This window comes from Roseibium sp. (assembly GCF_051016195.1).
Lineage (GTDB): Bacteria > Pseudomonadota > Alphaproteobacteria > Rhizobiales > Stappiaceae > Roseibium.
Genome location: NZ_CP134616.1, coordinates 3707030 through 3764700, shown reverse-complemented (window position 1 = coordinate 3764700; position 57671 = coordinate 3707030). Strand labels below are relative to the sequence as shown.

Below are 57671 nucleotides of genomic sequence, written 5' to 3'. Positions count from 1 at the left end.
CATAGCGTTCGGGATCCTGTCCCGCAAAAATCTGACACATGTTGTTCCTCCCGGTGTCAGTTTATTGGCTCGCAAAGCAAGATGCTCCGCTGGCGTCCGTGCTCGCACACGAAGAAGATCATTATGATCCAGAGACCGGCGAAGCGCCAGCCACCGCTACGTGAGCCCGTGAACGGCTCTGGATACCCCGGCCGGACTGCACACGGCTGGAGCCCCAGCGCCTGTGCCTCCCCGATCCCGGCTCCACGCTTCGCTCGGCCGGGATGACGTTTGAGGGAACCATCACACTCTCCTTCGTCACCCCGGACGAGCGTGAGTGAGACCCGGGGCCGGAGTGCCCGGGTCTGTCGGACGACACTTGGAAGGAACCCCGGCGCCTGTGCCTCCCCGATCCCGGCTCGCGCTCCGCCTGGCCGGGATGACGTTTGGGGGACCATCACACGCTCTTTCGTCACCCCGGGCGAACATCGTGAGACCCGGGGCCGGAGAGCTCGGGTCTGTCGGACAACACTTGGAAGGAACCCCGGCGCCTGTGCCTCCCCGATCCCGGCTCTGCGCTCCGCTTGGCCGGGATGACGTTTGGAGCAACATCACGCCCTCCATCGTCACCCCGGGCGAACATCGTGAGACCCGGGGCCGGAGAGCCCGGGTCTGCCGGCGAACGCAATGCCACCCAAACTTCCACAAAACAGTTCATCACCTAAAGCGCCAGTTTCAGCGTGCCGCCATTTCTTAAGCGGGAACAGCAAGACATCATGCGCCGGTTTTCGTTGCGTTCGCTGCGTGTCAAAACCATGTCCCGATGGTCGATGTCACCTTCCAGGACCGTGACTTCGCAGCTTCCGCATAGTCCCTCCCTGCAATCGCAGGCGACATCAATACCCGCTGCCAGAATGGCATCGAGCAGCGTCTCGTCCGCAGCAACGCTGAGCTTCAGTCCCGAATCGGCGAGATCGACATCGAAGCCGTGTTCCCTGGCCGGGTCGAGACCGGCGCTCGCGGCTGCAAAGAACTCGAAATGAAAGCTCCCGTCGGGCAGGTGCGCCGTCAGCTGTTCGACGGCGGCAATGAGCCGCTCCGGCCCGCAAACGTAGATCTGCCCACCTTCCGGCAGGCCATTCGCGATCCGCCGAAGATCTGCGCGCTGCCCCTCACTCCCTGCATGGATCGACAGGTGCCCAGAATGGTCCCGCTGAAGGCGCTCGACAAAAGCCATGGTCTGCCGCGAACGGCCGCAATAGTGAATCTGATAAGACTTGTCGATCGCCTTCAGACGGTCGGCCATTGCGATAATCGGCGTGATGCCGATGCCCCCGGCAACGAGGATGTAGTCCTCTGCGCTTTCGTCCAGCCGGAAAAGATTGTGCGGCCCGCGCAAACGCAGTTCCATGCCCGCTTTCACTGCATCATGGATATGGGCGGAGCCTCCACGCCCGTTGTCCTCGCGCAGGATTGCAAGATCGTAGCCATCTGTTCCCAGCTGACCGCAAAGGGAATACTTGCGGTCATATCCGCCGGCCGAAAGCTCGACATGCGCTCCGGCGCTCCAGTTCGGAAGGGCCCGGCCCCGGGCATCCACAAGCCTGAGGCCGACAACGTCCTTGGCCTCCTTGCGAATTTCGGCAACCCTGACCTTGCGCGCAATGTCGCGCCGCAGCGGCGGACCGACAGGAAAATGTCGATCGCCCCGGGCCAGCCCAGGATCGCGCCGCTCGGGATTGTTGCCGGGATCCCATTCGACCCAGAGCTCTTCCGGGCCGCGGAATGATGCGCTTGGAACATAGGAAAACGTCTGTTCCGAGAGCCTGAGATGCGGCAGGCGGCGCGTGAATTCCTCCAGGAAGATCCGCATTTCCATACGGCCGATATTCTTGCCCATACATTGGTGGCTGCCATAGCCGAAGGTAAGGTGATCGACCGCGTTGTCCCGGTAGATATCAAACGTGTCACCGTCCTCGAAGTGGCGCTCATCCTGGTTGCCGGACGCCTGGACAATGAGAAGTTTTGCCCCTTCCGGCAGTGCCACCCCCCCGAGACGCGCCGGTGCCGTCGCCTGCCTGCGCCAGGCAACGATGGACCCCGAAAAACGCAGGCATTCCTCGACCGCGTTTGGAATGAGACTGGGGTCGTCACACAGGTCGTCCCATGCCTGGCGGTGGCCCAGGAGCGTCTTGAACATGTTGGCAGAAGCAAGGGAAGTTGTCTCATGCGCGGCGACAATGATCGCCATCATCATGGAGTGCACGTAGCTGTCGGTCACCACATCCGGCATTTGCGCGTTCTTCCGGATGGTTTCGTGCATCCAGCCGGTGCCGTCCGGCTCCTGTTTCATCCGTTCGATGATCTTGCCCGCATATTGCCAGAACTGACCGACGGAATGGGCGACGGCGATCTGTTCCTCGTCGGTCGGCTTGCCCCATGTATTGACGGAATGTGCGACGGAAAAGGTCCTGAAGACCGCGATTTCATCCTCGGGCACACCCAGGAAATGCAGCGCGACATTGAGCGGCACCTCATAGAGCAGTGCGTCGACGAGGTCGGCACGACCGCTGTTGATGAACTGATCCATTTTCTCGCGGGTCAACCGGCGCACCATCTCCTGATTGGCTTCCAGGTTTTCGGGCAGAAAATGGTCCATCAGCACCCGCCGGCGTTCCATGTGCACAGGCTCGTCCTCGTTCACCATGGTCCGGTTGAGCTGATAGCCGTAGCTCTTCAGGACCTCCATCGCCTCCGGAGGAGCAGGTGTGATCTTCTCCAGGGCAATGCAGGGCGAATAAAGAATGTTGTCGCGAAAAACCGCCTTGATGTCCTCATAGCGGCTGACAATCCAGTATCCGAGTTTTTCGCAGAAGAACACGGGCGCCTGCGCACGCGCCCAGCGAAGCGCCTCGGCAGGGTCGGCCTGGTAGGGTGCGTCGAACGGATCAAATTCGGCCGCCTTGCGCGAAAACGGGCACGCGCCGTCTTCCTTCGACATACCGTCCGCCTCGCTCAATTCCGTCATGATCCACCCTTGCTTCGTGACATCTTCAGCAGTCTGCGTGCACTATAGAAAAGAATGCTGGACCACGCGACGTGTGCTGTAAAGTTGCCCTTTTGGGGCTTTGGCGACCTGTTCCCTGTGACAGCGCTCCCGTGCTCCCTCGGGATGTGCCGGCATTGCACCCACGCGCGCCCTGCCAGGCAAAATCCGAGCGGCATGGATGCCCTGGTCAAGCCATGGCAGGACCAGCGGGGAACGAGTGAAACCCGGACGGCGTTTTCCTCCAACTTTGGTTTCATGGGCTGAGATCTGCGGATAGAATGTCTCTGGCGCACATCTTCTTCTGCCAGTCAGTGCATGGCCTGACCCATTGCTTTCGGGTTCAAACTGAGATGGATCTCGTGAGGCGATCGCCAGCTAATGAACTTGTCATTCCGGCTGAAGCGCAGCGGAAGGCCGGAACCCGGCAACCCCTTGTTTCTGCGTTTTGCATGAGCATTCGACCGCACGGAATACTGGCTCCCGGTCTTGCCGCTGCGCAGCACACCGGGATGACAATGGCGGCAATGCCGCCGTCTCCTTCGTCACCCCGGGCGAATGTGAGTGAGACCCGGGGCCGGAGAGCCCGGGTCTGCCGGTCTGCACTCGGCTGGAACCCCAGCGTCTGCGCCTCCCCGATCCCGGCTCTGCGCTCCGCTTGGCCGGGATGACGTTTGGAAGAGCATCGCACTCTCGGTTGTCGCCCCGGGCGAATGCAGTGAGACCCCGGGGCTGGAGAGCATTAGATTACGACTGGCAAGGACGGCTCATCCGTGACCATTGTGACGACCGGACCAATCGTTTCCACGCGAATTGACGACACTGGTGGTGCTGGCCCTCCTGCTGCCTATCCCGCAAAATCGACGATGATCGCTCCCTTGGCCCGGCCCCTGCCCTGATAGGCGAGCGCTTCCATGGCGTTTGAATATTCAAAGCAGGCGGCGTCGACCACCGGTCTGACCATCCCGGATTCGACCAGTTCCCTGATCGTCGCCAGATGCGTGTAGTCCAGGTTCATCGGAACGAAGGTGTATCTCGCGTTTTTCGCCTTTGCCTTGCGCCTGAGGTCACGTCCCCTGAACCAGAGAACCTGCCGCATCAATGGATTGAGGCCAAGCCGTTTCGCGGCATTGTCGTCGACGGGACCAAACAGGCTGATGACCGCGCCTCCGGATCTAATCACGTCGAAAGCGGAAAAGGTGGCATCACCGCCGAGCGTGTCCAGAACGATATCCAGATCGCGCACCGTGTCCCTGTAGTCCACGAGTTGATAGTCCAGCACGTCATCAGCGCCAAGCTCCCTGACCAGATCCGCATTTTCCGTGCTTGTTGTGGTGAGCACGGTGGCACCCAGGAATTTTGCATACTGAATAGCAATCGCACCGACCGCAGCGCCGCCCTCATGGACCAGAACGCGGTCGCCCGGCTTGAGACCCGCTTTCTCGAAAGCCTGGAGACCGCGCTTCCGACAAGCGGCAGACCGGCAGCCGCCCGGAAATCGGTGTTGACAGGCTTTTGCCTGACATAAGCCGCATGCGCGAGAAGAAACTCCGGGCAGGCGTCAAGTGCAACGTTCTGCACATGGCCGTAAATCGCGTCACCCAGATTGTGGGAGGCAACGTTTGCCCCTTTTGAAACGACAATACCAGAGACGCACAGCCCACGGGCGTGAGGATATTTCGTTTTCACGACACCCAAGCTCTTTCCGTCTTCGGCAAGGAAGTCCGTCGGGTTGACGGAGACCGCATGCACCTTGATCAACACTTCGTCGGAGCCCGGTTTTGGTCTTTCCTGGTCCTTACCGTAAAAAGCTGCCCCGCCCGTCTGCTCACTGCGTGTTTCGGATTGGAACTCAATCATTGCCGGGACGGTCCCCTCTTTCGCAAAAGGGCCCTTTGTGCCGGAAATCACCTTCAGGCGCGAGGCTACGATTGCGTTGAAAAAACGCGCCGCAGAATTCCAGTAGCCGCCCGGCCATGGACTGGCTCGGCCGATCGGAAGCGATCTTGCAGGACCCGGAGGATTTTCTGACCGTCGAAGCCGGTGCTGCGTCGCTCCACGGCACTTGGCATGCGGAAAATGATGCCGGACGTGGGTACGCCCCGGCGACGATTAAAACTGAAATCATATAACGGACGCCTCACTTCACCGACGCCCCCACACGCTGCCAGTATTAGCAAGCAAATGGTAAAAAAGTAATATACTTACAGAAAAGAAGATCTTCGCCCCTAATATTTCCGAAAATTTTTTTGAGATTTATTATTGTCTTCAAATATATAAGGTGACCTTCATTGCGTTTCGTGAAAAGAATTTAGAAGTGGACAGGGCTCGAACAGTCTTGTCCACCATCTCTCGGCCCATCCTTTTAAGGACTGCGAACTTGCCTGAGAACAGCCGGAATGCCGATTTGGCACCAACAGCCAAATCAACGTTTCCAGAGCCAGTCGCTCTGGTTGTTGATTGACTTCGTGCTTCAGCGATCTTTCTTGCAGAATGCCCCACCATGGACTGGGTTCCCGATCAGGTTCGAAGCAACCGGGAACACTTCGTCGTCAGCCCTGGCGAGCGTGAGTGAGCCCGGGGGGTTTGCTCTCGTCTGGCCCCCCGGCCGAATTGCACTCGGCTGGAACCCCGGCGTCTGTGCCTACCCAACCCCGGCGTCTGTGCCTCCCCGATCCCGGTTCTGCGCTCCGCCTGGCCGGGATGACGTTTGGGGGAACAACACACTCTTCTTCGTCACCTCGGGCGAACATCGTGAGACCCGGGGCCGGAGAGCCCGGGTCTGTCGGACGACACTTGGAAGGAGCCACAGCGTCCGTGCCTCCCCGATCCCGGCTCTGCGCTCCGCCTGGCCGGGATGACGTTTGGGGGAACCTCACACTCTCCTTCGTCACCCCGGGCGAACATCGTGAGACCCGGGGCCGGAGAGCCCGGGTCTGTCGGACGACACTTGGAAGGAACCGCGGCGTCCGTGCCTCTCCGATCCCGGCTCGCGCTCCGCTTGGCCGGGATGACGTTTGGGGGACCATCACACTCTCCTTCGTCACTCCGGGCGAACATCGTGAGACCCGGGGCCGAAGAACCCGGACCTGCCGGAAAGCACCAGACAGCAGCAGGAGCCGCAGCCTCCGTGCCTCCCCGATCCCGGTTCTGCGCTCCGCCTGGCCGGGATGACGTTTGGGGGACATCACACTCTCTTTCGTCACCCCGGACGAACGTGAGTGCGACCCGTGGCCGGTCAGATGTGGATCACGCCCGGCAAAAACGGATTAATTGGGCTCACATGAGTTGACGGCGATGGGACTGGGCGTACCACGTCTGTCGACACGATCTTAAGTGACCTGGGCACCCCTGCTTTTCACCCGTTCGCAGACACCGCGACAAGATCGGCCGCATGCGGAGTTTTCATCTGCGCATAGCCGGATGGGAGACTGTGCGTTGCCTCGATATCTTTGCTGACAAAATCCAGCGCCATCGGGCAGCGGACATTCGGCAGCACCGCGACATCAAAGAGCTCATCGGCGTCTCCCGATAGGCGGATCCACTCGGCAACCTCTCCAGACTCGAGATCGACAATCTGCACACCACACCAGGGGTCGGTTCTCTTCTTCTTCAGGGTTCTGTCCAGTTCGAGACCGGTAAAGGATCTGGTCCCCGGCAAGGACAGGCCGACAATGGCGTGGTCGTTGTGAAACGCGAGACCCCGCAGAAATCCGGGACAAAATGCGATCGGCTCAGTCTCCCCTGTTGTGCGGTCGACATGACAGAGATTGCCGCGTCCGGAATCGAGCACGTAGAGCCTGCCTTTGTGAAGCCGCGGTGAATGCGGCATGGACAGGGACTCCGTCAGCACCGTGTCGGTCGCCACATCCATGATCAGACCGCCCTCGTTGCGCTCTTCCCGCCAACCGCGAGCGACATCCGAGCGGGAAACGGCGGTCACGTAGTGGGGATGCCCTGCTTCCATGGCAAGACCGTTCAGATGACATCGGTCGTCCGCTGTCAATTCGGAAATGAACGGAGGTTTCCACAAGGGCCGGAAAGAATGCACGGGCATGCAAAGCCATGTTTCAGCGGCGTTTCGGTAAGCCGTGAACCGGCGGAACCACGCCGCGGAGCTTGCGCTTCCGAAGCAGCGGATCCCGCAGGATCCGAAGATCAGGCCGCGTCAATTGACGAATTGAGTGGCCGCCCACCCGGGCAACGCAGGACCTAGACAGGTGTGGGGGACCTTTCTCATGAGTGCCTGCACATTGACCGGATGGGCGGCGACGTCCGGCGTGACGCCCCCCGCACGCCCCCCTGACAGGAAGGTTGCAACGGTAATGCAACGCCATGCCGAACCTCGAAGCAGCACTCGAACGAGTGCGCATTTGTTCTGCCCCTTCTGCCGACGCATAAGGGTAGAAATTGCTCTTCAATCGAGTTTGATTGTCGTCAGCGGAGACCGCGCCCGGATCCTTTCGTTCCGGCATCGAACCGGCATGTCCGTACATTCCGACACGTCTGTCCACGCACCGAACCACGTCTCTGGCTCGCGCAATCCCGCACGGAAATAGGCTTCCTTTCGCCGGTACCACAATCATCCCCCGATTCGACAATCGACAATCTATCGATACGAAATGAGGGCTGTGTCATGTTATGCAGAAGTCGCAAATACTTGGATCAAAACTTTTTTCGAATTCGATTTATAAATCAAACGCTAGTTTAGAATCATGCACATATAGCGCAACTCAAATCCTCTCTGAGAAAAACCCAAGTCCAGACGCTAAAAAACGATACCCCGTTAGCAACGAAATAACAAAAATTTAAGGGCTCAATCTTCTACTTAAACGCATAAGCAACACCCCGTAAGTAGTATCTCTTAGGTTATAGTGTTTTCACAGATTTCATTCGTCATCAATAATCGGAAGTGCAATCACCTGTCAGCCTCTATCTTTGGTAGAAAATTCGCAACGCATTCGCGAACAGCGCGCGCATGAACGCGCCTTCCCGATCTTCGGCTTCAGCACCACGCGCGGACCGCTCCCGCATGGATCTTCCCCAACACAACGACAGGCTCTTTCCTTGTGCGCGCATCGGGCGCATCTGCGGAAACGTCTTCAGCGGACAGGGCCTGATGCGGCGCCCAGCAGTTCGGCGCTCATGGAGGATTGTGATTGGACAGACCCGGCCCGGCGACGGAATTGCTGAAAGCCTGGAAGCATCAAAGCCAAACCTGTCCAGGAAGCCGCGCATTTCACAAGGGTGCGGGTTGCAGGCGACAGCCGAAAAATGGCTAGCGGGCGAAAAAAGTACGTTCGGAGCAGTTGCCAAACGTCAAAAAAGGGACAAATAATGCAACCAATCTAAATTGGTTCCATCAAAAGATCCTGTATGAAAGACGATCGCCCAATCCGCCGAAATTCGAGTTTGGCCCTTGAACGCCTGCGAATTCTCGTTGATCAACTGGCCATGGACGGTGTTCGTCAGTTGCCGACCGAACGGGACCTTTCGGACCAGATTGGTGTCGGTCGCCGCGCCGTTCGAAGAGCACTTGAGGTGCTTGAAACGGAAGGCTTCATCTGGCGGCGGCAGGGTGCGGGAACGTTCATAGGGTCGAAGCCGAGCGATGGCGAACAGCAGCTCAGCAAATTGCCCGAAATGAGCAACATGCTTGAGGTCATGGAAGTGCGCCTGCGCCTGGAACCGGCGCTGGCTCAACTGGCCGCGATCCGGGCAACCCTGCAGGACATCGTCCAGATGCGGCACATAGCGGACAAGGTCGGTGAAGCCGACGACATGGACGGCCGCGAGTTGTGGGACGGTGCCCTTCACAGGGCAATCGCGAAGGCTGCCGGCAACGCCCTGTTCCTCGCGCTTTTCGATGTTGTCGACCGGACGCGGCAGAACGAAAGCTGGCGCCACGTACGTGAAGCCTTGCGTACCCGCGAAACAGTCTCCCAGTACAAGGCACAGCATTCCGATATCGTGGATGCGATCGAACGCCATGATCCCGTTTCAGCAGAGCGCCTGATGCGGCAGCATCTGCTCACCCTTCAGGAACGTCTTCTGTTCCAGACGTCGGAAAGCGCCGACAATGTCTGAGGCACCGGCGACGAAACCCGCGACCAGCGGCGCGCCCCTGCTCGTGGTCGAGAACCTGGCCATTCGCTTCGGCAACGCACCGGCCAACACCGTCGACGGCATCTCTTTTTCGGTCAACCGGGGCGAGACGCTTTGCATCGTCGGCGAGAGCGGCTGCGGTAAATCAATCTCCGCGCTGGCGCTGATGGGCCTGCTGCCGATGCCGCCGGCGCAGATCGCAGGCGGACGTTTATCCTTCGACCAAAGGGACCTGCTGACGCTTCCTGCAAAGACCCGCGCCGATCTGCGTGGGGATCGCATGGCGATGATCTTTCAGGAACCAATGACGTCCCTGAACCCGGCCTTCCGCATTGGAGATCAGATCGCGGAAGGTGTGCTGCGCCACCGGACGATCAGTCAGGCGGACGCGCGCCGAAGAGCGCTGGAAATGCTGGACCGGGTGAAGATCCCCGCAGCCGCCGAACGTCTGGACGACTACCCGCACCAGCTTTCCGGCGGTATGCGCCAGCGGGTGATGATCGCCATGGCACTCGCCAATGACCCGGATCTTCTGATTGCGGACGAACCGACGACGGCACTGGACGTCACCATTCAGGCACAGATCCTCGATCTCATGAAGACGCTTCAGGAGGAAACCGGAACCGCGCTTGTCATGATCACCCATGACCTGGGCGTCGTCGCCGAGATCGCCGATCAAGTGGCCGTGATGTATGCGGGCAAGATCGTCGAGCAAGGACCGGTTCAGGCCATTTTCGACGACCCGCAACATCCCTATACAATCGGCCTGATGAGCTCCCTGCCTTCTCTGGGAGAGCGCCGGAGCCGCCTGACGACAATCTCCGGAATGGTCCCGACAATTGAGACGATGCCGTCCGGCTGCCGTTTCGCGCCGCGCTGCCCGTTCGCGCGGGAAACCTGCGTCGCTCAGGCGCCCCGGTTGGCGGCCATGTCGCAGACACACTTCGCAGCCTGCCACCTGGCACCGCTCGAAAACCACATGGTGGAAGCGGTATGAAGCATTTTTCGCAAGACACGATCCTGGAAGCGCGCGGACTTGAACGCAATTTCATCCGCGGCGGCGGCCTTTTCCAGAAGAGAACGGTTGTCCGCGCAGTCGGCGGCGTCGATCTCGCGGTCAGGCGCGGTGAAACGCTGGCCATCGTGGGTGAGAGCGGCTGCGGTAAGTCCACCCTCGCCAGAACGCTTGTCCGGCTTCTCGAGCCGACACAGGGCCAGGTGCTTTATGAAGGCGATGACATTGCCCATCTCGCCTCGCGTGGTATGCGCAAGTTGCGCAAGGACCTGCAATTCGTCTTTCAGGACCCGTTTTCGTCTCTCAATCCAAGAATGACGGTCGGCGCCATCATCGAGGAACCGCTGACCATTCACACCGCTGACAGCAAACCGGTACGGCAACAGAAAGTGGCCGGCCTGCTTCAGCGTGTCGGCCTGCGCCAGGGCATGGCAGACAGGTATCCGCACGAGTTTTCAGGCGGGCAGCGGCAACGCATCGGTATTGCCCGTGCACTCGCGAGCGACCCAAAGGTGATCGTGGCGGACGAACCCGTCTCGGCGCTGGATGTCTCCGTTCAGGCCCAGGTGATCAATCTGCTGGAGGACTTGAAAACCGAATTCAGCCTCACGCTTGTCCTGATTGCACATGATCTTGCGGTCATCCGTCACATGAGCGACCGGGTTGCCGTGATGTATCTCGGGGAAATCGTCGAGATCGGAGAGACCGAAACCGTCTACGGCGCACCCCGGCATCCCTACACCCAGGCATTGATGCGCGCGATCCCGACACCAGCCCCGGGGTTGCGCTCGATGCGCGCCGAGTTGACGGGAGATATCCCCTCGCCACTGAACCCGCCATCCGGATGCCGGTTCCACACCCGCTGCCAGCATGCAGATGCGCAGTGCCAGTCCAGCCGTCCCGCGCTTGAAGCCACGGACGGATTGCGGGAAGTGGCCTGCCACCATTGGCAGAAGATTGCCGACACCCTTGCCCCACAAAAACAAGAGCCGCCCCGAAGTGCGGCCGCTGCCAAACGCTTTTCCCTTTACCGGGAGTGGAGCCGAAAAAACAAATCAAAAGGCCCATCATCCGCACCCGGTGCCACCACCACCCAGAGGAAAGACAATAATGCGTAAATCTCTCCTAGCTGCCCTCCTTCTCAGCGCCTCTTCACTCATCGCGCCAGCGATGGCAGCCGACCTTCGTATCGGCCTCCAGGAAGACCCGGACGTTCTTGATCCCGACCAGTCGCGGACATTTGTCGGCCGGATCGTCTACGCGTCCCTGTGCGACAAACTCGTCGACATCACGCCGGATCTGGAAATCATTCCGCAACTTGCAACGGGCTGGTCCTGGTCGGATGACGGCCTGACCCTGACGATGGACCTAAGGGACGATGTCACCTTTCATGACGGCACACCGTTTGATGCGGAGGCGGTGAAGGCGAACATCGACCGCTCCCAGAACCTGCCCGAAAGCCGCCGCAAGAGTGAAGTCAAGGCCATTCAGTCTGTCGAAGTCTCCGGTCCGCATCAGGTTCAGTTCAAACTGAAAGGTCCCGACGCGACTTTGCTGGCACAATTTGCCGACCGCTCCGGGATGATGCTGTCACCGGCCGCCGCGGAAGCCGCCGGTGTGGACTTCGGTGCAAAGCCCATCTGTTCCGGTCCGTTCAAATTCGTCGAAAGGGTCGCACAGGATCGCATCGTTCTTGAAAAATTCAGTGACTACTGGAACGCCGACAGCATCAATTTCGACAAGGTCACGTTCCTTCCCATTCCCGACACAACCGTCCGCCTGGCGAACCTGCGTTCCGGCGATCTGGATATGCTGGAGCGCCTGGCCGCCACCGACGCTACCTCGGTGAAAGACGATGGCTCGCTCCAGTACGAGGAAGCCGTCAGCCTTGGTTATCAGGGCATCACAATCAATGTCGGCAACGGCGACCGCGCCAACAATCCGATCGGCCAGGATGCCAAGATCCGCGAAGCCTTCAGCCTGTCGCTGGACCGCGACGCGATCAACCAGGTCGTCTTTGAAGGCGCTTTTGCGCCCGGCAACCAGCCCTATCCGCCGACAAGCCCCTGGTACGACAAGGATCATCCGGTACCTGCCAGGGACGTTAACAAAGCCAAGGCGCTCCTGAAAGAAGCCGGGTTCGACAGCCTCGACGTGGAAGTTCAGGTCGCCAACAACCCGGTTCAGACCCAGCTCATGCAGGTGGTCCAGTCCATGGCAGCCGAAGCCGGCTTCAACGTGAAACTGAAGTCGATGGAATTTGCCAGCCTTCTTTCGGACCAGTCCGCCGGCAACTATCAGGCGAGCCAGATCGGATGGTCGGGACGCGTTGACCCGGACGGCAACATCCATCAGTTCGTGACCTGCGAAGGCGGCATCAACGACAGCAAGTACTGCAACCCGGAAATCGACGCCCTGCTGGACGCGGCACGCACGTCCAAGGATCTGGAAGTCCGCAAGGAGAAATACGACGCGGCCCGCGATATCCTGAATGCGGATATGCCGCTGATCTATCTCTACCACGTCACCTGGATCTGGGCCCTTTCAGACAAGCTTGATGGCTTCACGCCTTATCCGGACGGCATGATCCGTTTGGAGAACGTGAAGTTCAAGTAAGTCCAGAATGTTTCGGAACCCGGCATCGAAGCCGGGTTCCGGTCACCGGCGGAACCCGAATATGCTGTCTTTCATCGCAAGACGTCTGGCGATCGCCATACCGACCATTTTTCTGGTGTCGGTGTTTGTCTTCTTTCTGCAGAAACTTCTGCCCGGAGACCCGGCGCTGGTTCTGGCAGGTGAAGAGCGCGACCCGGAGACGCTCGCGTTCATCCGCGAGAAATACCACCTCAACGAACCAATCCTGACGCAATACCTTTACTGGGTCAGCGGCATGTTGCGGGGCGATTTCGGCATATCGCTGCGGACCAACCAGCCCGTGCTGGAACTCATCGGCGAAAAGCTGCCTGTGACGATACAGCTCGCGGTCATGGCAATGGTCATCGCAATGATCATTGGCATTCCGGCCGGCATCGTGTCCGCAGTCAGGAAAGGCACCGCCGTCGACTACACCGCAAACATCATTGCACTGTCCGGCCTGTCGATACCGAATTTCTGGCTTGGCATCATGCTGATCATGCTGGTTTCGGTCCATCTCGGCTGGTTGCCGGCCTCGGGTTACGAATCTCCGTTCGTCGATCCCGTCCGTTCACTTGAGACAATGATCATGCCCGCCTTCGTGCTCGGAACCGCGCTGGCAGCGACGCTGATGCGCCACACCCGCTCGGCAATGCTTGGTGTCCTGAGGGCAGACTATGTGCGCACAGCCAGAGCAAAGGGACTGCAGGAGAAAGTGGTCGTGTTGAAACACGCGTTCCGAAACGCCCTCTTGCCGATCGTCACCCTCAGTGCCCTTCTCTTCGGCGAACTTCTTGCCGGGGCAGTCCTCACCGAGCAGATCTTCACCATTCCCGGCTTCGGCAAGCTGATCGTGGATGCAGTTTTCACGCGGGATTATGCGGTTGTGCAGGGTGTCGTCATGTGCACGGCGGTCGGCTTCATTCTCATGAACCTCGTCGCCGATGTTCTTTATTTCCTCCTCAATCCACGCATGAGGACCGCGCTGTGACCGCCGCTGCAGACCTTCCCGCTGCCGTTTCCGACGATCAGCCACGCTCCGGAAACCGGGCCTGGAAAAAACTCAAGGCAAACAAGAGCGCCTTTGTCGGGTTTCTGCTCGTCGTGTTTTTTGTGTCCATTGCTGCCCTCGCGCCACTTTTGCCGATTGCCGACCCGACGGCGACCGACTGGGGCGCCATTCGCAAGGGACCGTCCGCCGCGCACTGGCTCGGCACGGATGAACTCGGCCGCGATATCCTTTCCAGAATGATCTGGGGTGCGCAGGCCTCGCTTCTGGCCGGTGTCGTCTCGGTGCTGATCGCAGTGTCCGTCGGCGTGCCTTTCGGATTGATAGCCGGATACTTCGGTGGCTGGATCGACCAGATCATATCCCGCGCGACCGACGCTCTCCTGGCAACGCCGTTCCTGATTCTTGCGATTGCGCTCGCAGCGTTTCTCGGGCCGAGCCTTACCAACGCGATGATTGCGATCGGCCTTTCGGCCATGCCGATTTTCATCCGCCTGACACGCGGAGAAGTTCTCGCGGTCAAGACGGAGGACTATGTCGAAGGCGCCCATGCCATTGGACTGTCCACCCCGATCCTGCTGGCGCGGTACATCCTGCCGAACGTGTTCGCTCCCATTCTCGTCCAGGCAACCCTGACCATCGCAACGGCCATCATCGCCGAGGCGAGCCTGTCTTTTCTCGGGCTCGGCCAGCAGCCTCCGGCACCCAGCTGGGGCTCGATGCTAAACGTTGCCAAGAACTTCATGACCCAGGCTCCCTGGATGGCGATGTGGCCAGGCATCGCGATCTTTCTGGTCGTCCTTGGCTTCAATCTTCTCGGTGACGGGCTGCGCGATGCACTCGATCCCCGTGAAACATAAAAACACTCAGGAAACGCTCAAACCCGGAATCCCAAATGACAGTCTTTACAACCAGACCCGAGATCAAAGGCACCTTCGGTGTCGTAACGTCGACACACTGGATTGCCACGGCCGTGGGAATGCGCATGCTGGAGCTCGGCGGCAACGCCTTCGATGCAGCCGTCGCAACCGGTCTGGCACTGCAGGTGGTCGAGCCGCACCTCAACGGCCCTGGAGGCGACCTGCCCGTCCTCTTTCACAATGCAAGCCAGAACGAGACCAAGGTGCTGTGCGCGCAAGGCCCCGCCCCGGCGGGTGCGACCATCAGCCATTACAAGTCCGAAAACCTGGACCTCATACCGGGAAACGGTCTTCTTTCGACCGTCATTCCCGGCGCTTTTGACGGCTGGATGCTGCTTCTGCGCGAACACGGCATCCTGCCGCTGAGAACCGTACTGGAACCGGCCGTTCATTACGCCAGCCACGGACACCCGCTCCTGCCGAGAGTGAGCATGACGATTGCGGGACTGAAGGACTTCTTCGAGACCGAGTGGCCGTCGTCCCATCAGACCTGGGTTCCGGGAGGCAGCATACCTGCCCCGGATTCGAACTTCCGGAACCCGGTTCTCGCCGAAACATGGGCAAGGCTTCTGACAGAGGCCGAAGCCGTCACCGGGCGCGAGAACCAGATAGACAAGGCCCGTGACTGTTTCTATCGCGGGTTTATCGCGGAGGCTATCGGCCAGTACCTGGAAACCGCGGAGGTCATGGACGCGTCCGGAGAGCGCCACAAGGCCGTTCTGAGCGCCGACGATCTTTCCGGATACGCGGCGACCTACGAAGATCCGCTCAGCGCGTCATATGACGGCTGGACCGTCCTGAAAACCGGCCCTTGGGGACAGGGTCCCGTCCTGCTGCAGTCGCTGTCGCTGTTGCGCGGTTTCGACATCGGCTCTCTCGATCCGGCCGGTCCGGAATTCGTGCATCTTGTCACCGAGGCAATGAAACTCGCCTATGCGGATCGGGAAGCCTACTACGGTGATCCCGATTTCTGCGATGTTCCGCTGAATGCGCTCTTGTCCGAAACCTACAATGCCGCGCGGCGCTTACAGATCACCGGACACGCCTCGACGGATCTGCTTCCCGGCATTGTCCCCGGCTTTGAAAACCAGATTGAACGCACGATGGAGGTCATCAGGCGCGCCGGCATTTCCGAAACGGGCGTCTATGAACCGACGATGGCTCATTTGTCGGAAAAACGCGGTGACACCGTCCATATTGATGTCATCGATCGCTGGGGCAACATCGTGTCCGCAACCCCGTCGGGCGGCTGGCTGCAGTCTTCTCCGGTCATTCCCGGGCTCGGGTTCGCGCTCAATTCGCGCGCGCAGATGTACTGGCTCGAAGATGGGTTGCCGGGATCCCTTGCACCTGGAAAACGTCCGCGCACAACGCTGACGCCCAGCATCGCATTTCATGACGACGGCACTGCCCTCTCCTTCGGTACGCCGGGTGGCGATCAGCAGGATCAGTGGCAACTGGTCCTGTTCCTGAGACTGGCGCATCACGAACGAAATCTTCAGGCCGCCCTCGACATGCCGCTCTTTCACACCACCCATTTCCCTGCCTCATTCCACCCTCGGCAAAGACAGCCGGGTCACATCATGGCCGAGGAAAGCTTTGGCGCGGAGACACTTGCGAGCCTCCGGAACCAGGGCCACTCCGTTGAAGTGGCCGATGAATGGACGATCGGCAGACTGACCGTTGCCGCGCGCGATCCGGACGGACTTTTGCGCGCAGGCGCAACACCGCGCCTGATGCAGGCCTACGCGGCGGGCAGATGAGAAGAGAGACCCAGAAATGACGTTTTCCATTGTCGCCCGCGACAAGGCCACCGGGCATTACGGGATCGCCGTGGCGAGCCGTTTCTTTGCGGCCGGCGCCGTTGTACCGCACCTTGCGGGTCGGGTCGGCGCGATCGCAACACAGGCGCTCGTCAGCCCCATCTACGGCACGGAAGGGCTGACGCTTCTCCGACAGGGCGTGTCGGCCGAGCGCGTGATCGATTCCGTCGTCTCACGCGATCAGGGGAGCCATTCCCGCCAGATCCATCTGATCGATTCAAAGGGGCGTGCTGCCGCATTTACCGGCGACAAATGCATCGACTGGTGCGGTCATTTGATTGAAGACAATGTCACCACAGCGGGAAACATGCTCGCCGGACCGCAGGTGCTTGACGCTGCCATGCAATCCTATCTGGCAAACACGAGCCTGCCCTTGGAGGACAGGCTCTTGACCGCGATGGAAGCGGCAGAGGCGGCCGGGGGCGACAAGCGCGGCCGCCAGTCCGCGGCGCTGAAGATCGTGCACGAGGAAGACTACCCCTGGCTGGACATACGGGCTGATGATCACGGCGCACCGCTCGAAGAGCTGCGCCGCCTGCACGCCGTCGCCAAGGAACGCTACCTGCATTTTGCCGAACTGATGCCGACCCGCCGCAATATTCACGGGCTTCTGGATCGCACCGAAATCGATCAGAAGATCGCCGAGCTTGAAGCGGAACGGAAAAAGGCCGGACGCGCGAGCGCTTCCTTTGCAACGCCCCCGGCCTGAGGCCGCTTGTCTTGCGCAGCTGACCGCCGCTATCTGAACTCAGCTTCCTGGATCGCTCACGGCACATGGCTGTCACCCGGTTTCAAGCCGGAACTTGAGGAACGTTGCGCCGTCGTATTCGATCTCGCCAACACAGACGGCACCCAGCCTTTTGAACGCTCCCAGGTTCTTGCGGGACGGCGGCAAGAGGAATGTCACGAACGGAATGCGGGCGTCGGCGAGGGCAAAATCCAGGGCCATTCTGGAAATCCGCACCCCAAGACCAAACGCATCCGGCCGCAACACCAGTCCGAAGTCCCACTCCTCGCCTTCCTTCTGAAAGCCGCCCCACCCCACATACCGGCCATCGGACAGAAATGCCCAGTGCCCGAGCCCGTCCCGGGTCCAGCACGCTTCCTTTTGGGCGACAAACTTCGTCACCGCCGCAGCATCCCACTCAAACGTCAGAAGTGGCATGTGTTCCGCCACCCGCGGGTCGGACATGTGCGCGATAATCTCGGCAGGCTCGATTTCCGGCAAACGGGCAAAGGCGATATCAGGTTTCAAGGCCGCTTCCTTTGAACATCTTGGGGGACTTCAGCTCAGGCACGTTCTAACTACGAACGGGGCGAATTTTGGATGTCTTTTCCGTTTAGTTGAGCAGCACGCAAAAATGGATGCGGTGGGCACAAACTCGCCGGCGTATTCGATGGCAGGCATCGCGCGCTATCGTAAGCACGACGGAGCCAAGGAGTGAGAGTTCGCTCGACTCGATTCAGAAGTTTATGGCAAAGACACAGTCCAGAGTCCGGTTCTTCGCGCACTGCCCTCATCAACGGCCTTCAGGTTCTGCCCGCGTTACGGCAAGGGCACGGACAGCACCTCGCTGAAAAGCAGCGTGCACGCGACGATGACGCCGGTGACGCTGACCAGCAATATCGCCCAGCTTTTCGGCGAATACCGGTCATGTTGTGCAATCACTGTCAAAGCGAGACCAAGCAGGACAGCCGTTGCCGCGAACCCGAGTGCGGGAAAAGCGAACACGGCCCCCAGCATGACAGCAGGCAACGCGATCATGCGCAGCCACGAACCTTCAACGGCAACCTCGTTCACATGCCGCGTGACGGCAAGCCGCAGGAGCGCCATGAGCACGAGGACTGCCATCGCCATCGCGATCGTTTCTGGAAACACGGCGGCTTCAGGATTGAGACCTGCCGATTGTTGCAAGGCCAGCAAAGCGATTCCGCCTGCGATCAGAAGCGCGATCAGATCGCGCACGACCGCAGGCGTCGGGGATCTTTCACGCTGGTTCACAGGCCTGTCCGTGCCTCGGGAAAAGATCTGTTTGAGGCGCGGCAGGAACGGGTAGAAAAATGTCAGCAGGGTCAGCGCGATGATCGCCATGGACAAAGGACGCCCGAAGAACTGTCCCCAGAGATTGCCGATGGCATCACCGATCGTCCAGCTTTGCACGAAGCCCTGCTCGGCAATACGGCCGAGGATCAGGCCAAGCACGATGGGCGAGACCGAAAAGCCGCGCTTGCCGGCGACCCATCCGATCACGCCGAGGATAATCATGATCGCAATGTCAGACAGGCTGTTGCGGATCGCGAATGTGCCGATCACGGTCATGAACGCAACGACCGGAACCAGCGCGGCCTTCGGCGCGCGCACAATCGCGCCATAAGCGAAGCGCCCGATCATCAGGCCGACGGGCAACATCAGGATCGTGGCAAGCAGAAGCCCGAAAATGAAAGTGTAGACGATGCTGGCCCCGTCGGCGAAAAGGCTCGGGCCGGTGCGCACCCCCTGAACCAGCAATGCGCCGAGGATGACTGCATCCGGCGGTGTTCCGGGAATGCCGAGAACGAGCGTTGGAATGAAGCCACCGCCGACCGTGGCGTTGTTTGCAGATTCCGTGGCAACAATCCCGCCTGGGTTGCCTTCGCCGTAAGGTGGTTTTCCCTTGTTCGTCCGCCGCGCCTCGGAATAGGCAACAAGGCCCGCGATTGATCCGCCCGCGCCGGGAAGCGCCCCGACCATCGTGCCGACCACGGAACTGCGCATCACATTGATCTTGTTCTTCAGCAAAAGGCCGACGGCCTCCGGCAACCGGAAGCCGCGGGTCTGCTCCGGCGCTTTCAAGTGCCGGTCGGGTGTCGCAACAAGGTCGATCAGAACGGGGATGCAATATAGCCCAATCAGGGCGGACACCGTCTCCACACCTCCCAGCAGCACGTTCGATCCAAACGTGAAACGAACCTCTGCGCTGGTTTCGGAGATCCCGATCATCGCAAGCAGCAGCCCGAAACAGGCCCCGATCACCCCTTTGAGAAAGTCGCCTGTTGAAAGCGCCGCGATCAGCGAAAGACCGAAGACGGCGAGCCAGAAATATTCCACCGGCCCGAATGCAAGCGCCGCTTCCGCAAGCGGCGGTGCCAGCAAAAGAAGCGCCAGCGCACCGACAAGCCCGCCGATCACGGAGGAAATGCAGGCAACTGATACAGCTAGGTCGCCATCGCCACGTTTCGCCATCGGGTAGCCGTCGAACGTCGTTGCGATTGCAGAAGGGGTGCCGGGCGTGTTCAGCAAAATGGCGGCATAGGCGCCGCCATAGATTGCCCCGGTATAGATCGCCCCCATGAGAATGAGAGCGCTGTCGGGAGACATCGTGAACGTCAGAGGCACCAGAACGGCCACCGCCATGGTCGCCGTCAGTCCCGGGATCGAACCGATGATCGTTCCCGCTGCCACGCCCAGAAGGGCAAGCAGAAGGTTCAGCGGCGACAAGGCGCCGACGACAAACTCGAGCATCATTTCCTCCTGAGAGAGACGGCGGAACGCGTCACGGATGTCAGGATAGAGGCGCTGAGAGCGCCTCTATCCGCAGTGTCATTCGATAATGCCCGCAGTCCGCGCGGCGCTCAGATATCCATCGGCCTTTTCGGCGATGAAAGCGTCCATGTCGGCCCCATAGCCAACATCCACAAGCGCGAAACCGCCATCGAGCATTTTCTGCTGGAACTCGGCATCCGCGTTGATCGCCTTGATCGCGTCGGAAACCTGCGTCCTCACCTCTTCGGATGCGGAGTTCGGCACCGCGATCCCGCGATAAGCGCCCGAGACCATGTCAAAGCCCAGCTCGCGGAAGGTCGGGACGTCCGGGAATGCCGGATGGCGCTTTTCCATCGCAACAGCCAGCAGACGCACCTTGTCGCCTTGCGCAGCGCCAACCGTTGTGTAGCCCCAGGCTGCCTTGACCTGTTCGCCGAGCAGCGCCGTCACCGAGGCACCGGTGCCCTTGAACGAGACGTAAGTGCTCTCGATATCGGCCATATCGTCAAACTGAACCTGGGCAAGATGGTTTGCCGTGCCTTTGCCCGAACCGGAGAAGATGACCTGCTTCGGGTTTGCCTTGGCATCGTCGATGAGGTCCTGCAGCGTCATGTAGGGGCTGTCGGCCTTTACCACGATGGCGTCCGGCGTGTAGTGGAACATGTAGACGGCGGCGAGATCCTCCGTTTTGAACCCGACATCGCCCTGTTCCGGCTTGATGATGATATGGGGCAGATTGATCCCCATGATCACCGAACCGTCGCCCGCCATGTTGTTGAGCTGGGACCAGCCCACGGCACCGCCGCCGCCCGGCTGGTAGTTCACCACCATCTGTTCGCCGAAGAGTTTTTCGAAGAACGGTTGCTGGAAGCGTGCCGTAATGTCGGACTCGCCACCGGGGCCGAACGGAATGATGTAGTCAACGCTGCCCTTCGGAAAATCTTCCGCAGTCGCGGTGCCGGCGAATGCGGCCAGTGTCAGTGCCAGTAAGGCGGACTTCAATTTCATGCTTTTCTCCTCCCTGATGAATTGCACGTATTTTTGACAGTCTGTTTTGATCTTAGGCATTCCCGGCGGCTTGCGTCACGCGTTTTGCGCAGAAATTCTTCAGAACTCAGGAACGCTCGTCGGTTAAAACCCGCAGGACATTTTCAACGGTCACCTGGCTGACGCGCTCATTCGCCGGTTCTGTCACGCCCGCGATGTGAGGCGTCAGAATGAGATTGGGACAGGCGTCAAAGACGGCAGCAGATGGTCTGTCGAGCGGCTCCTTCCCGAACACGTCGAGCGCAGCGCCGGCCAGCTGTCCGTTTTTCAGCGCCGCGGCAAGCGCGGCCTCATCAACGACCCCGCCCCGCGCCGTGTTGATGAGCAATGCGCCGGGCCTCATCTTCGAAAGTGCGTCCGCACCGATCAGCCCCTTTGTGGTTTGCGTCAGCGGAACATGGAGCGACAGGACATCCGCGATCGAAAGCACCTCATCCAGGTCGCAGGCGTGCACGTTCGACCATGCCGGATCGGATTCAGGCAGATAAGGATCGAACGCGGCGATCTTCATGCCCAGCGCACCGGCCGTACGTGCGACAGCCTGGGCAATCGCACCGAACCCCAGGAGCGCGAGCGTCAGTCCGTGGATTTCGCCACCGGCACCGAGCGCACTGCGCGGCCAGGCGCCTGCCAGAACGGCCTTGCTTGACGCGAAAACACCCCGCCGCAGAACCAGCATGGCGCCGATGACATATTCCACGACCGACTGCGTGTTGGCACCGGTCGCAGGTTCGACGGCCACGCCTTTGTGCGCGCAGGCATCAAGGTCGATATTCTCTAGTCCGACACCGAGACGGCCAACGACCCGAAGCTTTGGTGCAGCGTTCAGAAGCGGCGGATCAACGCGTGTCCGGTTGCGCACGATCAGCGCATCGGCGTCCGAGACTTCCCGGTGGAGGCGTTCGGGATCATCGACAAGCGTTGGATCATAGACGACCTCGATCGCAGGTCCGAATGCAGCAAGGGCCGCTTTGTCCATGAACTCCGAAACAACGACTTTCTTCGTCAACCCCGCCCCTCCCGCTATCATCCGCCTGTTCTCCTGACATATATACAGCCGCAGGCCTTGAGTGACCAAGACAGGATCCGCATCTACTCGGTGCCAAGCCGAAAACGAGGAGATTTCAATTGCGTATCGTCGACATCCGGGAAGTGACCAAACCGATCTCTTCACCCATTCGGAATGCCTATATTGATTCGACGACGATGACCGCAAGCCTCGTGGCTGTCGTGACGGATGTGGAGCGGAACGGCCGGCGTGTTGTCGGATACGGGTTCAACTCAAATGGCCGCTACGGACAGGGTGGCCTCATTCGCGAACGCTTCCGCGACCGTATTCTGGAGGCGGACCCTGCGACGCTTGTCAATGAGGCCGGCACGAACCTGGATCCCCACGCTATCTGGGCGGCGATGATGCAAAACGAGAAGCCGGGCGGACATGGCGAGCGCTCTGTCGCCGTTGGCACGATCGACATGGCTGTCTGGGACGCGGTCGCCAAGATCGAGGACCGGCCGCTGTTCCGCCTGCTTGCGGACCGAAAAGGTGTTGAAGCCAATCCCAGGGTCTTCGTCTATGCCGCCGGCGGTTACTATTATCCGGGAAAGGACGATGAGGCACTGCGCGCCGAAATGCGGAGCTACGTGGACCGCGGCTATACGGTTGTGAAAATGAAGATCGGTGGCGCCTCGATGGAGGAAGACCGGCGCCGAATTGAGTCGGTCCTTGAAGAGATTGGCAGCGACGCGCAACTCGCTGTTGATGCCAATGGCCGTTTTGACCTTGAAACCGCGATTGCATACGCAGCGATGCTGCGCAGTTACCCGCTGTTCTGGTTCGAAGAGATCGGTGATCCGCTGGACTACCGGCTACAGGCAGCGATGGCAGGTTTCTACCCGGCGCCGATGGCAACGGGAGAGAACCTGTTCTCTCACCAAGATGCCCGCAACCTCCTGAGATACGGCGGTATGCGGCCCGATCGCGACTGGTTGCAATTTGACTGTGCGTTGTCCTACGGTCTTGTCGAATACCTGCGCACGCTCGAAGTGCTAGACGAACACGGCTGGTCGCCGTCGCGCTGCATTCCCCATGGCGGTCACCAGATGTCGCTGAACATCGCCGCAGGTCTCGGCCTCGGCGGCAACGAGAGCTATCCCGACCTGTTCCAGCCCTATGGCGGGTTCCCGGACGGGGTGACTGTTGTTGAGGGACACATCACCATGCCGGACCTGCCGGGTATCGGCTTTGAAGGCAAGTCGGACCTGATCGCCGTCATGCGGGAGCTTGCCGAGTGACACGGCCCTTGTCACGTCCTTGACGATGGAAGCCTTGCGAGCCGGAGGACACTTGTCGAGGCCTTTGCTCACCCTCGTTACCCGCGAAGGTCAGGCAGGAAAAAGAAGCCGGAACGACCTTGGGTACGAACTCATAAATGAAGCCAATTTTGCAAAATCTTCAATAATTTACGCAAACAATTCAGAAACAGAAATTCCGTTTACATCTGTAAGGATTAGTGTGTCTCCACTGTTTAGAGCAAGGATCGTATCCAGGTCAGTGCCGCCGTGTATGTCGGCTTCAGAAACGCTCGATACACCAAGGGTCGTTGCGAAATCCAACAGATCCTCGCCGACACTGAAGTCAGCGATGACATCATCACCATCACCGAAGAAAAACTCAAAAGTATCGGCACCTGTCCCACCGAACAAATAGTCATTGCCTTCGCGACCTGCGATATGATCATCTCCGGAGCCGCCCCAGATCCAGTTCCCGATTGAGTTGCCTCGCAGGCTGTCGGAGTAATGCGTGCCATATAGATGTTCAATTCCGGAATAAGTGTCGCCGGCGGCCTCGCCGGTATTGTTGGCCGAGTTGGCCAGGTCCGCTGTCACGGATGACGTCGCATCGGAGTACTGAACGCGGTCGCCACCTGCCCCGCCGATCAGGATATCCGCTCCGGCGCCACCAAACAGAACATCCGCGCCGTCGCCGCCGTCGAGCCGGTCATTCCCGCCCCAGCCGCGGAGCGTGTCATTGCCCGTTCCACCCCAGATCCAGTTCCCGAGAGAGTCTCCCCGCAGGCTGTCGGAGTAGTGCGTGCCATATAGATGTTCAATTCCGGAATAAGTGTCGCCGGCGGCCTCGCCGGTATTGTTGGCCGAGTTGGCCAGGTCCGCTGTCACCCAGGACGTGGCGTCGGAATACTGGGCGCGGTCGCCACCGGCACCGCCAATCAGGATATCCGCACCTGCGCCACCAAACAGAACATCTGCACCGTCGCCGCCGTCGAGCCGGTCGTTCCCGCCCCAGCCGCGGAGCGTGTCATTGCCCGTTCCACCCCAGATCCAGTTCCCGACAGAGTCTCCCCGCAGGCTGTCGGAGTAGTGCGTGCCATATAGATGTTCAATTCCGGAATAAGTGTCGCCGGCGGCCTCGCCGGTATTGTTGGCCGAGTTGGCCAGGTCCGCTGTCACCCAGGACGTGGCATCGGAATACTGGGCGCGATCGCCACCTGCCCCGCCGATCAGGATATCCGCACCTGCGCCACCAAACAGAACATCTGCGCCATCGCCGCCGTCGAGCCGGTCGTTCCCGCCCCAGCCGCGGAGCGTGTCATTGCCCGTTCCACCCCAGATCCAGTTCCCGATCGAGTCTCCCCTCAGGCTGTCGGAATAATGCGTGCCGTAAAGGTGCTCGATACTGACATAGGTATCGCCGGCGGCCTCGCCGGTATTGTTCGCCGAGTTGGCCAGGTCCGCTGTCACCCAGGCCGTCGCGTCGGAATACTGGGCGCGGTCGCCGCCGGCCCCTCCATTGAGCGCATCAGCGCCAGCGCCTCCAAACAGAACATCCGCGCCGTCGCCTCCGCCGATATCGTCATCTCCACCTCGACCGCGAATTGTGTCATTGCCGATCCCACCCCGGATGTGGTTGGCGTTTGCGTCCCCGCGGAGATTGTCGGAATAGGCAGAACCGGTAATGCCCTCAATGCTGTCGAACTGGTCGCCGAGCGCATCACCTGTATTTATGTTGGCAAATGCCAGGTCAACTGTGACGCTTGCATCGGCAGTCGCATACGACACGGTGTCCAAACCGCCTTCTCCGTAGAAGGAATCCGAACCACCATTGCCGAGGAACGTGTTGGCAACCGCGTTTCCGATCAGCGTGTCGTTGCCGCTGCCGCTGATCGCATTCTCGATGACCGTGCCGCGCGCAATGAAGAAATTGCCCGCGAGACCGCCAACATCCGAGGGTTGCTCTGCGCGCAGGTCCAGGACCTGGTCAGACGAGAAGCCGCTGAAATCCAGCGTGTCGATGCCGGAGTTGTCGACAATCGTTCCGGCGATCGGATTGGTCGAATTGACGAAATCGTCAAGGTATCCGCCGGCGGTCGAATTGAAGCCGTATGTGGTGTTGCCCTGGTGAATATCGGTCGCCGTGCCGTACAGCGTCTGGATTGCGAGAATGTCGGCAATCATGGGGGTCAGAAGATAGGCAAAGCTGGCATCGATAAAGGTGTTATCGACCTGGTCGAAATACGACATCACGGTCGCCTGCCAGGAGTCGTTCGCAAAGTCGTTGTCGACACCATATGTCGCGACGATGTCGTAGTTGCCCGGGTGCCCGAGGCCGAGAGCATGGCCGACTTCGTGGATGTAGGTCTGGAAGCTGTAGCTGTCGAGCGATGTTCCGTAAGTCGCCAGCCAGCCGGTCGACACGTTTATGTTCGCCGACGTGATGGTCGAATTGGTATCAAAGAATTCGGCCCACGCGCCGCTTTCGTTGTCGTCGAACGTTATCTGGGCGCCGCTTGAGACAAAACTGAAATTGATGCCGCTGACAAAAGTCCATGCCGCCAGGGCGTTGGTTGCAAGATATTGTCCGTCTGCTGTCAGGCCGGTGATGTCCACCGTCAGGGACCCACCAGGCACAACGTCGAAGGCAAACTGCTGACCCCAGTAACCGGAACTCAATTGGCTCGCGATCTGATCGTGTGTATATACCGAAATACCAGCAGTAAGCTCGTAGTATCCGTTGTTAATTGAACCTTGAGTACTGACATCCAAATAGTAATATCCAGAGGTTGCAGGCCTAAAGGTAATGTGCCCATCGAAAAAATTTCGCCCTTCGAACTCATTGACGCTAATGACTGTTCCTTGGCTGTCTAGCAGCCGCAAACTCGTCCTGAGTACTCCGTGGCCATCCAGGTCAAATGAATAAGGATAAGGCGATCCGGCATCCAGATAGATCCGTATCCAATCCCGATCTCCCGAACTATTGGTTACGCCTGTAAACGTGTCTCCGATGGACATTTCGTAGGTTGTCGCTGTGCTAGCGGCTGCATCCACGCTTTCATCTGCTGCAACGATACTGGTTGTCAGGTCATACGTTCCGGAGAACGAACTATGAGAGGGTGATGAAATCCCGATATAGTACTCGCCTGACGAAATCGATGTTAAAACCAGCTCAGAATTTGATCCTCCGGTGTCGAGTACGCCTTCGGTGAGATATTGCCCTCCTGAACCATAAAGCACCAAATAAGCAGATCCAGGATCATCCCAATCCAGAGAAAATGCGTACATCTGCCCTGACTCCAGCGATACCCTGAGCCAGTCCGCTTCTGTGTCATTGATGCTGTTCAGGTCGCCGGAAAACGTATCTCCGGGCAAGATGTTGTAATTTGTGGTGGAATTGTCCGGGGCGTCGTCTGTCTCGACAGCCGCAAAGAGCGGTGGTGGAAGTGGCTCACGCGTGTTCGCCGTGATCGTGTACGACCCTTTGAACCAATCGTATTCGGGCTCAATCGAGATATAGTAGGTCCCGCTGACAGTCGGAGCATAATTCAAGAAAGAAAAATAGCCTGGCCCACCATCATCGTTCCAAGCGACAACCGAATTGTCGCTATCTCGAATTCTCAGCCAGGTGTCGACGAGTTCGAGAGAGCCGTCCAACGCGAACGAATATGTTTCACCTGCAACCAGATCGATCCTGATCCAGTCTTCATCGTTATAGTCCGAAATGACGCCTGAAAACGTGTCGCCGGCCGAGATTGTGTAGGTTGTAGTGGCGTCGTCAGGCGCATCGCTGGTTTCTAGATAGGCAGCGCTTGCAGGTCCTGCCGACGCTGAGGATCGGGGCAAAGTGTCCGCAACCGTCTCGGTGGCAAATGCCGACAGCGGGGCGGTCGACACAGTATCTGAAACGGGTAGAGGGGCGAGATTGGCAACGGCATTCAATTGATACTTCAAACAGGACTTGCACATAAATCTAAGCTCAAATTGTCATTCTTCTAAATAGGTTACACACTCATTGCGTTTATTCAATACGCTGAAATGAAACTTTTACGCACATGACAGTTTTTACGATAGTTTCAAATCCACAATGGTAGGAGGCCCGGTAGCGGTGCGCAGCTTTGATCGTCTATTTTTCACGCTGGAAGGAAACCTGCCAGGCAAAACGTGAGAATATATTGACCCCCTGTTTGATCGGAATCCAGGCATTCGCCGCCAGCCAGGGTAGTTTTCGCATGGGCCTTGAGACCCGCGCCCCGATAGCGTCCATCCGGGCGTGTTTTGGCTAGGCGATGGCCCTCTAAATGAGACTGAAATGGCCTGCGAAATGGCGAAATCCCGTTAGGAAGGGAGTGCGGAGCGGGCTTCCTGCCCGGTCAAGCACGCTGACGCCACGGGGTGACGCCATTTCTATGTCCTTCGGATTTAACCGCAGCAACGGCTACTTCTGCAAATAGCGCCTTGGATCGAAGCAGTTCAACAACCTCGCGCCATTTTCGGCTGCTCGGCAGCGTTCCGAGCTCAGTGTTATCCTCGGACAGACCTTCTACCCAGTACGGGCCGACGTCGAAGTGAGCAATTTATCAAACCAAAGCATACCTTGCGCTTGCCGCGAAAAGGCAAATCCACTCTTGTGGTAAGTGCGAGCTGAAAAATTTTGGTGGGTGAGTGGGGGCTCGAACCCCAGACCCGCTGATTAAGAGTCAGCTGAACAATGAAAAGTCTGCCAACTCATTTTGCGAATTGACTGGAAATTCCTTGATAATTGCCTGTTTTTGTTAACGTTGCCACGAACGCTGCCGAACGCAAAAACAGCCTGATCATCAGGGACACCGCATGCGCTGGATTGGCCATCCGCGTGCAGGGAGCTGCTGCCGGGTGGTATTTGATTGACCGAAAACGCAACTTGAAAATCGCTCCGCTCAAGGCATATGGCGTTGACGCTATCGATCATCTCAGAGAGCTTGTTTCAAGAGCTCGAGCGATCGATGCTGACGGCGGCGATCCAGCCACAATTTTGAAAGAAGCCTTGCGCTCTGCAAGCGTAGAAGAAGCCGAGGCCAAGGCGGGTGTGAAAGCCGGCGAATGGACCTGGGAAAATCTCAGAGATACATATCTGGACGACGTCAAGGCCAACAAAGCCGCTGATACCTATCGCGGATACAGGTCGGCATTGGGTGCGGCAACGAATAGCAAGCTAGCACCGGATTTCGAGCAGGTTCTTGGCAAGCCAATTTCGTTGATCAGACCGCATGACATTAGGTTGGTCAGGAACAGCATTCTCGACAGAGGCAAAAACCAGGACGGTCGGCAAGTTGGGAACGTTCGCCAGGCAAACTTGACACTTGCCGCATTCAAAAGCTGCTTCAGTTGGGCGTGTGAAAACTATGGCCTTACGGGACTTACCGAGGATCCCGCACATCAGATCAAACCGACGCAGAAACCAAGAAAGCGCGTCGAAGATATAAAGGCAGAAGAGCTTGAGTTGGCACGACGTCCCTTGACGCAACTGGAACTTGGCAAACTCATTCAATTTTTCGAAACGTACTACAATCCGCAGGTCCGCGTTCTTTGCATGTTTCAGTTGACCACTGGTCAGCGCATCGAGACCGTCGTCTCAATTCCAAATTTTCAGATTATCGACGCTCTTGATGATGATCCTTTTGAGAAGGTCTGGCGTTTGGGTCCTGACAAATCTGAAAAGTACCGTTTTCTTCCCCTCCCCGACTTTGCTGCCAGTGCGGCAAATGTAGCGCTGAGAAGCGCGCGTCCCGACAATCGTTGGCTTTTTCCACAGCAGAGGCGCCGGCTCAAAGGAGACCAATTGGACGGGCACATGTCGAAACGCAACGCGTCAAGTCTGTTCGAAGCCGCTCGATCTGAAGGCGCGAAGTTATCAGGTCTGCCCTGGGTAAACACCCACGACGTGCGTCGAACCTTCATTTCCTACCTCCAAACGAACTGGCGCACATTCGGGTTCGAGACCAGGCTTTCAACCGACCTGGTCACCCATGCCAATGAAGGCGCAGGAACAGTTTCGCAGACAATCTACAACAAGGATCCGAATTTCGCAGAAAAGTGGAAAGTCCTGTCCGCCTGGGACGAATACTTGGCATACGGGTATCAGTATGCTTGCGAAGGTTACTCCGAACAACAAACGAGAGAAGCGTGGAAAGAGTATTTGGTGGAGCGAAACGACACACCTTAGTTCCGCGCTTAAGGACGGGGAAGAACACTTCAATCGTGTTGGTGTGCACATCCTCGGTGAAACGGCATTTCCCGGCCGCAACGTGAGTGAGGCCACCTCAGCGAAAACTCTCATAACAAAGAATAGACTTCATTCTGCGCCCAAAGTGTGTCAACTTAGATTGACACTTAAAACAGGCGAGAACCATGTCCAAACCGTTTCCTTTTTCGGCAATCGTCGCTCAAGAGGACATGAAGAAGGCACTGCTGATGGCAGCGGTTGAGCCCCTTCTTGGCGGCGTCCTCATTTTTGGCGACCGGGGCACAGGTAAATCGACTGCGGTCCGCGCCCTGGCGGAGTTGCTTCCCAAAATCGAGACTCGCACCGGATGCAGGTTTAATTGCGAGCCCGGTCGCCCACAGGACGCCTGCCCTGTTTGTAGTGCGCCAAACGGCGCAAAAGCGCCGAAAGTGATCAAAAGCCGAACTCCCATGATCGACTTACCGCTTGGGGCAACAGAGGACAGGATCTGCGGTGCGCTTGATCTGGAAAAAGCACTCGTAGCCGGCAAGAAAGACTTCGAGCCCGGACTTCTCGCAAGTGCTAACAGGGGCTTTCTCTATATTGATGAAGTCAACCTGCTGGAAGATCACCTTGTTGATCTGTTGCTCGACGCGGCCGCCTCAGGTGTCAACGTTGTTGAACGCGAAGGCCTCAGCATCCGTCACGCCGCGCGCTTTGCGCTCGTGGGCAGTGGCAACCCGGAAGAAGGCGATCTGCGCCCGCAATTATTGGACAGATTCGGTCTGGCCGTGGATGTTCGCACGATCGACGATCTGAAACAGCGGATCGAGGTGATCCGGCGCCGGGATGCCTTCGAGGCCGACCCGGAAACCTTTTGCAAGACCTGGTCGCGCAAGGATGCCGCCATCCGCAATCGGGTCGTAAAGGCACGAAAAATCCTGCGCGACGTAGACATTCCCGACGATGTCCTGACCCGCATGTCGCAATTGTGCATGGGGCTTGGCATAGACGGTATGCGCGGTGAATTGACCCTGATGCGCGCTTGCAGAGCCTCTGCCGCTCTTGACGAACGTTTAGAAGTCACCTGGAGCGACGTGTCCGAGATTTCTCCGCTCGTGCTTTGTCATCGCCTTCGCCGCGACCCACTTGACGATGCCGGCAGTGCACCGCGCGTGGAGCGCGCGATCGCTGCAGTCAGCGTGGGCGCCGGCCATGGCTGAACCGGGCGCAAGACGCGGCTTTGGACCAGTTCCGGACCCCGATCGGTCCGGCGCCTGGGACGACGCTCTACTTGCGGCGAGACTTCTCAAAACCGGCGGCAGTCAACTGGGCGGCCTGTGGCTGAAAGCGCGTGCCGGTGGCGTCCGTGATGCCTATGTTGCACACCTGAAGGAAATTTTCGGCTCAAGAACGCACTGGATCAGGGTTCCCAATTCCGTCGGTCATTCCGCACTCCAGGGCAGCATCGACATCCCGGCAACTGCCAAGACTGGGCGGGTTGTCACAATGCCGGGCCTGCTGGCACGCGCAGACCAAGGCATTTTGCTCCTGCCGATGGCGGAAAGACTGGACGCTGCAATTGCAGCCATCATCGGCGACGCAATCGATACGAAAGTGTGCCGCTCGCCCCTGCAGTCGAAAGATCAGGGCGTCACGCAAGTGAGAACACGCTTTCAGGTGATTGCCCTTGATGAATCTGCGTCACTTGAAGAACACCTGCCACATGCGCTCTCAGACCGGCTCGGCTTGATCTCGGATCTGAGTGCTGTCTCATGGAGTGAAGTGTCCGAGACAAGCCCAAGCGCGCGGGAAGATCCGTCGCTGGCCTGGCAAGACGTTGAAATCTCAGCCGCGATCATAGAGCTGCTAGCGCAGATCGCCAGTGCCGCCGACTGCAGCTCTTTACGTCGACTACGCTACCTCACCATGGTCGCTCGTATGTTGGCGGCTCTGGAAAGCCGAGGCAGCGTTGGTGAAACCGACGCGCTTAGAGCCTTGCGCTTGTGTCTGGGTGTAAAGCTGCAAGCACAACAGATGCAGGAAGAAGATCTGGTTCCCGAAGACTGCACGCAACCATCTCCCAATGAGTGCCAAGCCCAACCGCTCGAGCCCGAGCTGAAAGAAAAGGACCGGACCAACTCCCTGCAGGACCTGACCGAGTTGACCGAGTTGCTCTCTGCAGTTGAGGCCGGAACCATCGCCGGAGTGCCGGAACTTGCAGGCAAAAATCCAGCACGGTCCAACGCTTCCCGGACAGGGAAATCCGGGACAGCGAAGAAGAACGCCCGTCGCGGCCGGCCGGTTGCCGTTTCCCGCACAGCACCCTTCCCGGACGCGCGGCCGAACGTTCTTGCGACGCTGCGCGCTGCCGCTCCCTGGCAAGTGATCCGCAGTCAGAACCGGGCCATGTTGCTCGCGCGTCTATCCGATCGGGACAAAAGGCGTGTGAAACAGCCTCGCGCGCTGATCACACGGGATGACTATCGCTTCCAGCGTTTGCGCCATGAAACGCCTTCAACCGCCATTTTCATGGTGGATGCATCAGGATCAACGGCGCTGGAACGCCTCGGGGAGACCAAAGGAGCAATCGAGCAGTTGCTATCCAGGTGCTACGTGCGCCGCGATGAGGTCGCTATGATTGCGTTCCGCGGAAAAGGTGCTGAAACGGTCCTGCCGCCGACGCGCTCGCTCGTCATGGCAAAACGCAAACTAGCGGGTCTCCCGGGCGGAGGCCCGACACCCCTGGTCTCCGGACTCGAAAAGGGACTGGAACTTGCCTTGTCCGTTCGTCGTCAGGGCAGCACGCCGGTCATGGTGCTGCTGACCGACGGTCGCGGTAATATTGCGCGAAACGGCAAACCGGACAGAACCCGCGCACAAGAGGAACTCGGGCTTGTTGCCGGTCGGTACCGGAGCCTCGAAATGCGCTCGATCTGCATCGACATTGCCCGTCGTCCGCGGGAATCCGTAGCCTCGCTGGCACAAACCATGGGCGCAGATCTGCATTTCCTGCGACATGCGGACGCCGGATCGATGTCGGATGTTGTCAACGCATCCCTTGAAGAGGCAAGAGGATGAATAAGGATCGCGACTGGCTGGACTGGGAAATAGACGGAGCGGATTGGCCGTTTCGGAATGCCAGCCGGTTTGTCGAGGTTGCCGGCTATCGCTGGCATGTTCAGGAATTTGGACCAGGTACTGCCCCCTGTGTCCTGTTGATCCACGGGACTGGCTCAGCCTCGTTCTCATGGCGAAATATGGTGCCGCTTCTGGAGAACCGCTTCAGGCTGCTCGTGCCTGACCTCCCTTGCCACGGCTTCACGCGCCCGACCGCGTCACCCGACCTCTCCCTTGAAGGCATGACAACCTCGATCCGGTCTCTCCTGAACACGCTGGCAGTCCAGCCGGAGACCATCATCGGCCACTCGGCCGGGGCGGTCATTGGTGTCTCGCTGGCTTCCGCCGCTCTCAGATCCGTGGACCCCGTCCGACACTCGCATCGCGTCCTCGGCATAAACGGTGCCCTCAAGCCGATCCGCGGAAATCGCGTCCTGTCACCGATGGCAAAAGCGCTTTTCGCAAATCCGTTGTCGGCCTCCATGTTTTCCCTTTTGGCAAAATCAACGCCACTTGGACACAATCTTTTGACGGCAACCGGGTCTCCGATCGATGCCCGCGGAGAAGCGATCTACCGCCGGCTTCTGGGGTCGACCGGACACGTGCGCGGCGCTCTCGGCATGATGGCCTCCTGGGACTTGTCCCATCTCAACGCCATGCTCAGACGCCTTCCCACACCGCTGGATCTGTTCACGGCAGAAGACGACCCGATGGTTCCGGCTTCAAGCTCAAAGAAAGCTGCAAGCCTTGTGCGGGACGGCAGCCTCACCCTGACACCGACAGGCGGGCACCTGGTGCATGAGTGCCATGCGGAGATCGTTGTCGACTGGATCGAAACCATCGTTTCGAACGGCCACTCAAATGGCGCGGACGCGGCATGAGGCGAACGAGCACCATATTCGGCGTACCGCTGAAAAGGGCAAGGTCTGCCACGTGCAGCCAGAGCTGGAGACAGACGTTGTGTCACACGGCAAATCCGTAACCGTATTACTCACGCTTGGACGTCTGCCGAAAGCGCTCGAACTCGCGCGTGCGCTCGCCGCAGCCGGGTGCCGGGTCCTGGTCGCCGACCCATTCGCCTTTCATCTGTGCCGGGCATCAAACGCGGTCGCGAAATCGTTCAAAACACCTTCGCCGCACAGCTGTCAGGAGCAATATCTGTCCTGCCTTCTCGACATCGTGGCACGCGAAGACGTCGATCTGATTCTTCCCGTTTCCGAAGAGGCACTCCATGTCAGCCTCCTGAAAGACAGGCTGCCGGATCGAACACGTCTGTTCGCGCTTCCGAACGAAGATCTTCAGACCCTGCACGACAAATATAGCTTTATCCAAATTGCTGAAAAAGCAGGCTTGAGAGCCCCGGAAACGCACCTTGCCTCCGACGCGCAGGCATCGCGCCTTGCAGCCTCCTGCGACACCGTTCTGAAACCGAGGCTCGGCTGCTCCGGCCAGGAATTGCGCATGCTATCACCGGACAGCCTCCCGAAGGAAGCGCTTGGGAATTCGGAAACGATCATACAAAAGCGCATGTTCGGACGCGAGGTCAGCACGTTGAGCCTGTGCCGCGATGGCAAAGTGCTCGCACACGTCACCTATGAAGGTCTTGTTTTTACCGGGACAGTCGCAGTCTGCTTTCAACGCGTCGACGATTTGCCTCTGGTGCAGCAGTGGGTCGCCGATTTCGCAAGGACCGGCAGCTATTCCTACTTCCTCGCTTTCGACTTCATCGTGGATGGTGACGGAACGCCATGGCCGCTGGAATGCAACCCGCGCCTGACCAGCGGCATTCACTTTCTTTCCCCCAAGGACATTGCAGGCGCGATCACGAATTTCGAAGGGGCAACGAACGTCGGAACAAAACCGCGCGAGCGCTTTCAGGAATCGCACACAACGCTTTTGCAGGTCTATGGCAACTTTTTCCGGCCGCAAAAGGCGCTTCGCCATCTTCGCGCAATGCTGAGCGCAAGAGACGTCCTCTGGTCCTTTGCCGATCCCGCGCCGTTTCCGCTCATGACGCCTTATTCTTGGCCTGTTCTGAAGCAGGTGATTTTTCGCGGGCGATCCTTCGGCGAAGCTGCCACACGCGACATTGCCTGGCCGCCGCAAAGGACTGTCCAGCGCGACGCTTCAACACCGGTCGTCAAGTCCGTTAGTGCCCATGGTTCCTGCTCCTGACCCGCACCTGGATCTCCTCGGACGGCCGCGTCGTCAGGCGCGCCGCCGGCTTCACGTCTCCAGCTCCCACGGGAAAGAAGTCGAAGGCGCGCGTCAGCCGCCCCAGGATCAATGCGCTTTCGATCGCAGCAAAGCCTGCGCCGACGCAGGTGTGAGGCCCGGACCCGAAAGGAACGTAGGTCCCGGGCAAAACCTCCTTCTCCCGCTCCGGCATGAAACGCTCGGGATCAAAGCGATCAGGATCTTTCCAGTAGCGCGTGTGCCGATGAAGAGTCCACGGCGAAATCATCAGGAGCGCACCTTTGCGCACTTTGTAGGTGCCGATCCGTGTTGCCTTGAGAGCAACGCGCGGCATGAATGTGATCGGCGGGTAAAGCCGCAGTGTTTCCCGGAAAATGGCCCTGGTGTAGCTAAGCGCGCGCGTCGCCTCAAAGGTGATCTCCTGGCCCTCGGTGACGGCGTCGACTTCACTTCGCAGCCGCACAAGCACGTCGGGACACATCGCGAGCATGTAAAAGGCCCACGTGAGCGCACTCGCCGTTGTTTCGTGCCCGGCGAGGAAAAAAACGCCAAGCTGGTCGATAAGCTCGTCACGCGTGAAAGGATCGCCGGTTTCCGCGTCCCGCGCGGAAATGACCGCGCTGGCGATGTCATCGAAGCGGCCAGCGTCAGGGCCGGTATGCGTATCGATCAGTCCGCCCAGATGATGGCGAATGCGCTTACACGCTGCCAGCACCTCAGAGCTCTGGGGAACCTTGGTCCAGGCCGGATCCATGATCAGTCGCCAGATTTTCACTTGTGCAACGCCGCGTTCAAACACCTCGAAATCGTCAAAGACATCTCTCGAAATCTGACTATCGAGAGATGTCGAGAATACTGTCCTGCAGATGATATCGGCCGTCAGCTCACTCATGATCCGATCGAGCGACAGGACGTCGCCGCGTTCGGCGCTCGATTGCAAGCGTTCGATATAGGCGTCAACGGCTTGCTGCATTGCCTTGAAGGCATGTGTGAGACGCATCTTGGAAAAGGCCGGATCGATCATCGCCCGTTGCCGCCGCCACTTCGCCCCATCCGTGACAAAAATGGAATCGCCGATCAGCGGCTCCAGCGCTCCCACCATGAGGTCGCTCTTGGGAAAGATGCCGTCTGCGTCGTGAAGGATATGCCGCACAAGTTCAGGATCATTGAACAACTTGATCGAACGCCGGGAGTAGCCGAGTTCCCCGGCATCCATCGTAAAGGCAGCGCCGGGCAAAAGACTGAGAAGGTCTCCCTCCCCGTTCCAGACCGTGCGCAAAAGCGCCATGACGGGCGGCAAACGCGATGGTCGCGGAGGAACGTAAATCTCAGCTGCCGACATTTTTTCCTCCGCCCCTCAAGGTGTTGCAGGCCATCACGGGAGATCCGAACCCATGACCGTTTATGACCTCTTCAAAGTGTTCATCGCTCTTCATATTGCGACAGGTGCACCTGGACTGATCGGTTTCTGGGTACCGGTTTTTGCCAAGAAGGGCGGGGAAAGACACCGGTGGTGGGGCCGGCTTTTCGCCGCAGCGATGCTGTTCACCGGCACGGTTGCCATGTTGATGGCAACGCTCACGCTGATCGCCCCGATGGCGACCCACCCGCATCTCGTCCACCACGAGGATTTTTCCGATCCGGTTCTGGTCCGCGGGATATTCGGCTGGATGATGCTTTATCTCGGGCTCCTGACGGTCAATCTTGCCTGGTACGGCTGGCTTTGCGCCGTGAACAAACGGGAGCAGCGCAAAAATCAGACGTTTTTGAACTGGGGACTGCAGGCCGCGCTGTTCATTGCCTCTGCAAACTGTGCGCTGCAGGGCGTTCTGATCGCGCAGCCCATGATGATTGGCATTTCCATGGTCGGCTTCGCGACAGTTGCGACGAATGTATGGTTCCTGCGCAAAACAGATCCGGGCCCGGTCGAATGGCTGCTGGAACATATCAAAGCGATCGTTGGCACCGGGATCTCGGTCTACACGGCCTTCTTTGCATTCGGAGCCGTGCGCCTCATGCCGGAACTCGCGCTGGCACCGGGGCTTTGGGCGATCCCCCTTGCAACCGGTTTGGCACTGATCTTCTACCATCGCCATCAAGTCAGCCGTCGCTTCGTGAACAAGGCCATGCGACCTCGCAGCGGCAGGCCTCTCGACCTGGACGCCGCAGAATAATCTGAAAGGGTCTTCTTTCTGAGACAGAAAAGTGTAAACTAAATTTTACACAAGGGAAGAGCCTGATTGACACGCAATTGTCCAACCAGGCCGGCTCGATGGGGAAAGGAGCGCCAGCGTGAACATTGCCCCGGACATTCCGTCAAAGATCACGGGACCGGACAGGCCAGGAGCGCCCCACGCCGTCGTGATCGGGGCGGGCGTTGGCGGGCTGTCCGCCGCGGCCCTCCTGGGCAAGAAGGGCTACAGGGTAACGGTTTTCGATCCTCTGGACGCGCCGGGTGGGCGTGCCTATGCCTACCGGCAGGACGGGTTCACCTTCGATGCCGGCCCGACGATCATCACCGCACCATGGCTGTTCGAAAAGCTCTGGGCAGATTGCGGCGGCAGACTGGCGGACGATCTGGACATTCGCGCGAACAATCCGTTTTACAAGATCCGCTTCTCGGATGGATCCGTTTTCACCTATTCGGGAGACCAGGCGGCCATGGAAGCGGAGATTGCCCGCTTTGAACCCGATGATGTGGCCGGATACCGCAGCTTCATGGAAGAAAGCCGCCAGATCTACGAGTATGCCTTCCTGGAACTCGCCGACAAGCCGTTTCACAGCCTGCCATTCACGCTGAGCACCTTTGCGCAGCTCGTCAGGCTCGGCGGATACAGATCGGTTTACAGCGTCGTCAAGAAACACTTCAAGAGCGATAAACTGAGATCGGTTTTCTCGTTTCATCCGCTTCTGATTGGCGGAAACCCGTTCACCACAACGTCCTTTTACTGCCTGATCGCACATCTTGAGAGCAAGCACGGTGTTCACTATGCGATGGGCGGAACGAACAAACTCGCCAGTGGAATTGCCGGCCTTGTCGAAAGGAACAACGGCACAATCCGTCTGAAGGAGACCGTCGAAACCATTCTGACAGAAGGCAAAAGGGCGACGGGTGTCCGTCTCGCGTCTGGAGAGACTGTTCCTGCGGATATCGTCGTCTCCAACTGCGATTCCGCGATGACATACGGCAAGCTCCTAAAAGACTACCCGCGCAAACGCTGGACCGATCGCAAGATCAGGCGCGGTGACTTCTCGATGAGCCTGTTTGTCTGGTATTTCGGCACCGACCGCCGATATGACGATGTCGGTCATCACACGATGCTTTTCGGGCCGCGCTACAAGGAGCTGCTGGAAGATATCTTCATCAAGAAACACCTTGCGGAAGATTTCAGCCTCTACCTGCATCGTCCTTCAGCAAACGATCCGTCCGTTGCCCCGGAGGGCTGTGACGCGTTCTATGTCCTCAGTCCGGTTCCCAACCTGGCGAGCGGCACGGATTGGTCAACATTTGCCGAAAACTACCGGAAGAAAATTGCCGCTCAGCTCGAAGCGACCGTTTTACCGGACTTGTCTCAGCATGTGGTGAGTTCCAGAGTTCTGACGCCGGTCGATTTTCGCGAACGGCTCCTGTCCTGGCAGGGGGCTGCATTTTCCTTTGAGCCCAAACTGCTTCAAAGTTCCTGGTTCCGGCCGCACAACAAAAGCGAGGAGCTCCAAAACCTCTATTTGTGCGGTGCCGGGACACATCCTGGAGCGGGACTGCCTGGCGTTGTCTGTTCGGCGCAAATCGTGGCGGACCTCGTCCCCGACCCTGCTGCTTTGGCTCAGTCGGCGCGAACAGCGGGTGAACCACGATGAACAAGGTCAGCCCGCGTGCACTGGACGGTTTCGAGCCGTTCGCTCTTCATGCAAAAACCTCTCTGGATTCGTCCGACCGGCGCTATGGGCTTTCACGACACAGGAGCGACCTGAACGCCTGCACAGCATCCATTCGCAAAGGCTCCAAGTCCTTTCATCTCGCTTCGTTGCTCCTGCCACCAGAGGCCCGGAAAGCAGCCGTTGCGCTCTATGCCTTTTGCCGCCACTCCGATGACCTGATCGACGATCCCCGTTCGGACAGACATGCACTTGAACAGTTGAGGCAAAGGCTTGACCTCATCTATCAGGGCGCTCCGGCAGACTATCCTTGCGACCGTGCGTTTCAGAAAACGGTGACCGATTACGCCATCCCCAAATGTATACCCGCCGCTCTGCTGGATGGATTTGAAATGGATATCACCAATCGGCACTACCAGACACTCGAAGACGTCAAGGAATATGCAACGGGCGTTGCGGCAACCGTCGGCCTGATGATGTCACTGCTCATGCGCACGGGCGAGCCGCAACATCTCGCCCGGGCCGCGGATCTCGGCATCGCCATGCAGCTCACGAACATTGCAAGGGACGTCGGTGAAGATGCGCGAAACGGGCGTATCTATCTGCCGGCGGACTGGCTCGAACAGCATGGGATCAATCCGGAGACCTTTCTTGTCTCACCCCGCTTTTCCCCAGCATTGGGAGAGGTGATAAAGCGATTGCTTAAGACAGCCGGACACCATTACCGGCTTGGCCACGCCGGGATAGCTGCCCTTCCTCCCGAATGTCGGCATGCCATCCGCTCTGCGGCCCTCATTTATGAAGAAATCGGCACGGAGATCGCGGCAAACGGATATGACAGCGTGACACAAAGGGCGCATACAGGCCTGATGCGAAAGGTTTCGCTCCTGGCAGCAGCACGACGGCCTGCAACAGACCGGAGCGCAAGCGCAAAGCAAGCCAGGCAAACGCCTGCCGACCCGGCAGCTGCGGAGCTCGTAAACGCAGCGGCCCGGTCCTTTTCCATCGCCAAGGCGAGGAGATCCTATCAGTCGCATGGGCTGCCCGACGCCTCTGCGTCCGAACGGTTGTTATGCGTTCTGATCAGGCTGCAAAACGAAAGCCGGCAGGATCTGCGCTTCCACAAACTGGCGGCCCGGCAAAGGGCGGCAAGACTGACGTGAAGCGCGACTCTACCGGTCGCTAGCAGATTTACGCCCTGGAATTTCGCGGCATCCTGAAGGGCAGCATCATCCTGACGAACGGGTTGGCAAGGCGCCCGCAATCGAGCGTCTCATGCACCATCTGGAGCCGCTCTCCCTCCAGCGTCGTCTCAACAAGCGACCGCGTGTAAAACGGTGTGTCCTCCAACCGCCTCGACCTGTCGGGTTTGGCCGTTTCATCGCAGTGGATGTTGCCGCGTATGCCCCACGCCCCGCGCGGCAAGGATTTTCGGATCGGCAAATCGATCGGCTCGGCATCACGTCCGGCGGAAAAGGCAAGACCGAGAGTGCGGTCTTCGCCACTGCGCATCTTGGCGTCGTAAAGAATGAATGTCTTCTCGCCCTGTGCGCGTCCGCGCGCCCAGTCCCAGGCCCTGAAATCGCTCTCGAGCGGACGCGATCCGAAGTTGAGGTCATGGTACGCCTCCCCTTCCCAACCGCCTTCAGGAAGAAGGTCACACTCAAACTTGATCCGCGCCTGCGGAACCAGTGGCCACCACACGTGACGGCCATCCGCATCCAGGTCGAACGGTTTCAGATAAAGAAACTCCGGCTCCAGACGAATGCGGCCCCTGAACTGCCGGGGCAAGAAGCGATGTCCGGGCCAGGGAAGCGCCACTTCTTCGAAATCCAACTCCAGTCCGCCACTGGACCAGCCCAGGCCGCTGTTGCCTATCCGGAGGCTCTTGGAGTTGCGGACCAGGCTGCTTGATCCGCGCTCGGTCATTGCCCAGATGTTTCCGGAGGGTCGATAGACTGCCACGTTGAAAGCCACGTGGTTTTCCGGCCTCTTGCGGCCGGACAGGTGATAGTAGGGAGAAAACACGGACCCTATGAAGGCAATCACCGTGAGGGCGTACGTGCCGCAGTCGCTGGTCGCGTCGAGATACCACCACTGATAGCCGCCCGGGGGAACCGGCTGGTCATAGCGGCATCCGTTAACGCTTGTTCGGCTGCCAGTTTCCCCGATAGCGCCGCCATCGGAATCCCCGGCCCCGGATGCACGCTGCCCCCGGCCAGATAGAGGCCCGACAGGTTTCCCGTCGCCCCCAACCGGCTGAATGAAGCCATCCAGCCGTGCGAGGCCTGACCGTAAAGTGCTCCCCCTGTCGCCGGAAAGAGCTTGTTGAAACCGTCCGGCGCCGTCAGATCCTGGGCTTGCCGGTCTCTGTGAAGTGTCAATCCGTTCCTCGCCAGACGGCGGTCGATCGCTGTGAGGCATTGCTCCAACTCGCTTGTCGAATAGCTGTGAGTGTCGCCGTCGGCCGGCAAGTTCATCAGGCAGTAAATACGTTCGCGGCCCGTTGCCGCTCCGGGAGAACGCGGGCCACCGGAGCTGTTCCGGTCTTGTGCGCAAACGTAGACCGTGGGATCCGCCGGGGCAGCGCGATCCCGAAAGACGGCTTGAAATTCGGCGTCGTAATCATCTGAAAAAAAGACTGTGTGATGTGTCAGCGGCACACCCTTTGTTGCCGCCAGGCCGCACGAAACCAGGGCCGACTGGGAGCGTTTCGCGGCAGGCACTCGCTTGTAGCCCTTTCCCCGCGCCGGTGTCAGGAGGTCCTGGAGCGCACTGACATCGCCGTTGAAAATAACGCGATCTGCCTCAATCACCTCGCCGGATGACAGGCGGACAGCCGTGACCTTGCGGTCAGACCGATCTGTCTCAATCTGATCGGCGCGGGCACCAAAACGAAACACCACACCGTAGGATTCCGCGAGCGCCTGAAACCGGGTCGCAATCGCATGCATGCCGTCTTTCGGTATCCAGACGCCGGCCTGTTCGACATGTGCGACAAGCATGAGCGTTGCAGGCGCGGCAAAAGGAGATGAGCCGCAATAGGTTGCATAGCGCCCGAAGAGCTGTCTCAGACGCGGGTCCGTGAAGTAACCGCCCAGTGCCGTCCACAGTGTCGAGAACGGGCGCAGCGCCAGCATATCCGCAAACCTGTTAAATCCGATCCGCCGGGACAATGTCACCGGACTGGGTCTGGACGCGCTGATAAACGTGTCCTTCAGAGTCTCGAAAATACGTTTGCTGTCCGCAGCAAACTCCCGATAGCCCGCTGCATCTTGCCGTCCTGAAAACGCTCCGATCGCACCAGCGCTTTTCTCCACATCGGCATAAAGGTCGAGTGCGGCAGCACCCGCCCAATAATGCCTGGCAAGTAGATCTGCCCGATCGAGTTTGACTTCGTCCTCCAAACTGGTGTTCAAGCCGGACAGCAAGTCATCAAAGACCCATTTCATTGTCAGAACCGTCGGTCCTGCATCGAAGGCCGCCTTCCCACCTGCCTGGACCTGACGCATTTTGCCGCCCGGCGCGGCTCCGGCCTCGAGCACGATCACGGAGACATCCGAATTCGCCAGGCGCAACGCGGCCGCAAGGCCGCCCATTCCCGCTCCGATAATCACGACCCTGGTTTCCGGCATCTTGCCCACAACGCGGTCCTTGAAGTTGACATTTCAATGCAATGTGTCAATCTTAATTGACAGTATAACGTCAAACAAAATTGACATCCATACTAAATTGAGGAGTGGCTCCATGGACCTGTCGGATCGCATCGAAACCGGGATGCAAACAGCCATACGCTACGCCACCGCGAACGGGTGCCCTCAAAAACTCTCAGATGCTTTCCGATATGCCGTTTTCCCTGGCGGTGCCCGCATTCGCCCCAGACTGTCTATCGCTGTTGCACTCGCCTGCGGTGACCGCGACCCGAAAGTGGCTACTGCTGCTGCGACGGCTATCGAACTTTTGCATTGCGCCTCCCTGGTCCACGACGATCTGCCCTGCTTCGACAATGCGGAAACGCGGCGCGGGAAACCGTCAGTCCATGTTGAATTTGGCGAAGAGATCGCCGTGCTGGTCGGCGATGGCCTTATCGTGAGCGCCTTTGAAACGGTCGCGCGGGAAACCCAGCACGCCCCGGAACTGACCGCTCCGCTTATCTCGACCATCGCGAATGCGGTCGGTTCACCCTATGGACTGGTTGCCGGGCAGGCCTGGGAGAGTGAACCTGAAATCAACATAACGGCCTATCACCGCGCCAAAACGGCGTCGCTTTTCACTGGTGCCGTTTCTACCGGTGCTCTTTCGTCAAAAGGAAATCCGCTTGAGTGGTACGCTTTGGCCGATGCCCTCGGAGCTGCCTACCAGGCGGCCGACGACCTTTACGATGCCATGGACGACAATGGCAGCATGGGCAAACCGACCGGACAGGATCAGGCGAACGGGAAACCGAACCTGGTCGCGGAATTTGGCGTGGAAGGTGCGTTGAAGCAACTACACCACCTCGTACTCCAGGCGGCGGACAGCGTTCCTGATTGCCGCGGATCGGAAATGCTCAAGGCGATGATCCACAAGGAAGCCAAGAGGCTGATGCCGAAGAAGCTTGCGGCAAGTGCGGCTTGAGGCCGCCAAACGGAGCACAAAGTGGCAACGAGCAGAAACGACGAAGGCACCGCCCCAGAATTGAGCCTGCCATCCACCGCCCCCTTTTATCAGGAGGCGGAACAGCGTTTGCCGCAGCGCGCTGTTCGCTTCCGGAACTGGCGCAATCGTAAAATCGCTTCGGCGCGTTTTCGGAACTTGATCATGCGCATTCCAGGGCTGCGTTCCATTGCCAACAGAAAAGCTGTTACCCTGTTTCGTCTGACGGCAGGCTTCGTCTTCAGCCAGGTTTTGACGACCTGTGTGAGGCTGGGTGTCTTCGAACAGCTTGAGAAAGGTCCCGGGTCAGCGGAGCAGCTGGCACGCGCAAGCGGGATCTCCGCCGAAAAAATGCAGCTTCTCCTTGAACAGGCCGAGCGGCTGGACCTTGTGACACAGATTGAACCGGGATCATGGATGCTCGACGATGCCGGTGCGGTTGTGGCTGGCGATCAGGGTATCAAACAGATGGTCCTGCACCACGAGATGTTGTACCGGGACCTAACCTCGCCCGAAGATCTTCTGAAACACCCGGAAAAAGAGACGCAAATGAAGTCGTTCTGGGCGTATGCACGTGGCAGGCAAACGCTTGAACTGAACGAAAACACGGCACAAAGATATTCTTCATTGATGCACAGCAGCCAGAGCATGCTCGCTGACTGCATCCTGGACGCGCACGATTTCGGCCGATACGGATCAATCCTCGATGTCGGAGGCGGAGATGGCAGCTTCCTGACCGCTTGTGCCGGTCGGCATCCGGACCTTCGTTTGCATCTTTTCGATCTGCCGGTCGTCACAGGGCTGGCACGCGAAAACCTGAAAGCAAATGGACTTGGAAACAGAGCAAACGTACATGGCGGAGACTTCGTAAACAGTCCAATTCCGGACATGGCCGACTGCGTCAGCCTCGTTCGAATCCTGTGCGACCATGATGATGATCGTGCCAGGCAGATCCTCAAGAACCTGCATGCGTCTCTCCGGCCCGGCACGAAACTGATGATCGCAGAGGCCATGTCCGGCCCATCGGAAGGCGCCCGGCTCGCGGCCGTCTATTTCAGCTTTTACTTTCTTGCCATGGGGTCCGGGCGTTGCAGGAGCGACGCGGAAATCAAGGCCATGCTTATTGAATGCGGCTTCAACAAGCCCCGTACCATCAAGACCAACAATCCCCTGCTGGCAACACTGGTGTTCGCTGAACGCTGATTTTCACGGCCATTGTTGCAAAATGTGTAAAAATTAATTGACACTTTTGAGCGTCAATTTAAAATGACAGTTGTATCTGCTGGATCCGATGTGCGGGAGGCACAAAGATGGACACCACGGCAATTGTCTTTGAAGAGCCAGGCACGCTGAGCGTGAAGCAATTGGCGCTGACACCGCCGGACGCGTGCGATGTGGTTGTCGAAACTCTTTTCAGCGGAATTTCAACCGGCACTGAGAAAATGCTTTTCGAAGGCTCCATGCCGCAGTTCCCGGGTATGGGCTACCCGCTCGTGCCCGGATACGAATCAATTGCCACTATCGTGGAAGCTGGGTCGGGGTCAGGTCGGCGGCCTGGCGAGACCGTGTTCGTACCTGGAGCGAATTGCTACACCCATGCTGCCGGCCTATTCGGAGCCTCCGCGGATCGACTTGTTGTGCCGGGCAGCCGAACCATACCGGTGCATGAGGACATTGCGGAGGATGCCGTTCTGCTCGCCTTGGCCGCGACGGCGCACCGCGCCCTGAGCCGGGCGCAAGAGCCGGTCGATGTGATTATTGGCCACGGTGTCCTTGGACGGTTGATTGCACGGATCGCCATTGCGCAAGGCCAAAAGCCACCGCGTGTGCTGGAGGCGAACCCCGAACGGCGCAAGGGCGCTGAAGGGTATGACGTTCTCGACCCCCACAGCGACGCATCGAATGTTTCAAGCTACTGCACCATCGATGCAAGCGGTGACCCCACCGCCATCGACAGCGCGATCGCAGGGTTGCACCGAAATGGCGTCCTGGTTCTTGCCGGCTTTTATGGAGACACGGTGCGCTTCGCCTTCCCGCCTGCCTTCATGCGCGAGGTAACCCTCTCGCTCTCCGCCGAGTTCACGCCCGAAGACACGCATGCCGTTCTCGGTCTTGTCGCGGACGGACGCCTTTCACTGAACGGCCTCATCACACATCACGCACATCCGAAGGAAGCTTCGCAGGCATATCGAACCGCCTTTGACGATCCTTCCTGTCTGAAAATGGTCATCGACTGGAGGAACCCCTCATGATCCTCGAAAACCAGCCCGGTCAGCGCTATCGGATGCAGGACTTTCTGCGTGAGGAGGCGGCGGTTGAACCGGATGCTCCGGCGACTGGACCGGTTACCAAGGAAACGCAGATCATAGCGATCTACGGCAAGGGCGGCATCGGCAAGAGCTTCACCCTGGCGAACCTGTCTTACATGCTCGCCCAACTTGGCAAAAAGGTTCTGTTGATCGGTTGCGACCCCAAAAGCGACACCACCTCGCTCCTGTTCGGAGGGCGGGCCTGCCCAACCATCATCCAGACTGCCTCAACCCGCAAGGAAGCCGGAGCGGAGGTGGCGATTTCAGACGTCTGTTTCAAACGCGACGGCGTGTTCGCGATGGAACTCGGCGGCCCTGAAGTCGGGCGTGGCTGTGGTGGACGCGGCATCATTCACGGGTTCGAAACCCTCGAGAAGCTCGGCTTTCATGACTGGGATTTCGACTATGTCCTGCTGGACTTCCTCGGTGACGTTGTCTGTGGCGGTTTCGGACTGCCGATCGCCAGAGACATGTGCCAGAAAGTCGTCGTTGTCGGGTCCAACGACCTTCAGTCGCTCTATGTCGCCAACAATGTCTGCTCGGCCGTGCAGTATTTCCGCAAGCTTGGCGGCAATGTCGGTGTAGCGGGGCTTGTCGTCAACAAAGATGACGGTACGGGCGAAGCCCATGCCTTTGCGGACGCCGTTGGCATTCCCGTTCTGGCTTCGATTCCGCAGGACGAGGACATTCGCCGGAAAAGCGCGAATTACCAGATCATCGGCATGCCGGGCGGAACCTGGGGACCACTTTTTGAGTCGCTGTCCATCAACCTGGCGGAAGCACCGCCGGTGCTGCCCGGCCCACTGGATCAGGACGGCCTGCTGAACCTGTTCGATTCCAGCCAGACCGGCGCTGATTATCAACTTGAGCCCGCGACATCTGAAGACATGTGCGCAGCCGGCGCGGCCGACAAGCCATCTCTCGAGGTGGTTTACGACACGATCTAAAGACCGGACAGGACCATGAAAACGCACCCGAAGGAAAGCGAACCGGAGTATGCTGGAGGCACTGATGCCACCGGCAGCGACGAGATCGCACGCCCGGATGCCTCCGCTGATCACAAGGCGGAAAGTGCCGGTTGCCACAGCAAGGCTGAGTTTTCGAAAGCAACCGCGCGATCCCTCGGAAACGGGGACCTCATGGATCGCCTGGAGGCGGATTATCCCAAGGGTCCGCATGATCAGCCGCAGTCCATGTGTCCGGCCTTTGGATCGCTGCGGGTCGGTCTGCGCATGCGCCGGGTGGGAACCATCCTGTCCGGCTCGGCCTGTTGCGTCTACGGCCTGACCTTCACATCCCACTTCTACGGAGCCAAACGGTCCGTCGGCTATGTGCCTTTCGATTCCGAAACGCTTGTCACCGGCAAGCTTTTCGAAGACATCGTCGAATCGGTGCATGCAATGGCGGATCCGAAGAAATTCGACGCTGTCGTGGTTACAAATCTCTGCGTACCGACAGCTTCCGGCGTTCCGTTGCAAATGTTGCCGCGCCAGATCGATGGGGTGCGCATTGTCGGTATCGACGTGCCAGGGTTCGGAGTGCCGACGCACGCAGAGGCCAAGGACGTCCTGTCCGCTGCCATGCTCGCATATGCGCGGCAGGAAGCTTCCGAAGGTCCTGTCCTGCCACCGCGTGACGGATTGAAAGACAAACCGACCGTAACACTTGTTGGCGAAGTTTTTCCGGCCGATCCCGTTGTCATTGGCGGCATGCTCGAGCCCATGGGACTCGCCGCCGGGCCAACTGTTCCTGTTCGCGAGTGGCGCGAACTCTATTCGGCGCTCGACTGTGCGGTGGTCGCCGGCATTCATCCGTTCTACACCGCAAGTTTCCGCGAATTCAAAGCCGCGGGCCGCGACATCGTCGGCTCTGCCCCGATCGGCCTCGATGGCACCGATGCCTGGCTTTCGGCGATCGGTGAAACATGCGGCATTGCGGCAGACAAGACCAACGCCAGCCGCAACGCGATGCACGGCGCAATCTCTGCCGCCCTTGGTGCCAACCGTATCGACGGACGTATCACGCTGTCGGGCTACGAAGGGTCTGAACTGCTTGTCGGCCGCCTGCTCGTCGAACTCGGCGCCGATCTGCGTTATGTGGGAACCGCTTGTCCCAGAACACCTTACAGCGAGGAAGATGCCCAATGGCTGGAAGCGCGCGGGGTCGAGGTCAGGTTCCGGGCGTCGCTTGAACAGGATCTGGATGCTTTCGAGGCGTTCGAGCCCGACTTGGCAATCGGCACAACGCCGGTCGTCCAAAAGGCGAAGGAATGCGCAACACCCGCTCTGTACTTCACAAACCTCATCTCGGCCCGGCCCTTGATGGGACCGGCCGGCACCGCCTCACTGCCCGGAGTAATCTCCACCGCAATCGCCAACAAGGACCGGTTCCTGAAGATGCAAGACTTCTTTGAAGGGGTTGGCCAAGGGGACACATCCGGGATCTGGCAGGGGGTACCGGAAGACAAAAGCGGCTATCGCCAGAAATATGCCGCACGCCTCAAAAAATCACAGAACGCGGTCGATAACGGGGAGAGCGTCGGATGCTGATCCTCGACCATGACAGGGCTGGCGGCTACTGGGGTTGCGTATACGCCTTCACAGCAATCAAAGGACTTCAGGTCATCATTGACGGCCCTGTGGGTTGCGAAAACCTGCCCGTCACCTCGGTCCTGCACTACACCGATGCACTGCCACCGCACGAGTTGCCGATCGTGGTCAGCGGCTTGTCCGAGGATGAACTCGGTCAGCATGGAACCGAAAGCGCGATCAAGCGCGCACGCCAGGTGCTCGATCCGGATCTTCCAGCTGTCGTCGTGACCGGGTCCATTGCGGAAATGATCGGCGGCGGTGTCACGCCCGAAGGCTCAAACATCAAGCGGTTCCTGCCGCGTACAATCGATGAAGATCAGTGGCAAAGCGCAGATCGCGCCTTGAAATGGCTCTGGACGGAATTCGGACCCAAACGTGTTCCCAAACCGCGCAAACGCAAGGAAGGTGCAAAACCAAGGGTCAACATCATCGGTCCGATCTATGGCACCTACAACATGCCTTCCGACCTGCACGAAATTCGGCGGCTGGTTGAAGGGATCGGTGCGGAAATCAACATGGTATTCCCGCTCGGAAGCCACGTTGAAGACCTCCGGAAGCTTGGCGACGCCGACGCAAACATCTGTCTCTACCGTGAATTCGGCCGACAGCTTTGCGAGACGATGGAGCGGCCCTATCTGCAGGCTCCTATCGGCATTCATTCCACAACCGCCTTCCTGGAAACACTTGGTGAGATTCTCGATCTCGACCCGCAGCCCTTCATCGAAAAAGAAAAGCATACAACGCTGAAGCCCTTGTGGGACTTGTGGCGCTCCGTCACCCAGGATTTCTTCGCCACGGCGAATTTCGCAATCGTCGCGAATGAAACCTACGTTCGCGGCGTCCAGAATTTCCTCGAAGGAGAGATGGGGCTTCCCTGCACATTCGCGGTCGCCCGCAAGGCCGGCACCAAGACAGACAATCCTGACGTCGCCGAGCGAACCGCAAGCAATCCCCCCATGATCATGTTCGGCTCCTTCAACGAACGCATGTACATGGCAGAAGCGGGCGCGCGCGGGAAATTCATCCAGCTTTCCTATCCGGGCGCGATTGTCCGCCGGCACACCGGGACGCCGGTCATGGGCTACTCGGGCGCCTGCTGGCTGATCCAGGAAATCTGCAACGCCTTGTTCGACGTGCTTTTTGAAATCCTCCCGCGCGCCGGTGAACTCGATGCGATCGAGGCGACTTCCGCGCGCCAGAAGACAGAGTACCAGTGGCATCCGGATGCCCTCGCCGCCCTCGACGCACGGATCAACCGGGAACCGGTCCTTGCGCGCATTTCAGCCGCTAAGCGGCTTCGCGAGGCTGCCGAACTGGAAGCGTGGGCCGACAATTCAACCGAAGTCACATTCGCGCATGTCGCAAGGATCGCAAAGACGGCCGGAGCTCCGGCATGACAGACGAAACTTCAGATCCGGTTCAAAAGACCAAGGAGAAATAGCATGGTTTCGACAACACACCAGGACCAGGTTGTCCGCAGCCGATATCAGGAGCGAGAGGCCGACCGCCTCATGATGAAGCGTCTGTTTTTCCTTGTTTTTCCCATTTGCTTCATCGCAATCGCGCTGGTCCGCATCAGCACCGTATTCAGCGCGCGGGACGGCCGTGCGGAAGGCTCCGTTTTCGAAGAAGCCAAAGCATCCGCCTATGCAGCCTTGGGTTACGCCTTTCACGCGTAGCCCCCCATTTTGCCGACGCTTTCGGCGTTGGCAAAAGCCCAGAGGACCGGTCTACCGACTTCACTGGACCCCTGCCGCGAGGGTTGTGCGCGGTAACCGCCGAAAGGCAAGCATCGGAGGTCATTTCAATGGCTTCAGACAAAGAATCCCTAACGGGGATTTCTCACGAGGAGGCGCAGGAGTTTCATCGATACTTCGTCAAAAGCGCGATCTTGATGTCGCTCTTTCCCTTCCTAGCCCACATTTCGATGTGGCTCTACCAACCGTGGCTCTAGGGTCCACACCAGATAAGGATGTGAAGACATGTGGAGAGTTTGGCTCCTCTTCGATCCGCGTCGAGTGCTCGTTGGCCTCGCGGTGTTTCTTTTCACCTTGGCAGTGCTGATTCACTTCATCCTGCTGAGTTCGGAAAAGTACAACTGGCTGGACAACGCCGCTCTTTGGGGACCGGGATCGCAAATCGAATTGCTTCAACCGGACCAGAACACCGCCCTGGTCTGAACGGCCAGGACTGTTCAACATCATCGGTGGCGGAGGGTCCCGCAGTTCCTCGCTCACGCGGCGTTCAGCGTCTTCCGCCACCAAGCCTTGCTTCAAGAGATTAGCTGCGCTGATGCACCGCTACGCAGCGGCTAAGGAGGACTTCATGGCTTTGCTCAGCTTTGAAAGAAAGTACCGCGTTCGCGGCGGGACGCTGCTTGGCGGAGATCTCTTCGATTTCTGGGTCGGCCCGTTTTATGTAGGCTTCTTTGGTATAACCGGTGCCTTTTTCATTATACTGGGCACTGCCCTTGTGATTTATGGCGCGGCGATCGGACCAACCTGGAACATTTGGCAAATCTCGATTGCACCCCCTGATCTTTCCTACGGTCTCGCTCTCGCCCCGATGAAGGAAGGTGGCCTCTGGCAGATCATAACGATTTGTGCAATTGGGGCATTTTGTTCCTGGGCCCTGCGCGAGGTCGAGATATGCCGCAAACTCGGGATGGGATATCATGTCCCTATCGCTTTTTCCTTTGCGATATTCGCTTATGTGACGCTCGTTGTCTTCCGCCCGCTGCTTCTCGGCGCCTGGGGCCACGGCTTTCCATACGGTATCTTCAGCCATCTCGACTGGGTGTCGAACGTTGGCTATCAGTACCTGCACTTCCACTACAATCCGGCCCACATGATCGCCGTGACCTTCTTCTTCACGACGACGCTTGCGCTCTCGCTTCATGGCGGTCTCATTCTTTCGGCCGCCAATCCCGGCGCGTCCATGGAAGGCGGCGGCCAGCAGGCCGAGGTGAAAACACCCGAATATGAAGATACCTTCTTTCGCGACATCATCGGCTATTCCATCGGCACGCTCGGCATTCATAGGCTCGGTCTGATCCTGGCGCTTAACGCGGGATTTTGGAGTGCTGTCTGCATCGTCATCAGCGGACCTTTCTGGAACCAGGGCTGGCCGCAATGGTGGAATTGGTGGCTAGACCTGCCGATCTGGAACTGAGGGGAAACGCCATGACCCAATACCAGAACATTCTCACAGTCGTTCAAATCAGCGGGCCCGCCGAAGAAGGCATGCCGCTCCCCAAGGACGACAGCCCGCGCACCGGAACGCCCATCATGTCGAGACTGCTGGGCTGGATCGGCAACGCCCAGCTCGGTCCCATCTATCTCGGCTATCTGGGAACACTGTCGCTCGTTTTCGGTCTGATCGCATTCGAGATAATCGGCCTCAACATGTGGGCGTCGGTCGGCTGGGATCCAATCCAGTTTGTCCGCCAGCTCTTCTGGCTCGGCCTCGAGCCGCCACCTGCCGAATACGGCCTGTCCATGCCGCCCCTGAACGACGGAGGCTGGTGGCTGATCGCCGGTTTCTTCCTGACTGCGTCCATTCTGTTGTGGTGGGTCCGCGTCTACCGGCGCGCCCGGCAACTCGAGATGGGAACCCACGTTGCCTGGGCCTTCGCCTCGGCAATCTTCCTGTTCCTCGTTCTCGGCTTCATCCGGCCGATCCTGATGGGCAATTTCTCCGAGGCCGTGCCGTTCGGGATCTTCCCGCATCTTGATTGGACCGCCGCTTTCTCGATCCGGTATGGCAACCTCTACTACAACCCCTTCCACTGTCTGTCGATCGTCTTCCTCTACGGCTCGGTGCTGCTCTTCGCAATGCACGGCGCAACCATTCTGGCTGTCGGAAAATACGGCGGTGAACGGGAGCTGGAGCAGATTACCGACCGGGGTACCGCCTCTGAGCGCGCAGCGCTCTTCTGGCGCTGGACCATGGGCTTCAACGCGACCATGGAATCCGTTCACAGATGGGCCTGGTGGTTCGCCATCCTGACACCGCTGACCGGTGGCATCGGCATTCTTCTGACCGGCACAGTTGTCGACAACTGGTACCTGTGGGGCATCGAGCACGGCATCGTCGCGCCCTTGCCGGACATTTATCCGGACGTCGTTGACCCGTTGGCCCAGTAAGGAGAGGGAAAATGCAACTTTGGATACCATTTGCAGCATCCGCCGGAACACTCCTTGCCATCGCCAGTTTTGTCGGTGCGGATTGGGACGCACCGCCTGTTGAATCGGTCCAGATCGGTTACCGCGGCACCGGCATGTACCTGGAAAAGGACATTGAAAAGGAAAAGGCGCTCATGGCGGCGAACGTCGTCCCCGAAGCTCCCTGGGAGGCTGATCCTGAAGGAGACCGCGCGCGCGAGCTTTACGAGAACGTCCAGGTGCTGGGAGATCTGTCCGATGATCAGTTCAACCAGTTCATGGCCGCGATCACGGAATGGATTTCTCCCGAAGAAGGCTGCGAATACTGCCACAACGCAGAGAACTTCGCCTCGGACGAAGTCTACACGAAAGTCGTCGCGCGGCGCATGATCCAGATGAACCAGACCATCAATGTGGACTGGGGCGACCATGTCGGCGATGTTGGAGTGACCTGCTACACTTGCCACCGCGGTCAGCACATACCGGCAAACTACTGGTACGACGATCAGGAGCCGAAACCTGCGAGCGCGATGAGCCGCCACGGCGGCGTGGGCAAATTCGTCGGCAACACCTCCATGCCGCAAAACGCACTCATGGACTATCTGCTGGAGGACAAGCCGATCCGGGTTCATTCGCTCACCGCCCTGCCCGATCCGGATAGCCCGAACCCGGCCGGCACCAAGGAAACCGAGAGTACCTGGGCCTTGATGATGCACATGTCTGAGGGTCTCGGGGTCAACTGCGTGACCTGCCACAACTCGCGTGCCTTCAATGACTGGGATCAGAGCCCGCCCCAGCGCGTCACGGCCTGGCACGGGATCAACATGACCCGGGCCCTGAACGTTGACTACATGGTCGGGCTCACACCGGTCTTCCCGGAAAACCGGCTGGGGCCGGAGGGCGACGTTCTCAAGATTGGCTGCTCGACCTGCCATAACGGTGTTCAAAAACCGCTCTACGGCGTGTCGATGCTGCAGGACTACGTCGATGCGCTCGACAAGAAGGGACCGACCGACGTCCCGGACTTTTCAACTTATGTTCCTGGGGAAACTCAGGTCATGGGCGCGGAAACGCCGGCAAATTCATCCGCGCTGCCTCTCCAAACCACAGTCGCGGATGCAGCAAACTAACCCGCGCCGGCGTGACCGTCACTTGAAAGGGAGCCTCTCGGGCTCCCTTTCTTTTTGGCAACAACCGCTTTGGCCTGACCCACTGCTGTCCGGTTTAGAATTTGCTGTCCAACTCATGTCATTGAAAAAGCGGGAGTGTTTTGTCCTACGCTAAGTCGGGATACGGACCTGTTTCCCGGACTTGTCGTCCCGGTTTGACGCGTAAGCGGCAAGACCGGGATCCAGTACGCCGTGTGGCTGGAGGTGAGAAAAGGGTAAAGGAACAAGGGGGGTACTGGTTCCCTGCCTTCCGCTGCGCTGCAGCAGGGATGACAAGTCTGCTTGCGTGAACGCCTCCAAAGGGGGGCTCATTTCCTGTTAAACCGGACAGCAGTGGGCCTGACCCGGCAATGACGACAAAAGCGGCCCATCAAGGCGCTCCTTGCCGCGTGAGCGAGTTTAGAATCTACGCGCTGAATTTCAGTTCCGGAAACCGGTCAAGATAGATGCGGAACCAGGGTGTGAAGGCGTCCGGTGTCTCGGCGACTTCCGCATGCAAGGTCTTCGCGTCGACCCAACGGAATGTGTCCACTTCTTGCGGATTCGGTTCTATGTCGAGCTGTGAGCGAGCGACATGCGCGGTGAACAGCGTCACGCGCTCATGTTCGCTCAACCCATTGCCGACGCTGGCTTCATATTCGACCGTCTGATGACGGACCAGCGGGAGCGTGAAACCGAGTTCCTCCTGCAGCCTGCGTTCTGCGCAGGTTTCGACGGTTTCGTCCCAATGCGGATGACTGCAACAGGTGTTGGCCCACTGCCCGCCGCAATGATATTTCAGTGCCGCACGCTTCTGAATGAGAAGCAGGTCCTCGTCAAAGACGAACACCGAGACAGCCAGATGCAGCAGCCCCTGGACGTGAGCGGCCATTTTTTCGACCGGGAACAGCGAGCCATCATCGGCGACCGCCGGAATGATTATGTGCCTGTTCATCGGAGTCAGAATCCACTTTCAAGTTTCAGGCAACCGCACGCGCCAGGGCACATTGCGACCACAGCGAACACAACGCCTCGGAGAGCTGCCGGATGTCCGCATCGCTGTGAAGGGGTGTCGGCGTGATCCGAAGCCGCTCAGTTCCAACAGGAACCGTCGGATAGTTGATCGGCTGCACGTATATGCCGAAGTTGCTCAAAAGAACATCGGAAATCCACTTGCATTTGGAAGCGTTTCCGACCAACACCGGAACAATGTGACTGGGGTTGTCCATATGCGGAATGCCCCGCGCATCAAGCGCTGTGCGAACCTTGGCGACGACCGCCTTGTGAGCCTCCCGCTCCCTCGTGCTCTCTTTCAGGTATCGGATCGACGCGGTGGCCCCGGCCGCAAGCGCCGGTGGGAGTGCGGTCGTGAAAATGAAGCCGGACGCGAAGGAACGCACGAAATCAATCAGGACGGCCGGTCCGGTAATGTAGCCGCCCATCACCCCGAAGGCCTTGCCCAAAGTGCCCTCAATGACCGTCAGACGGTCCATGAGGCCCTCGCGCTCGGCGACGCCGCCACCGCGCGCACCGTACATGCCGACGGCATGAACCTCATCGAGATAGGTGATGGCCCCGAACGCATCCGCAACATCGCAAATCTCCTCGATCGGCGCGATATCCCCATCCATCGAATAAACACTCTCGAACGCGACGAGCTTCGGAGCCTGTGGATCGTCGGCTGCCATAAGCTCCCGCAGATGTTCAGGGTCGTTGTGCCGGAACAGGCGCTTCTGGCATCGTGAGTGGCGAATGCCCTCGATCATCGAGGCATGGTTGAGCGCATCCGAATAGACAATGATCCCAGGAATCTTGGCAAGCAGCGTTCCGAGCGCTGCCCAATTCGAAACATAGCCGGAGGTGAAAATCAGCGCTGCTTCCTTGGCATGCAGATCAGCGAGTTCGCGCTCCAGCAGTACATGGTAGTGGTTGGTCCCTGAAATGTTGCGTGTTCCACCGGCTCCGGCACCGCATTTTTCGATGATCTCGGTCATGCGATTGGTAACAACAGGGTTCTGTCCCATGCCGAGATAGTCGTTGGAACACCAGACCGTCACGTCCCGTGTCGCACCGTCATCGTCATAGAAGGTTGCCCTCGGAAAAGCAGAGCAATGCCGCTCCAGTTCTGCAAAGACACGGTAGTTTCCGGCAGAATGCAAATCGGATAGAGCAGTCTCCATGTGCTCGAAAATGTTCATCGGTCTCTCCTCTCCCTGAGAAAACGGTCCGGTCATTGCGCATCGGCGCGGCTCTTGGCCGCCACGTGTACGGATGACAGGTTTGACTGTGTTGCATTTGTTGAAACGGCCTCGGCCGGTACTGCCTTTGGCACCGCCCAGCGCCAAAGCGCCGTATCCGATAAAGGCAAAACCAGAATGAGATGCTCGAAGATTGCCAGCGCCATAAAGGTTGCGAGCAGAATATGGCCGACAATCGAATAGTCGAGATTGGCCTGGGCGGCGCCCACCACCAGCGTCGCAAACAGACCGGTTGCTATCGCCAGGAGCACCGGAAACAACCGCGTGGTCCTGCCCGTGTTGAAATAGCTGCGCAGGTGCAGGATCGCCGGCGGCATCAGGCCGCTGACCGCATGTCGCGCGCCCAGAAAGATCAGGACCTTTGACGAGATGCGCATACCCCACAAAAGGCCGAATGTGGCGAGCCCGAACAGGTTATCTTCGCCCGACAGCGTCGCCCAGAGGAAGACGCCCGTCACGAGGATGGCGATTTCGTGGTCGCAAACCGCCTTCCAGGCCGCCTTGAAACGGTCAAAACCCGCTAGGCCAGGCGGGCATTCCTCCTTCCGGCGGCCTGTGACCATGCCGGTCAGGAATGTGGTTTCGTGCCAGGCCCAGACAAGCAGGGCACCGAAAAACCCAGCGTAAGATCCCAGTGGTGTCAGGTTCCGGCTGCCATAAAGCATGAGCAGAAACCCGGCAACGCCGAAAACGGTAACCATCGGCAGCAACTGCCAGGGTTCAAGCTTCCGTTTTGTCGACCAGTGAACCATCGCCAGGACAAGCCCGGTCGACAGCCACCAGACGCCGATGGCTACCAGAATTGCCGTGACCGGGTTCGCAAGGTTCATCGCGGCATCCTTACCAGACCGGCTGCAGCCGGGAGGTATCCGGCAGGTCGTTCTGTTTCGCCGGTATCATGTACATGCGCAGGAAATTCAGCCCGACGGCCGCGCCCCACCAGGCCTTCCCGGCAGCGCCGGTTACCCCGCCTCTTTCGGTAGCGGCCTGCAGTTTCCGGTTGATGCGTTCCATGCGCCGGAATCCTTCGACCAGCACCGGATTATCGAGATCCAATACGAGCGGAAAACACTGCCTGGAAATTTCCGATGTCAGGCGGAAGACCTTCATGTCGTAGTCGTCGATATCCACGCCCAGCGCTTCGTGAAAGGCCGGCCTCATGTGGTCGCGCACATACATGGTCGCAAACACCGCAAGCAGGAAGAATTTGATCCAGAGCTTGTTCCGGCCCTCAAGCAACCGCCTGTCCGACCTGATGATCAGCGAAAAGGCCTCTCCGTGGGAGAACTCGTCGTTGCACCATTGCTTGAACCACTTGAAGATCGGGTGGAAGCGTTTATCCGGATGCTGCTCCAAGTGCCGGTAGATGGTGATGTAACGCGCATAGCCGATCTTTTCGGAAAGATAAGTCGCATAGTAGATGAACTTCGGTTTGAAGTAGGTGTACTTTTTGGCCTTGGCGAGAAAGCCCATATTCACACCGATGCCGAAATCCTTCAGGGCATCATTGATGAACCCCGCGTGACGGGACTCGTCGCGGCTCATGTAGCCGAAGAGTTCGCAAATCTCCTTGTTTTTGCCCCGCCGCTTCATCTCCTTGTAGAGAACGCAGCCTGAAAACTCCGACGTCAGCGACGACACAAGAAAGTCGATCAGCTCTTCGCGCAGATCATCCGGAAGAGCATCAATGTCGATGTCTTCCCACTCCTCGTTCCGTTTGAAGTGGCCCCGGTTCGGATCGCTGCGCATCTGGGAAATGAGCGCAACCCACTCCTCGCGC

At 58.9% G+C, this 57671-nt stretch carries 44 protein-coding genes and 1 pseudogene (2 of these 45 running past the window's edge); 28 read left to right on the top strand and 17 right to left on the bottom strand.

Annotation, left to right across the window (positions count from 1 at the left end; genetic code table 11):
- The 5 genes and pseudogenes from RDA78_RS17160 to RDA78_RS17140 all read right to left on the bottom strand — a co-directional run.
- A protein-coding gene (locus tag RDA78_RS17160; protein ID WP_434051031.1) for a ribbon-helix-helix domain-containing protein crosses the window boundary here: on the bottom strand, positions 1-40 show its start. 296 nt of this gene lie to the left of the window's left edge; only the first 40 of its 336 coding nucleotides appear in the window; it begins with the start codon at positions 38-40; the stop codon falls past the left edge of the window.
- Positions 41-700: 660 nt separating this feature from the next.
- Complete coding sequence (locus RDA78_RS17155) at positions 701-3007, bottom strand: cytochrome P450/oxidoreductase (protein ID WP_434051030.1); 2307 nt, start codon at positions 3005-3007, stop codon at positions 701-703.
- Between the two features lie 865 nt (positions 3008-3872).
- Complete coding sequence (locus RDA78_RS17150) at positions 3873-4367, bottom strand: zinc-binding dehydrogenase (RefSeq protein ID WP_434051029.1); 495 nt, start codon at positions 4365-4367, stop codon at positions 3873-3875.
- A gap of 269 nt (positions 4368-4636) precedes the next feature.
- Positions 4637-4885, bottom strand: a pseudogene (locus RDA78_RS17145) (alcohol dehydrogenase catalytic domain-containing protein); the annotation flags it as partial.
- Between the two features lie 1498 nt (positions 4886-6383).
- Positions 6384-7082 (bottom strand): TIGR03032 family protein, encoded by a 699-nt coding sequence (locus tag RDA78_RS17140; RefSeq protein WP_434051028.1) that lies wholly within the window; start codon positions 7080-7082, stop codon positions 6384-6386.
- A gap of 1319 nt (positions 7083-8401) precedes the next feature.
- On the opposite strand from RDA78_RS17140, the gene RDA78_RS17135 reads away from it, so the two are divergent.
- From RDA78_RS17135 to RDA78_RS17100, 8 genes are all read left to right on the top strand, one after another.
- Positions 8402-9112, top strand: a complete 711-nt coding sequence (locus RDA78_RS17135; RefSeq protein WP_434051027.1) for a FadR/GntR family transcriptional regulator — start codon at positions 8402-8404, stop codon at positions 9110-9112.
- A complete protein-coding gene (locus RDA78_RS17130; RefSeq protein ID WP_434051026.1) occupies positions 9105-10127 on the top strand; it encodes an ABC transporter ATP-binding protein in 1023 nt (340 codons plus the stop codon). The genes RDA78_RS17135 and RDA78_RS17130 overlap by 8 nt, the downstream gene beginning before the upstream one ends.
- Positions 10124-11263 carry an ABC transporter ATP-binding protein gene (locus RDA78_RS17125; RefSeq protein ID WP_434051025.1) on the top strand — a complete coding sequence of 380 codons (1140 nt, stop codon included), beginning with the start codon at positions 10124-10126 and terminating at the stop codon, positions 11261-11263. Before RDA78_RS17130 ends, RDA78_RS17125 begins: the two co-directional genes overlap by 4 nt.
- Positions 11256-12761, top strand: coding sequence for an ABC transporter substrate-binding protein (locus RDA78_RS17120; protein ID WP_434051024.1), 1506 nt, complete (start codon positions 11256-11258; stop codon positions 12759-12761). Before RDA78_RS17125 ends, RDA78_RS17120 begins: the two co-directional genes overlap by 8 nt.
- A 61-nt stretch (positions 12762-12822) precedes the next feature.
- On the top strand, positions 12823-13770 hold the full coding sequence (locus RDA78_RS17115) for an ABC transporter permease (protein ID WP_434051023.1): 948 nt from the start codon (positions 12823-12825) through the stop codon (positions 13768-13770).
- On the top strand, positions 13767-14648 hold the full coding sequence (locus RDA78_RS17110; protein ID WP_434051022.1) for an ABC transporter permease: 882 nt from the start codon (positions 13767-13769) through the stop codon (positions 14646-14648). Before RDA78_RS17115 ends, RDA78_RS17110 begins: the two co-directional genes overlap by 4 nt.
- 35 nt (positions 14649-14683) lie before the next feature.
- Positions 14684-16471 (top strand): gamma-glutamyltransferase family protein, encoded by a 1788-nt coding sequence (locus RDA78_RS17105; RefSeq protein ID WP_434051021.1) that lies wholly within the window; start codon positions 14684-14686, stop codon positions 16469-16471.
- Positions 16472-16487: 16 nt separating this feature from the next.
- Positions 16488-17240 carry a DUF1028 domain-containing protein gene (locus RDA78_RS17100; protein WP_434051020.1) on the top strand — a complete coding sequence of 251 codons (753 nt, stop codon included), beginning with the start codon at positions 16488-16490 and terminating at the stop codon, positions 17238-17240.
- Positions 17241-17312: 72 nt separating this feature from the next.
- On the opposite strand, the gene RDA78_RS17095 is transcribed toward RDA78_RS17100, so the two are convergent.
- The 4 genes from RDA78_RS17095 to RDA78_RS17080 form a co-directional block, all read right to left on the bottom strand.
- Positions 17313-17786, bottom strand: a complete 474-nt coding sequence (locus RDA78_RS17095) for a GNAT family N-acetyltransferase (RefSeq protein WP_434051019.1) — start codon at positions 17784-17786, stop codon at positions 17313-17315.
- A gap of 291 nt (positions 17787-18077) precedes the next feature.
- On the bottom strand, positions 18078-20033 hold the full coding sequence (locus tag RDA78_RS17090) for a tripartite tricarboxylate transporter permease (protein WP_434051018.1): 1956 nt from the start codon (positions 20031-20033) through the stop codon (positions 18078-18080).
- A gap of 78 nt (positions 20034-20111) precedes the next feature.
- Positions 20112-21062 (bottom strand): tripartite tricarboxylate transporter substrate binding protein, encoded by a 951-nt coding sequence (locus RDA78_RS17085; protein WP_434051017.1) that lies wholly within the window; start codon positions 21060-21062, stop codon positions 20112-20114.
- A gap of 106 nt (positions 21063-21168) precedes the next feature.
- Positions 21169-22080 carry a hydroxyacid dehydrogenase gene (locus RDA78_RS17080; RefSeq protein ID WP_434056169.1) on the bottom strand — a complete coding sequence of 304 codons (912 nt, stop codon included), beginning with the start codon at positions 22078-22080 and terminating at the stop codon, positions 21169-21171.
- A 149-nt stretch (positions 22081-22229) separates the two neighbouring features.
- Between RDA78_RS17080 and RDA78_RS17075 the strand changes: the two genes are divergently transcribed.
- On the top strand, positions 22230-23393 hold the full coding sequence (locus tag RDA78_RS17075) for a mandelate racemase/muconate lactonizing enzyme family protein (protein ID WP_434051016.1): 1164 nt from the start codon (positions 22230-22232) through the stop codon (positions 23391-23393).
- Positions 23394-23561: 168 nt separating this feature from the next.
- Here the strand turns inward: RDA78_RS17075 and RDA78_RS17070 are convergent, their stop codons facing one another.
- Positions 23562-27344: a M10 family metallopeptidase C-terminal domain-containing protein gene (locus RDA78_RS17070; protein WP_434051015.1), complete on the bottom strand. Its 3783-nt coding sequence runs from the start codon at positions 27342-27344 to the stop codon at positions 23562-23564.
- A gap of 808 nt (positions 27345-28152) precedes the next feature.
- Here RDA78_RS17070 and RDA78_RS17065 point away from each other — a divergent pair.
- The 5 genes from RDA78_RS17065 to RDA78_RS17045 all read left to right on the top strand — a co-directional run bounded on the left by RDA78_RS17065 (position 28153) and on the right by RDA78_RS17045 (position 34890).
- Positions 28153-29595, top strand: coding sequence for a tyrosine-type recombinase/integrase (locus RDA78_RS17065; protein ID WP_434051014.1), 1443 nt, complete (start codon positions 28153-28155; stop codon positions 29593-29595).
- A 185-nt stretch (positions 29596-29780) separates the two neighbouring features.
- The gene (gene bchI, locus RDA78_RS17060; RefSeq protein WP_434051013.1) at positions 29781-30818 is read left to right on the top strand and encodes a magnesium chelatase ATPase subunit I; all 1038 of its coding nucleotides are present in this window, start codon (positions 29781-29783) and stop codon (positions 30816-30818) included.
- The gene (locus tag RDA78_RS17055; protein ID WP_434051012.1) at positions 30811-32676 is read left to right on the top strand and encodes a VWA domain-containing protein; all 1866 of its coding nucleotides are present in this window, start codon (positions 30811-30813) and stop codon (positions 32674-32676) included. Before bchI ends, RDA78_RS17055 begins: the two co-directional genes overlap by 8 nt.
- Positions 32673-33596 (top strand): alpha/beta fold hydrolase BchO, encoded by a 924-nt coding sequence (bchO, locus tag RDA78_RS17050; protein WP_434051011.1) that lies wholly within the window; start codon positions 32673-32675, stop codon positions 33594-33596. The genes RDA78_RS17055 and bchO overlap by 4 nt, the downstream gene beginning before the upstream one ends.
- A complete protein-coding gene (locus tag RDA78_RS17045; RefSeq protein WP_434051010.1) occupies positions 33577-34890 on the top strand; it encodes an ATP-grasp domain-containing protein in 1314 nt (437 codons plus the stop codon). Before bchO ends, RDA78_RS17045 begins: the two co-directional genes overlap by 20 nt.
- Here RDA78_RS17045 and RDA78_RS17040 read toward each other — a convergent pair.
- Positions 34865-36253, bottom strand: coding sequence for a cytochrome P450 (locus tag RDA78_RS17040; protein ID WP_434051009.1), 1389 nt, complete (start codon positions 36251-36253; stop codon positions 34865-34867). The two genes, RDA78_RS17045 and RDA78_RS17040, sit on opposite strands and share 26 nt — an antisense overlap.
- Before the next feature lie 52 nt (positions 36254-36305).
- Between RDA78_RS17040 and RDA78_RS17035 the strand changes: the two genes are divergently transcribed.
- The 3 genes from RDA78_RS17035 to RDA78_RS17025 all read left to right on the top strand — a co-directional run bounded on the left by RDA78_RS17035 (position 36306) and on the right by RDA78_RS17025 (position 39950).
- Positions 36306-37085 carry a hypothetical protein gene (locus RDA78_RS17035; protein ID WP_434051008.1) on the top strand — a complete coding sequence of 260 codons (780 nt, stop codon included), beginning with the start codon at positions 36306-36308 and terminating at the stop codon, positions 37083-37085.
- A gap of 118 nt (positions 37086-37203) precedes the next feature.
- Entirely contained in the window at positions 37204-38769 is a 1566-nt protein-coding gene (locus RDA78_RS17030) for a phytoene desaturase (RefSeq protein WP_434051007.1), read from the top strand.
- Positions 38766-39950, top strand: a complete 1185-nt coding sequence (locus tag RDA78_RS17025) for a phytoene/squalene synthase family protein (RefSeq protein WP_434051006.1) — start codon at positions 38766-38768, stop codon at positions 39948-39950. The genes RDA78_RS17030 and RDA78_RS17025 overlap by 4 nt, the downstream gene beginning before the upstream one ends.
- Positions 39951-39978: 28 nt before the next feature.
- On the opposite strand, the gene RDA78_RS17020 is transcribed toward RDA78_RS17025, so the two are convergent.
- Both RDA78_RS17020 and crtD read right to left on the bottom strand, forming a co-directional pair.
- Positions 39979-40764, bottom strand: coding sequence for a carotenoid 1,2-hydratase (locus RDA78_RS17020; protein ID WP_434051005.1), 786 nt, complete (start codon positions 40762-40764; stop codon positions 39979-39981).
- A 68-nt stretch (positions 40765-40832) separates the two neighbouring features.
- Positions 40833-42422, bottom strand: a complete 1590-nt coding sequence (gene crtD / locus RDA78_RS17015; RefSeq protein WP_434056168.1) for a 1-hydroxycarotenoid 3,4-desaturase CrtD — start codon at positions 42420-42422, stop codon at positions 40833-40835.
- Positions 42423-42534: 112 nt separating this feature from the next.
- Between crtD and RDA78_RS17010 the strand changes: the two genes are divergently transcribed.
- From RDA78_RS17010 to pufC, 11 genes are all read left to right on the top strand, one after another.
- On the top strand, positions 42535-43404 hold the full coding sequence (locus RDA78_RS17010) for a polyprenyl synthetase family protein (protein ID WP_434051004.1): 870 nt from the start codon (positions 42535-42537) through the stop codon (positions 43402-43404).
- Positions 43405-43587: 183 nt separating this feature from the next.
- Entirely contained in the window at positions 43588-44625 is a 1038-nt protein-coding gene (locus tag RDA78_RS17005) for a methyltransferase (protein ID WP_434051003.1), read from the top strand.
- A 107-nt stretch (positions 44626-44732) separates the two neighbouring features.
- Positions 44733-45674, top strand: coding sequence for a chlorophyll synthesis pathway protein BchC (gene bchC, locus RDA78_RS17000; protein ID WP_434051002.1), 942 nt, complete (start codon positions 44733-44735; stop codon positions 45672-45674).
- The gene (locus RDA78_RS16995) at positions 45671-46678 is read left to right on the top strand and encodes a chlorophyllide a reductase iron protein subunit X (RefSeq protein WP_434051001.1); all 1008 of its coding nucleotides are present in this window, start codon (positions 45671-45673) and stop codon (positions 46676-46678) included. The genes bchC and RDA78_RS16995 overlap by 4 nt, the downstream gene beginning before the upstream one ends.
- A 15-nt stretch (positions 46679-46693) precedes the next feature.
- On the top strand, positions 46694-48280 hold the full coding sequence (gene bchY / locus RDA78_RS16990) for a chlorophyllide a reductase subunit Y (RefSeq protein ID WP_434051000.1): 1587 nt from the start codon (positions 46694-46696) through the stop codon (positions 48278-48280).
- Entirely contained in the window at positions 48274-49719 is a 1446-nt protein-coding gene (gene bchZ, locus RDA78_RS16985) for a chlorophyllide a reductase subunit Z (protein WP_434050999.1), read from the top strand. The genes bchY and bchZ overlap by 7 nt, the downstream gene beginning before the upstream one ends.
- A 45-nt stretch (positions 49720-49764) precedes the next feature.
- Complete coding sequence (locus RDA78_RS16980) at positions 49765-50001, top strand: hypothetical protein (protein WP_434050998.1); 237 nt, start codon at positions 49765-49767, stop codon at positions 49999-50001.
- Between the two features lie 303 nt (positions 50002-50304).
- Positions 50305-50502, top strand: a complete 198-nt coding sequence (pufA, locus tag RDA78_RS16975; RefSeq protein WP_434050997.1) for a light-harvesting antenna LH1, alpha subunit — start codon at positions 50305-50307, stop codon at positions 50500-50502.
- A 145-nt stretch (positions 50503-50647) separates the two neighbouring features.
- Positions 50648-51493 carry a photosynthetic reaction center subunit L gene (gene pufL, locus RDA78_RS16970; protein WP_434050996.1) on the top strand — a complete coding sequence of 282 codons (846 nt, stop codon included), beginning with the start codon at positions 50648-50650 and terminating at the stop codon, positions 51491-51493.
- An 11-nt stretch (positions 51494-51504) separates the two neighbouring features.
- Positions 51505-52467, top strand: coding sequence for a photosynthetic reaction center subunit M (gene pufM / locus RDA78_RS16965; RefSeq protein ID WP_434056167.1), 963 nt, complete (start codon positions 51505-51507; stop codon positions 52465-52467).
- An 11-nt stretch (positions 52468-52478) separates the two neighbouring features.
- Positions 52479-53615: a photosynthetic reaction center cytochrome PufC gene (gene pufC / locus RDA78_RS16960; RefSeq protein WP_434050995.1), complete on the top strand. Its 1137-nt coding sequence runs from the start codon at positions 52479-52481 to the stop codon at positions 53613-53615.
- Between the two features lie 445 nt (positions 53616-54060).
- Here the strand turns inward: pufC and idi are convergent, their stop codons facing one another.
- The 4 genes in view from idi to acsF are tightly spaced (at most 32 nt apart) and all read right to left on the bottom strand, a layout consistent with a single transcriptional unit that may run on beyond the window.
- Entirely contained in the window at positions 54061-54588 is a 528-nt protein-coding gene (idi, locus tag RDA78_RS16955) for an isopentenyl-diphosphate Delta-isomerase (RefSeq protein ID WP_434050994.1), read from the bottom strand.
- A 25-nt stretch (positions 54589-54613) separates the two neighbouring features.
- Positions 54614-55831: a 5-aminolevulinate synthase gene (hemA, locus tag RDA78_RS16950; RefSeq protein WP_434050993.1), complete on the bottom strand. Its 1218-nt coding sequence runs from the start codon at positions 55829-55831 to the stop codon at positions 54614-54616.
- A gap of 32 nt (positions 55832-55863) precedes the next feature.
- Positions 55864-56721 carry a putative photosynthetic complex assembly protein PuhE gene (gene puhE, locus RDA78_RS16945; protein ID WP_434050992.1) on the bottom strand — a complete coding sequence of 286 codons (858 nt, stop codon included), beginning with the start codon at positions 56719-56721 and terminating at the stop codon, positions 55864-55866.
- Between the two features lie 10 nt (positions 56722-56731).
- Positions 56732-57671: the 3' portion of a magnesium-protoporphyrin IX monomethyl ester (oxidative) cyclase gene (gene acsF / locus RDA78_RS16940; RefSeq protein ID WP_434050991.1), read on the bottom strand. Its footprint extends 170 nt past the window's final position; only the last 940 of its 1110 coding nucleotides appear in the window; its start codon lies off the right edge, out of view; it ends in the stop codon at positions 56732-56734.

What these genes read in the sequence shown, in the direction of transcription:
- RDA78_RS17155 (WP_434051030.1), bottom strand. Translation starts at nt 3,007, where the DNA reads ATGACGGAATTGAGCGAGGCGGACGGTATGTCGAAGGAAGACGGCGCG.
- RDA78_RS17140 (WP_434051028.1), bottom strand. Translation starts at nt 7,082, where the DNA reads ATGCCCGTGCATTCTTTCCGGCCCTTGTGGAAACCTCCGTTCATTTCC.
- RDA78_RS17135 (WP_434051027.1), top strand. Translation starts at nt 8,402, where the DNA reads ATGAAAGACGATCGCCCAATCCGCCGAAATTCGAGTTTGGCCCTTGAA.
- RDA78_RS17130 (WP_434051026.1), top strand. Translation starts at nt 9,105, where the DNA reads ATGTCTGAGGCACCGGCGACGAAACCCGCGACCAGCGGCGCGCCCCTG.
- RDA78_RS17125 (WP_434051025.1), top strand. Translation starts at nt 10,124, where the DNA reads ATGAAGCATTTTTCGCAAGACACGATCCTGGAAGCGCGCGGACTTGAA.
- RDA78_RS17120 (WP_434051024.1), top strand. Translation starts at nt 11,256, where the DNA reads ATGCGTAAATCTCTCCTAGCTGCCCTCCTTCTCAGCGCCTCTTCACTC.
- RDA78_RS17115 (WP_434051023.1), top strand. Translation starts at nt 12,823, where the DNA reads ATGCTGTCTTTCATCGCAAGACGTCTGGCGATCGCCATACCGACCATT.
- RDA78_RS17105 (WP_434051021.1), top strand. Translation starts at nt 14,684, where the DNA reads ATGACAGTCTTTACAACCAGACCCGAGATCAAAGGCACCTTCGGTGTC.
- RDA78_RS17100 (WP_434051020.1), top strand. Translation starts at nt 16,488, where the DNA reads ATGACGTTTTCCATTGTCGCCCGCGACAAGGCCACCGGGCATTACGGG.
- RDA78_RS17090 (WP_434051018.1), bottom strand. Translation starts at nt 20,033, where the DNA reads ATGCTCGAGTTTGTCGTCGGCGCCTTGTCGCCGCTGAACCTTCTGCTT.
- RDA78_RS17085 (WP_434051017.1), bottom strand. Translation starts at nt 21,062, where the DNA reads ATGAAATTGAAGTCCGCCTTACTGGCACTGACACTGGCCGCATTCGCC.
- RDA78_RS17080 (WP_434056169.1), bottom strand. Translation starts at nt 22,080, where the DNA reads ATGGACAAAGCGGCCCTTGCTGCATTCGGACCTGCGATCGAGGTCGTC.
- bchI (WP_434051013.1), top strand. Translation starts at nt 29,781, where the DNA reads ATGTCCAAACCGTTTCCTTTTTCGGCAATCGTCGCTCAAGAGGACATG.
- RDA78_RS17055 (WP_434051012.1), top strand. Translation starts at nt 30,811, where the DNA reads ATGGCTGAACCGGGCGCAAGACGCGGCTTTGGACCAGTTCCGGACCCC.
- bchO (WP_434051011.1), top strand. Translation starts at nt 32,673, where the DNA reads ATGAATAAGGATCGCGACTGGCTGGACTGGGAAATAGACGGAGCGGAT.
- RDA78_RS17045 (WP_434051010.1), top strand. Translation starts at nt 33,577, where the DNA reads ATGGCGCGGACGCGGCATGAGGCGAACGAGCACCATATTCGGCGTACC.
- RDA78_RS17040 (WP_434051009.1), bottom strand. Translation starts at nt 36,253, where the DNA reads ATGTCGGCAGCTGAGATTTACGTTCCTCCGCGACCATCGCGTTTGCCG.
- RDA78_RS17035 (WP_434051008.1), top strand. Translation starts at nt 36,306, where the DNA reads ATGACCGTTTATGACCTCTTCAAAGTGTTCATCGCTCTTCATATTGCG.
- RDA78_RS17025 (WP_434051006.1), top strand. Translation starts at nt 38,766, where the DNA reads ATGAACAAGGTCAGCCCGCGTGCACTGGACGGTTTCGAGCCGTTCGCT.
- crtD (WP_434056168.1), bottom strand. Translation starts at nt 42,422, where the DNA reads ATGCCGGAAACCAGGGTCGTGATTATCGGAGCGGGAATGGGCGGCCTT.
- RDA78_RS17010 (WP_434051004.1), top strand. Translation starts at nt 42,535, where the DNA reads ATGGACCTGTCGGATCGCATCGAAACCGGGATGCAAACAGCCATACGC.
- RDA78_RS17005 (WP_434051003.1), top strand. Translation starts at nt 43,588, where the DNA reads ATGCGCATTCCAGGGCTGCGTTCCATTGCCAACAGAAAAGCTGTTACC.
- bchC (WP_434051002.1), top strand. Translation starts at nt 44,733, where the DNA reads ATGGACACCACGGCAATTGTCTTTGAAGAGCCAGGCACGCTGAGCGTG.
- RDA78_RS16995 (WP_434051001.1), top strand. Translation starts at nt 45,671, where the DNA reads ATGATCCTCGAAAACCAGCCCGGTCAGCGCTATCGGATGCAGGACTTT.
- bchY (WP_434051000.1), top strand. Translation starts at nt 46,694, where the DNA reads ATGAAAACGCACCCGAAGGAAAGCGAACCGGAGTATGCTGGAGGCACT.
- bchZ (WP_434050999.1), top strand. Translation starts at nt 48,274, where the DNA reads ATGCTGATCCTCGACCATGACAGGGCTGGCGGCTACTGGGGTTGCGTA.
- RDA78_RS16980 (WP_434050998.1), top strand. Translation starts at nt 49,765, where the DNA reads ATGGTTTCGACAACACACCAGGACCAGGTTGTCCGCAGCCGATATCAG.
- pufA (WP_434050997.1), top strand. Translation starts at nt 50,305, where the DNA reads ATGTGGAGAGTTTGGCTCCTCTTCGATCCGCGTCGAGTGCTCGTTGGC.
- pufL (WP_434050996.1), top strand. Translation starts at nt 50,648, where the DNA reads ATGGCTTTGCTCAGCTTTGAAAGAAAGTACCGCGTTCGCGGCGGGACG.
- pufM (WP_434056167.1), top strand. Translation starts at nt 51,505, where the DNA reads ATGACCCAATACCAGAACATTCTCACAGTCGTTCAAATCAGCGGGCCC.
- pufC (WP_434050995.1), top strand. Translation starts at nt 52,479, where the DNA reads ATGCAACTTTGGATACCATTTGCAGCATCCGCCGGAACACTCCTTGCC.
- idi (WP_434050994.1), bottom strand. Translation starts at nt 54,588, where the DNA reads ATGAACAGGCACATAATCATTCCGGCGGTCGCCGATGATGGCTCGCTG.
- hemA (WP_434050993.1), bottom strand. Translation starts at nt 55,831, where the DNA reads ATGAACATTTTCGAGCACATGGAGACTGCTCTATCCGATTTGCATTCT.
- puhE (WP_434050992.1), bottom strand. Translation starts at nt 56,721, where the DNA reads ATGAACCTTGCGAACCCGGTCACGGCAATTCTGGTAGCCATCGGCGTC.